General features: G+C 41.1%; 42 protein-coding genes and 2 riboswitches (1 of these 44 running past the window's edge). Of the genes, 17 read left to right on the forward strand and 25 right to left on the reverse strand.

Going from position 1 to position 57671, the window contains the following annotated elements; genetic code table 11:
- Positions 1-145 precede the first annotated feature (145 nt).
- Positions 146-1396 (reverse strand): N-acetylmuramoyl-L-alanine amidase AmiC, encoded by a 1251-nt coding sequence (gene amiC / locus PSE60_RS00270; RefSeq protein WP_198641597.1) that lies wholly within the window; start codon positions 1394-1396, stop codon positions 146-148.
- Positions 1397-1758: 362 nt separating this feature from the next.
- Between amiC and argA the strand changes: the two genes are divergently transcribed.
- Positions 1759-3102, forward strand: coding sequence for an amino-acid N-acetyltransferase (gene argA, locus PSE60_RS00275; RefSeq protein WP_210835340.1), 1344 nt, complete (start codon positions 1759-1761; stop codon positions 3100-3102).
- A gap of 103 nt (positions 3103-3205) precedes the next feature.
- Here argA and PSE60_RS00280 read toward each other — a convergent pair whose 3' ends face one another.
- From PSE60_RS00280 to rppH, 13 genes are all read right to left on the reverse strand, one after another.
- On the reverse strand, positions 3206-3775 hold the full coding sequence (locus PSE60_RS00280) for a hypothetical protein (RefSeq protein WP_210835342.1): 570 nt from the start codon (positions 3773-3775) through the stop codon (positions 3206-3208).
- Positions 3776-3828: 53 nt separating this feature from the next.
- Complete coding sequence (recD, locus tag PSE60_RS00285) at positions 3829-5676, reverse strand: exodeoxyribonuclease V subunit alpha (RefSeq protein ID WP_272664259.1); 1848 nt, start codon at positions 5674-5676, stop codon at positions 3829-3831.
- Positions 5676-9284 carry an exodeoxyribonuclease V subunit beta gene (gene recB, locus PSE60_RS00290; protein ID WP_272664260.1) on the reverse strand — a complete coding sequence of 1203 codons (3609 nt, stop codon included), beginning with the start codon at positions 9282-9284 and terminating at the stop codon, positions 5676-5678. Before recB ends, recD begins: the two co-directional genes overlap by 1 nt.
- Positions 9281-12178, reverse strand: coding sequence for a pitrilysin (gene ptrA / locus PSE60_RS00295; RefSeq protein WP_272664261.1), 2898 nt, complete (start codon positions 12176-12178; stop codon positions 9281-9283). Before ptrA ends, recB begins: the two co-directional genes overlap by 4 nt.
- Before the next feature lie 17 nt (positions 12179-12195).
- The gene (gene recC / locus PSE60_RS00300; protein ID WP_272664262.1) at positions 12196-15570 is read right to left on the reverse strand and encodes an exodeoxyribonuclease V subunit gamma; all 3375 of its coding nucleotides are present in this window, start codon (positions 15568-15570) and stop codon (positions 12196-12198) included.
- The gene (locus PSE60_RS00305; RefSeq protein WP_210835354.1) at positions 15548-15934 is read right to left on the reverse strand and encodes a prepilin-type N-terminal cleavage/methylation domain-containing protein; all 387 of its coding nucleotides are present in this window, start codon (positions 15932-15934) and stop codon (positions 15548-15550) included. Before PSE60_RS00305 ends, recC begins: the two co-directional genes overlap by 23 nt.
- Positions 15931-16374, reverse strand: a complete 444-nt coding sequence (locus PSE60_RS00310; protein WP_210835355.1) for a DUF2509 family protein — start codon at positions 16372-16374, stop codon at positions 15931-15933. The genes PSE60_RS00305 and PSE60_RS00310 overlap by 4 nt, the downstream gene beginning before the upstream one ends.
- Positions 16371-16976 (reverse strand): prepilin peptidase-dependent protein, encoded by a 606-nt coding sequence (locus PSE60_RS00315; RefSeq protein WP_210835356.1) that lies wholly within the window; start codon positions 16974-16976, stop codon positions 16371-16373. The genes PSE60_RS00310 and PSE60_RS00315 overlap by 4 nt, the downstream gene beginning before the upstream one ends.
- The gene (locus tag PSE60_RS00320) at positions 16970-17455 is read right to left on the reverse strand and encodes a prepilin-type N-terminal cleavage/methylation domain-containing protein (protein ID WP_210835358.1); all 486 of its coding nucleotides are present in this window, start codon (positions 17453-17455) and stop codon (positions 16970-16972) included. Before PSE60_RS00320 ends, PSE60_RS00315 begins: the two co-directional genes overlap by 7 nt.
- 320 nt (positions 17456-17775) lie before the next feature.
- Complete coding sequence (locus PSE60_RS00325) at positions 17776-18627, reverse strand: thymidylate synthase (RefSeq protein WP_115167802.1); 852 nt, start codon at positions 18625-18627, stop codon at positions 17776-17778.
- A gap of 118 nt (positions 18628-18745) precedes the next feature.
- Positions 18746-19642, reverse strand: a complete 897-nt coding sequence (lgt, locus tag PSE60_RS00330) for a prolipoprotein diacylglyceryl transferase (protein WP_210835359.1) — start codon at positions 19640-19642, stop codon at positions 18746-18748.
- Positions 19643-19804: 162 nt separating this feature from the next.
- A complete protein-coding gene (gene ptsP, locus PSE60_RS00335; protein ID WP_272664263.1) occupies positions 19805-22051 on the reverse strand; it encodes a phosphoenolpyruvate--protein phosphotransferase in 2247 nt (748 codons plus the stop codon).
- Between the two features lie 3 nt (positions 22052-22054).
- A complete protein-coding gene (gene rppH, locus PSE60_RS00340) occupies positions 22055-22588 on the reverse strand; it encodes an RNA pyrophosphohydrolase (protein ID WP_004908658.1) in 534 nt (177 codons plus the stop codon).
- 112 nt (positions 22589-22700) lie between these two features.
- Positions 22701-22798: riboswitch (TPP riboswitch) on the forward strand.
- 58 nt (positions 22799-22856) lie between these two features.
- Here rppH and thiB point away from each other — a divergent pair.
- The 6 genes from thiB to rluA all read left to right on the forward strand — a co-directional run bounded on the left by thiB (position 22857) and on the right by rluA (position 32728).
- A complete protein-coding gene (gene thiB / locus PSE60_RS00345; protein ID WP_272664264.1) occupies positions 22857-23861 on the forward strand; it encodes a thiamine ABC transporter substrate binding subunit in 1005 nt (334 codons plus the stop codon).
- Positions 23837-25441 carry a thiamine/thiamine pyrophosphate ABC transporter permease ThiP gene (gene thiP / locus PSE60_RS00350; RefSeq protein WP_272664265.1) on the forward strand — a complete coding sequence of 535 codons (1605 nt, stop codon included), beginning with the start codon at positions 23837-23839 and terminating at the stop codon, positions 25439-25441. Before thiB ends, thiP begins: the two co-directional genes overlap by 25 nt.
- Positions 25434-26144 (forward strand): thiamine ABC transporter ATP-binding protein ThiQ, encoded by a 711-nt coding sequence (thiQ, locus tag PSE60_RS00355; RefSeq protein WP_272664266.1) that lies wholly within the window; start codon positions 25434-25436, stop codon positions 26142-26144. The genes thiP and thiQ overlap by 8 nt, the downstream gene beginning before the upstream one ends.
- 62 nt (positions 26145-26206) lie before the next feature.
- The gene (locus PSE60_RS00360; RefSeq protein ID WP_272664267.1) at positions 26207-28558 is read left to right on the forward strand and encodes a DNA polymerase II; all 2352 of its coding nucleotides are present in this window, start codon (positions 26207-26209) and stop codon (positions 28556-28558) included.
- A 377-nt stretch (positions 28559-28935) separates the two neighbouring features.
- Positions 28936-31842 carry an RNA polymerase-associated protein RapA gene (gene rapA / locus PSE60_RS00365; protein ID WP_272664268.1) on the forward strand — a complete coding sequence of 969 codons (2907 nt, stop codon included), beginning with the start codon at positions 28936-28938 and terminating at the stop codon, positions 31840-31842.
- A 235-nt stretch (positions 31843-32077) separates the two neighbouring features.
- On the forward strand, positions 32078-32728 hold the full coding sequence (gene rluA, locus PSE60_RS00370) for a bifunctional tRNA pseudouridine(32) synthase/23S rRNA pseudouridine(746) synthase RluA (protein ID WP_210835372.1): 651 nt from the start codon (positions 32078-32080) through the stop codon (positions 32726-32728).
- A 491-nt stretch (positions 32729-33219) separates the two neighbouring features.
- On the opposite strand, the gene djlA is transcribed toward rluA, so the two are convergent.
- Positions 33220-34035, reverse strand: a complete 816-nt coding sequence (gene djlA / locus PSE60_RS00375) for a co-chaperone DjlA (protein ID WP_210835374.1) — start codon at positions 34033-34035, stop codon at positions 33220-33222.
- 178 nt (positions 34036-34213) lie between these two features.
- Here djlA and lptD point away from each other — a divergent pair, with 178 nt between their 5' ends.
- The 6 genes from lptD (at position 34214) to apaH (ending at position 41111) form a co-directional block, all read left to right on the forward strand.
- On the forward strand, positions 34214-36589 hold the full coding sequence (lptD, locus tag PSE60_RS00380) for an LPS assembly protein LptD (protein ID WP_210835376.1): 2376 nt from the start codon (positions 34214-34216) through the stop codon (positions 36587-36589).
- Positions 36590-36783: 194 nt separating this feature from the next.
- On the forward strand, positions 36784-38103 hold the full coding sequence (gene surA, locus PSE60_RS00385; protein WP_272664269.1) for a peptidylprolyl isomerase SurA: 1320 nt from the start codon (positions 36784-36786) through the stop codon (positions 38101-38103).
- Complete coding sequence (pdxA, locus tag PSE60_RS00390) at positions 38069-39079, forward strand: 4-hydroxythreonine-4-phosphate dehydrogenase PdxA (RefSeq protein ID WP_442959723.1); 1011 nt, start codon at positions 38069-38071, stop codon at positions 39077-39079. Before surA ends, pdxA begins: the two co-directional genes overlap by 35 nt.
- The gene (gene rsmA / locus PSE60_RS00395; protein WP_272664270.1) at positions 39076-39885 is read left to right on the forward strand and encodes a 16S rRNA (adenine(1518)-N(6)/adenine(1519)-N(6))-dimethyltransferase RsmA; all 810 of its coding nucleotides are present in this window, start codon (positions 39076-39078) and stop codon (positions 39883-39885) included. The genes pdxA and rsmA overlap by 4 nt, the downstream gene beginning before the upstream one ends.
- Positions 39886-39903: 18 nt before the next feature.
- Positions 39904-40281, forward strand: coding sequence for a Co2+/Mg2+ efflux protein ApaG (gene apaG, locus PSE60_RS00400; RefSeq protein WP_004908625.1), 378 nt, complete (start codon positions 39904-39906; stop codon positions 40279-40281).
- Positions 40282-40283: 2 nt separating this feature from the next.
- Positions 40284-41111, forward strand: coding sequence for a bis(5'-nucleosyl)-tetraphosphatase (symmetrical) ApaH (gene apaH, locus PSE60_RS00405; RefSeq protein WP_272664271.1), 828 nt, complete (start codon positions 40284-40286; stop codon positions 41109-41111).
- Positions 41112-41185: 74 nt separating this feature from the next.
- Here the strand turns inward: apaH and folA are convergent, their stop codons facing one another.
- Positions 41186-41680, reverse strand: a complete 495-nt coding sequence (gene folA / locus PSE60_RS00410) for a type 3 dihydrofolate reductase (RefSeq protein ID WP_004908621.1) — start codon at positions 41678-41680, stop codon at positions 41186-41188.
- Positions 41681-41915: 235 nt separating this feature from the next.
- Between folA and PSE60_RS00415 the strand changes: the two genes are divergently transcribed.
- Positions 41916-42530, forward strand: a complete 615-nt coding sequence (locus PSE60_RS00415; protein ID WP_272664272.1) for a LysE family transporter — start codon at positions 41916-41918, stop codon at positions 42528-42530.
- Positions 42531-42602: 72 nt separating this feature from the next.
- On the opposite strand, the gene ftsP is transcribed toward PSE60_RS00415, so the two are convergent.
- From ftsP to nudF, 7 genes are all read right to left on the reverse strand, one after another.
- On the reverse strand, positions 42603-44018 hold the full coding sequence (ftsP, locus tag PSE60_RS00420) for a cell division protein FtsP (RefSeq protein ID WP_272664273.1): 1416 nt from the start codon (positions 44016-44018) through the stop codon (positions 42603-42605).
- Between the two features lie 353 nt (positions 44019-44371).
- A complete protein-coding gene (locus PSE60_RS00425; RefSeq protein ID WP_272664274.1) occupies positions 44372-45106 on the reverse strand; it encodes a 1-acylglycerol-3-phosphate O-acyltransferase in 735 nt (244 codons plus the stop codon).
- 108 nt (positions 45107-45214) lie between these two features.
- On the reverse strand, positions 45215-47470 hold the full coding sequence (gene parC / locus PSE60_RS00430) for a DNA topoisomerase IV subunit A (RefSeq protein ID WP_272664275.1): 2256 nt from the start codon (positions 47468-47470) through the stop codon (positions 45215-45217).
- Between the two features lie 33 nt (positions 47471-47503).
- Entirely contained in the window at positions 47504-49399 is a 1896-nt protein-coding gene (gene parE, locus PSE60_RS00435; RefSeq protein ID WP_004908605.1) for a DNA topoisomerase IV subunit B, read from the reverse strand.
- Positions 49400-49486: 87 nt separating this feature from the next.
- Entirely contained in the window at positions 49487-50068 is a 582-nt protein-coding gene (yqiA, locus tag PSE60_RS00440) for an esterase YqiA (RefSeq protein WP_272664276.1), read from the reverse strand.
- 7 nt (positions 50069-50075) lie between these two features.
- Positions 50076-50915 (reverse strand): 3',5'-cyclic-AMP phosphodiesterase, encoded by an 840-nt coding sequence (gene cpdA / locus PSE60_RS00445; RefSeq protein WP_272664277.1) that lies wholly within the window; start codon positions 50913-50915, stop codon positions 50076-50078.
- Positions 50916-51058: 143 nt separating this feature from the next.
- Positions 51059-51697 (reverse strand): ADP-ribose diphosphatase, encoded by a 639-nt coding sequence (nudF, locus tag PSE60_RS00450; RefSeq protein ID WP_210835402.1) that lies wholly within the window; start codon positions 51695-51697, stop codon positions 51059-51061.
- A 305-nt stretch (positions 51698-52002) separates the two neighbouring features.
- On the opposite strand from nudF, the gene tolC reads away from it, so the two are divergent.
- From tolC to PSE60_RS00465, 3 genes are all read left to right on the forward strand, one after another.
- A complete protein-coding gene (gene tolC / locus PSE60_RS00455) occupies positions 52003-53397 on the forward strand; it encodes an outer membrane channel protein TolC (protein ID WP_210835404.1) in 1395 nt (464 codons plus the stop codon).
- Positions 53398-53797: 400 nt separating this feature from the next.
- Positions 53798-54502, forward strand: coding sequence for a DUF1190 family protein (locus PSE60_RS00460; RefSeq protein WP_042851529.1), 705 nt, complete (start codon positions 53798-53800; stop codon positions 54500-54502).
- 6 nt (positions 54503-54508) lie between these two features.
- Positions 54509-55672, forward strand: coding sequence for a glutathionylspermidine synthase family protein (locus PSE60_RS00465; RefSeq protein WP_210835410.1), 1164 nt, complete (start codon positions 54509-54511; stop codon positions 55670-55672).
- 82 nt (positions 55673-55754) lie between these two features.
- Here the strand turns inward: PSE60_RS00465 and ygiD are convergent, their stop codons facing one another.
- Together ygiD and ribB are read right to left on the reverse strand one after the other, a co-directional pair.
- Entirely contained in the window at positions 55755-56558 is an 804-nt protein-coding gene (gene ygiD, locus PSE60_RS00470) for a 4,5-DOPA dioxygenase extradiol (RefSeq protein ID WP_210835411.1), read from the reverse strand.
- A gap of 255 nt (positions 56559-56813) precedes the next feature.
- A complete protein-coding gene (gene ribB, locus PSE60_RS00475; RefSeq protein WP_210835412.1) occupies positions 56814-57467 on the reverse strand; it encodes a 3,4-dihydroxy-2-butanone-4-phosphate synthase in 654 nt (217 codons plus the stop codon).
- 158 nt (positions 57468-57625) lie between these two features.
- Positions 57626-57671: riboswitch (FMN riboswitch) on the reverse strand (it continues 106 nt past the right edge of the window).

The raw sequence follows: 57671 nt of genomic DNA on the forward strand, positions 1-57671 counted from the left end.
CCCCCGCAACCAATTCTTTTGAATATCCTTTCTGATTCAATTCTCTTTGTAGTACCACTATAAAATCATCTATTTTTAGCTATCAATAAAAATAAAAAAGGCGACTCACACGTGTGCTCATCACCTTTTTCTTGTCTTAAATCAATTAGTTACGAATTGCCAATGTCCCACCATTGCGGAAATAGGCTTTTACCCCTTCAAAAATGGATTCTGCCATTTGTTGTTGGAATTTAGCTGTTTTTAATTTCCGTTCTTCTTCTAAATTACTAATAAAAGCCGTTTCGACTAGAATCGATGGGATCTCAGGTGCTTTCAGTACCGCGAATCCAGCTTGGTCAACTCTATTTTTATGTAGTTTATTAACCTTCCCCATCCGCTTTAACACTTCATCACCAAATTTCAAACTGTCATTAATCGTTGCGGTTTGCACGAGATCAAACATCGTATGGTCGAGATACACATCACCACTTTTACTCACACCACCCACTAAGTCCGCTTCATTCTGTGTTTGTGCAAGGTAGCGAGCCGTATTACTAGTAGCCCCTTTCGTCGATAGTGCGAAAACAGAAGAACCACGAGCTGAACGATTAGTAAATGCATCCGCATGAATTGAAACGAATAAATCTGCCTGCATTTTACGCGCTTTCGCCACTCGGACTTTTAATGGAATAAAGACATCTTCATTGCGTGTCATATAAGAGCGCATTTTAGGGTCTTTATCTATCAACGCTTTTAAGCGACGAGCAATCTGTAAAACGACATCTTTTTCACGCGTTTTATATTTACCTATCGCACCAGGGTCTTCACCACCATGTCCTGGATCGATCATAATAATAATTGGTCGATCCGTTCCCGCTTTTCCAGGCTTCTTCGCTTGAGCAGGCATACTTTCTTCAAGATCACCTTTATTGTAATCCTCAAGTAATGCCAATAGTGGGTCATCATTGGTATCAACGCCTTTGCCTGGATAAAAATCCAGAACCAAGCGGTGTTTAAATTCTGCGACAGGCGCCATCGAAAAGAATTGAGGACTGACTTTATTTTTAACCTCAAACACCAAGCGAACCGTTTTTGGATCAAATTGCCCAACTCTAACTAGTTTTAGATAGGGGTCACGTGTTTGAATCTGAGTTCCCATATCTTTCAACACATTATTTAACTGCACCCCTTCAAGGTCGACCACAATACGTTCAGGGTTATTAAGCACAAACTGACGGTATTTCAATGGCGTGCTAGATTCCAATGTAACTCGAGTATAGCTCGATGCTGGCCAAATACGTACAGCCACCACGCTGCTACTCGCAGAAAAACCGAATGGGCTAATGCTCAGTAACATAACTGCAGCTGCGCCTTGAATAAAACGACGTTTAGATGGGTTGTGATCTTGGTGACTCATCAATAATTCCGAACCTAGAACTGAGAAATAAAGTGATTTTAGGATAATTGCTAATAATTAGACTTGAAACACGCACTCTAACTAATCATTTGCACTCTGTCATTAAGAATATATCAAAGCATCTATAGAGTTACAGTAATGAGTATAACTTAATCATACTAAGAGAAAATATTTGTGAGTGACTTTCTGTGTCAATTTTATGCAATTTAGATTTCGTAGAGTATATCTAGTTAAGTTTAGAGATATGTAAATGTAAAAAATAAAAATGTTACTTTTTTTATCCTATCTTTTACTTGATATTTTCCACCAAAAAGAATAAAAATACATTATTAACGAATAAAAATTCAATTAAGAGGGTTGGTATGAAAGAGCGCAGCACCGAGTTGGTTGATGAGTTTCGCCATTCGGTCCCTTATATAAACGCCCACCGCGGCAAAACATTTATTATTATGCTTGGTGGTGAAGCGATTGCGCATGAAAATTTTCCCAGTATTGTCAACGATATAGGGTTATTACATAGTTTAGGCATCCGAATTATTGTCGTTTATGGTGCAAGACCTCAAATCGAAGATATCTTAGCTGAGCATCAATATGAGGCGGTTTATCATAAACATACTCGCGTAACCGATGCGAATACACTTGAATATGTAAAACAAGCTTCTGGAGCTTTACAATTAGATATTACGGCTCGGTTATCTATGAGCTTAGGAAATACCCCGCTTCAAGGTGCGCATATTAATGTGGTTAGTGGCAATTTCGTTATTGCTCAACCTCTCGGGGTCGATGATGGCATTGATTATTGCCACAGCGGAAGGATCCGTCGCATTAATGAAGAAGCTATTAATAATCAGTTAGATAATGGATCTATAGTGTTAATTGGGCCAGTTGCCGTCTCAGTCACAGGGGAAAGTTTTAACTTGACCTCTGAAGAAATTGCTACCCAATTGGCAGTAAAAATGAAAGCAGAAAAGCTGATTGGCTTTTGCTCCTCTCAAGGTGTTGCAGATAAAGACGGTAATATTTTGTCTGAATTATTCCCAAATGAAGCAGAAAACCGCATTCAAGAGCTGGAATCTGAAGGTGATTTCTATTCCGGAACCGTGCGTTTCCTACGCGGAGCAGCAAAAGCTTGCCGTCGAGGCGTCCGCCGTAGCCACCTATTGAGCTATCAAGAAAATGGTTCTTTAATTCAAGAGTTGTTCTCACGTGATGGTATTGGTACACAAATCGTGATGGAAAGTGCGGAACAAATTCGCCGTGCAAACATTAATGACATTGGTGGAATATTAGAGCTTATTCGCCCATTAGAGCAGCAAGGGATTTTAGTTAGACGTTCACGTGAACAGTTAGAAATGGAAATTGATAAATTTACCATTATTGAACGTGATAACTTAGTCATCGCTTGTGCTGCGCTTTATCCTTACCCAGAAGAAAAATTAGGTGAAATGGCATGTGTCGCTGTTCATCCTGATTACCGAAGTTCATCTAGAGGAGAGGAGTTACTGCACCGTATTGCCGTACAAGCGAAACAATTTGGCTTAGATAAACTATTTGTTCTGACAACTCGTAGCATCCATTGGTTTCAAGAGCGTGGTTTTACCCCCGCGGAGATTGAGATGTTACCAATGAAAAAACAGGCTTTATATAACTACCAGCGCCGTTCTAAGATATTGATTTTAGATTTAAAAAGCCAACCGGATAAATAAACATTAGAGTCGTCAAATAATGACTGTTTAGTCACTTGCTTTAACCCCAAACTATACAAGGATGCATAGTTGGGGTTGTGGCTTTAAAACCAAGGAATAGCCACTAAGCTATCTGAATAACTCTGGCTTTCTCGCACAAAGGAATGGAGTCTATATGTGGTTGTATTGCAGCTTTCATCTCAGCGAAAGAAGTACCATAAAAATAAAATGCAGTTTCTGTCGGACCATCCCAAACTCCGTGAATACTCCCGATGTCTTCCACTGCTTCATCTAGAATATCGAACACTTCATTGATATCCCCATTCTCATAAACCTCATCTGCGAGCTCTGTCCCGTTGAAATAAATAGCCATACCTTCATCTGAGCCAAAATCAATTCGTACATCTTCGCCGTGAATAAATAAACGAGAACCTTTTGGAGCTAACATTGAAGAAAAAAGTTGAATAATTAAACTGATATTTTCGTCACTAGCCTCTTCAAGTGCTATTTCTATATCGCATTCCTGTGCTTCACCATTATCACCTAATAATGTTCCACCACCTGTGACATGGATATTTTTACCCATGCTTTTCATGACTTCATTAAATGCGTCTTCTAAATCGCCACGCCTAATTGGTTCAAGCCTTGCATTTAATGTTACTGTAATTGCCGTCATTGCTTGCTGGTTATCCATCTCATTACCTTTACTTTAGGGTTAAATATTCACGTAATTTATATATAAACTAGTCACATTAATTGGGTCGCTAAACCGCTTCGCCGCTTGGTTGGCGTTTCAACTGCTCGACGTAATACCTTTGGGCTGCCATAAAGAGATAGCTCTTTTTTAGCTCGAGTTATCGCTGTATACACTAGCTCACGGGTCATTACGGGAGAATATACATTTGGTAAAACCAATGCGGTATGAGCAAACTCCGAACCTTGTGATTTATGAACAGTCATCGCATAAGCTGTTTCATGTTGTGGAAGTCGGTTAGGTTGCACTCCACGAATAGTCCCATCAGGAAATTGAAAATAAGCTCTCAATGCATTTTCTTCATCAGGTAAAATGATACCGATATCCCCATTAAAGAGTCCTAGAGGGCTATCATTACGACTAATCATAATTGGCCGGCCTGCATAGTGTTTATTCGATAAATTATATGGGCGGTTTATTATCCCCTGCCTATGAAACAATTTTTCTAATTTATCGTTAAGGCCAATAACGCCAAAAGGCCCTTCTCGCAGAGCCGTTAGTAACCGATATTGGTTAAATTTTTTCAAAACCTGCTCAGGATCTTCTTTATCTTTCACCGCAAGTAGGTATTCCTTATAATTTTCGGCGGCATCTAATAAAATTTTCGCGTAATCATCCGCAGTTTCTTGGATATAACTATGTACATCCGGCCGTTGTTGATTTAGTAATTGTTGAACTTGAGAAACATTACCTTCGTTTACAGCAAAAGCGAGTTGACCAATCCCTGAGTCTGCAGAAAAACGGTAGCTTTTACGTAGTAGACATAGGCTATCACGAATAGCAGGGCCGCTTGGTGATGCATAAGATTCGATAGAATGCCCTGTTAGTTCCGAAAGCTGAGACGCTCTTTCTACGCTATAACCACTATCGGCAAACTGACAAATATCCCCTAGCACTGCCCCCGCTTCAACCGAGGCTAATTGATCTTTATCACCTAAAAATATTAACTTTGCATTTTCAGGTAATGACTCAAGTAATTTACTCATCATAGGTAAATCTACCATTGAGGCTTCATCAACAATGAGTACATCAAGAGATAAACGATTATCACGGTTATAGCGAAACTGCTGGCTCTCAGGTTGAGCCCCTAATAAACGGTGTAGTGTTTTTGCCTGATTAGGCAAAACAGCGCGTTCTTCATCAGTTAACGGAATTTTTTTCATCGCCTCACCGAGGGACTCTGTCAACCTAGCAGCAGCCTTACCTGTTGGAGCGGCCAGCTCAATTCTAATTTTATGGTGATGTCTGGCTTCAAGTTTAATTAATGCCGCGAGGATACGCGCAACTGTTGTCGTTTTTCCTGTCCCTGGCCCCCCTGATATAATTGATACTTTACTGGTTACAGCAACTGCTGCGGCAATTTTTTGCCAATCTATTTCATCAGTAATGGGAAATAGGCTATCCAATACGTGCTTAATTTGAGCATTATTTTGTTTGTCTACTGATGTACTAGCGAAAAAGTTTGCAACATACTGCTCATATTGCCACATTCGTTGAAAATATAAGTGTTCCCCTGAAAGCACCAAAGGAGAAATTTTGTTTTCTGTTGATAATGACACTGCATTTGCTTGTTTTAGCGTTTGATAAAGTTCTTGTTCGCTCGGCTCTCCCATTTTTTGCCAAAATTCAGCGGCTAACTCTGGGTGCCTTCCTGCAAATAATTTTTCAGGCACAACATCTGCCAGTGCTAAACAAACATGCCCAGCCATGGTTTCTGCACTGAGAAGTGCGGCAATAGTAAGCACTATCGGGTGCTTATTATCAGAAATACTGTAAGCAAATTGCACATCTAGAGGTGTAAAGATATGTTCCTCAATAGCCTGATTAAATAGGGATTTCATTAAGCTGACTCCCCTTGTTGAGCATTTTTAAATAAGCTATCTAACGCTTCAATAAAAGCGCCTATTGGGCGACAAAAGAATATTCCATTACTTGAATTAACATCATCTATTCCTCTTAGAAATAAATAATAAACTCCTCCAAAATGGGTTTCATAGTCATAATTAGGCATTCTTTGCTTTAGATAACGATGTAACGCCAACGAATATAGTTGATATTGTAAATCATAGCGGTGGTCTATCATCGCTTCAGCCATGGCCTCTTGGGTATAAAAGCTAGCGTCCTTCCCTAGATAATTTGACTTATAATCAAGAAGATAAAATTTACCTTTCCAGTAAAAGGTGAGGTCAATAAAGCCCTTTAAAATCCCCTGAACTTTCTCAAAATTGAGTGGAGGACAACTTTGTGATAATGGATCATATTGATGCGTTATCTTATCTAAGTGGCTTGCACTCAATATTGACTCAATAGGAAGATAAAACTGCATCTCATCTAATTGGTCTTGAGCCTGTAATGCAGACAAACATAGCCCGTCTTCTAATAATGGTGCCTGTACAATTGCGTGTAGCCATTCTTGCAGCATTGGTGCCCAATGTAAGTCAAACCCTGAGGATTCAAGTTTCTCAGACAACCACTCTTGAGAAACCGGCTCACTAAAGTCAATTTCCTCCATCAAGCTATGTAAAAATGTTCCCGGAGATGCGCCTTTAGGAAATTGATGAGGAGTTAGAGTAGAAGGCTCACCTTCCTGTTGCTCCACATCAACACTAGCCTCAATATCCATATTAGGAGCTAATGAATTCGCAAATTGCAATGCTGAAACTGATTGTTCTACCTCTGTATGGCTTGAGCCGTAACTTAACCCCGAATAACTGGTAACACGCCAATGATCATTAAAATGACGGGTCACCGCTCTTGCAGACAAGTTTACGCTGTCATTTTGTTCTAATATTAAACGTTCCGACTTAGGTTGATTAATCACGATAACATCAATAACGTCATTGCTAATCTCAGCCAACATGTCGTTTAATAGCAAGCTGTCTCCAGCTTGTCCTTTTTGGATAACATAACCCAGCGCAGATAAGTGTAAGTCGGTTTCACCACTTTTTTTCCGATTACCTTTAATTAATGGTGCAATACCAACACTACAGTGATAGATAGCTCTTGTAAGTGCCACGTACAATAAACGCAGGTCTTCTGCTAGACGTTCTTCATCAGCTAAAGCGACATTTTCTTCACTATCATTTAAATCTAACCGTACCCCATAATCTGTTCTGTCGTGATATAAACCTTTAGATTGAGGTAAAAAATTGCTCGCAAAAGGTAACCAAACAATCTTGTATTCAAGGCCTTTAGATTTATGAATAGTACTGATTTGCACCAGGTGTTTATCACTTTCAAGGCGCATTTGCTGTACGTCAGATTGATGGTCAGGATGAGCAATTTGTTGTGCTAGCCAACGTGTTAGTGTGTGCTCACCTTCAAGCTGTAATGACATTTCTTGTAATAGCTCACCAATATGCATCACATCCATCAAGCGGCGTTCTCCATCAGTGCCTGATAATAACGTTTCTGCAATTTGCCTCTGCGCCATGACCATTCTAAGCATCGGCAGCACGCCTCTTTTTTGCCAAACCATGGCATAACGAGCAAATTCATCAACAATTTTTTCCCACGATTTTTCATCATGATTTAGGTCATCAATTTGTTTAGCGGTTAAACCCAATATTCCTGTCGCCAATGCACTACGCAAAACACGTTCTTTTTCAGGTGTTAAAACTGCCTGTAGCAACCACAGTAAATCCCTCGCTTCTGGTGTTGAAAATACACTTTCCCGATTAGATTGAAACACAGAAGGGATATTTAACCGATTTAAAGCATCACGAATTAATACGGCTTCTCGTCGGCTGCGCACCAACACAGTTATATCAGAAGCCTCAACAGGTGTATGCGCTCCTTGATTGTCAAAATAGCTGCTACCTTGTAACCCGCCTTGCAAGTATTGTGCGATTTGCACCGCACATTGTGAAGCTGTTGCTTGTTCATATTCAGCAACAGAGACACCTTCCGCTTCAAGTTGCCAAAATGTAAGTGATTTGACTTTTTCACCATCATGAATAAGTTTCTTATCACTGTTTTGCTTAGCAAAATTAACAGGTTGAAAAGGAATTTGCTCAAAAATAAATGGGGACTGACAACGAGAAAATAGATGATTAATAGCTTCAACCATATTTTGTGATGAGCGATAGTTAGTCTCTAATGTATAGTGAGCACTAACTTCATTTTTTGCTTCAATATAGGTGAAAATATCAGCGCCTCGAAAAGCATATATAGCTTGTTTAGGGTCGCCGATAAAAAGTAAAGCACTGTCATTAACTTCCCGATAAATTCGTTGAAAAATACGGTATTGCTGTGCATCTGTATCTTGAAACTCATCTATCATTGCAACGGGAAAACGTTGGCTGATAGCTTGAGCTAAAAATTTTCCGCTTTCTTGAGCGAGAGCGCTGTCTAAACGGGTCAATAAATCATCAAACCCCATCTCACCACGGTTATGTTTTTCAAAAGTGATAGCCTCCCTCACCTCTGCAATAGCCAGTGGAATAATCAGATCTTTTAGGGTTAATGATTGAGAAAGTAGCTCATCTATTCTTTGGAAAACAACATGCTCTGGCCCTGAACCACTTTTTGATTTTTTATGTAGTGCCGTTTGTGAAAAGCGTTCAAGATCTTTAGGTAGCTGATAATCTTCTGTTTCTTCTTGAGCCCATTCGCCTATTTTTATCAACCATGTGGGCAGAAAACGAGTACTATAACTTCGTTTATCAACATCGGAATCAGCGATAAGCTTCTCAAAATCTGCTGAATTTTCTAACCATACTGCTTTAACTGACTCAATTAACAAGATTAGCCGCTGATGCCGTTCTTCCAGAGTTTCTGTTTCCTTAGGTTGGTTAATAATTAAAGGAATATCCCCCTGTAAAAAAGGTTTAATCTCCGAAAGCAATGCTTCAGGGCCACTCCATAGTGATTGAATGACTTTCGTCATGGAGTAATTTAAAGGATAAAAATGGCGGCGCCAAAAGTCTGCACAGGCTTGTTTTTGAATCGGAAATTCATCTTGGATCATGGTTTGCTCAAACAACACCCCGGACTCAAATGCATTATGAACTAGCATTCTTTGGCAAAAACCATGGATAGTATATATTGCCGCTTCATCCATTTGCCTTTCCGCTGCCTGCAACCATTGCGCGGCGAATTTTCTTTGAGGCTCCCCCGAAAGCTCGGTTAATAATTCAAGATACTCAGGCTGCGACTCGAAACCAACGCCATTTCTTAAGCAAACTAAGCGCATATCATGAATACGTTGACGAATACGTCCACGTAACTCATTCGTCGCAGCCTCTGTAAATGTTACAACTAGAATTTCTTCAACACTTAACGGCCGAGGAAACGCATTAACGCCTCCCAGACCTAATAAAAGCCGCAGATAAAGTATACCAATTGTGTATGTTTTACCCGTTCCTGCTGATGCTTCAATTAACCGCTGTCCACGCAGTGGCAAGGAAAAAACATTCAGTAATTGGGACTCTACCTGCACTTTATTCACTCAGCATCTTCCTTTATTGGTAAAATCTTTTGCAACTGAGAAGCTGTTGGGTAAAGCACCCAATCTTTCAGATGCGCATATCCTACTTTAGTGTCAACTCCCTGGCCTGTCACTTGGGAGCTAACAGCTAACCCTTTGTGCTTTATGACTGCATTTTCATAATACTCAATGACTTGTTCTTTCGTTGCACTACCTAAAGTTGCAATAACTTTTTCACGAGTATCAAAACTGAAAATATTTCTAGAAAAATCAGATGAATAACGACCGACTTCCTCATAGAATGTTTGAGGTGGTTGGTTCATTTCCGTGATAATAGATTGTTTATATTGATTAAATTCATCTATCGGTAGTTTTTTTAGTTTCTCTAATGCTTGAAGATAAAATTGTTGGTAGCGTGCATTCAAATAACTCGGTGTCTTGGCATTACTTTGAATCAAAAAGCCCATTCCCCACTGATCACCCAGACCGGTTTTAAAAGCAAATACCGCATAACCCAGTTGCTCATTGGTCCTTAATTGATCATAAAACCAAGGCTGAATCACTTTAGAAAGAATACCAGATAGTACTGCACCATCAATGCGGCTATAACCGTCTGGAATAAAGATTTCAGCAAGTGCATTATCTGAGCTATTTCCCTGCTTTTGGAAATCGGCTAGGTAATTTTTGTCAATAACGACAATATCACCGCGCCACCAATTGGTACCTTCGCTCTTTAATAATTGCTGTGCATCTTTAATAGTTTTAATGCTTTGTGACTCAGTCATATTGCCGAAGACCAGCGCTTGTAATGCTGCACTTTTAACTATCATTTCACGGTAGCTAGTGATGTCTTGAAGTGATATTTTATCTAGCTCCGCTAAACGCTGTTCTTGCTCAAAATAAGGCACACTATTAATACGTTGAAGCGGTTGCATAGCCAACTCATAAGCTTTCGCATTATTAGCAACTTCAATTTGCTCTTTATACCAAGATTTTGCTTGAGCTAACTCTTGTTCTGTTGGCTCAAAATCTAGGTATAGTTGAGTCATAGATAAAAAGAGTTCAGGTAAATGTTGGGTGTAACCACTGGCATTTAATTGCAGACCAATTCCTTGAGAAACAGAGACTGACATACCCGCTACCGATGCTTGATATTGCAGTTCGTCCATTTTCAATGAAGCGATATATTGTAATAAAGAACCTGTTACTTGTTCCTTAGCATCCTTATCCCCTTGATTAGAACGTAATGACAAAGTGATACTTGCCTTCGGCTCATCAGCAAAATATTGACTTGGCATATATAACACACGCGTATTGCCATCTTGATAGATGAATTCAGGGTGTTTATAAGCCTTACTAGTTTTAATTAATGATAAGTTATCAGCAATATACGGGTTTAAAGCAGGCAATTTAAAATTCATTTTAGCTTCTAAACTTGCCCACGATTTAAATTGTTTTGCTGTAATTTTATTAACTTGATACGGTGCATCAACAAAATATGCTTTTTTGTTATTCGGTTCATTTGGACTAATAAACCAAATCCTCGCTTCTTTCGCACTGAGCTCTGATAAACGCTGTTTAATCGCCTCAGGATCATACTTATCAGCAATATAATCTGAATCAAGAACATGATTAACAGGAACATCAATCATTTGGTCTGATAACCACTCAATGTAGTTCATATCCCTGACAATTGAACCATAACGGAATGATAAATTAAGAACTTTTGCTATTTCATCAAAGTAACTTTTGTTGACTCCGTCGTTCTTAATTAACTCAAGATAAGAAAAAATCGCTGCAATAATTTCGTCTCTTTCTTGTAACCCTTTATCTGTCAACGTGACATAGATAGAGAAAGAACCATAGTTTCTATCTAGATTTGGGGATGCAGAAGCACTGATACCTTCAGCGAGCCCTTGTGATATTAACCAATCAGCCAGTGTCCCTGGACTTCTATTACCAATTAAGTAGCTAATATAGTTATCACTTTTACTGCGAAAATCTGCCATATTATTTTTAATAGTAAATTCAATTTGTATGGCTTTTTGCGGTTGAGCAGGCACATAATGAATGATAATACCTTTTTCATTATCCGTTACTGCGGGGATATTAACAGCAGGAACACTTGCATTAAAATTAGGTATACGCCCAAATGTTTCTTGTGCGATATTCGCTAATGACTCAATAGACTGGTCGCCGTAAAGCACTGCATTCATTAGGTTTGCAGAATAATACTTCTTATAAAAGCCTACTAGCTCATCTTGTAGTTTGCTATTAGGTTTGTCTTTCAGAGTCTCTAAATTCCCTCCCGAAAAACGCGAATTTGGGTGTAATGGGTTCAATGTTTCAGAACGTACTTGCCATATACGCATCCCATCACGAGAGCGTGCCATTGTAAGTTCTGCATTAACTGCATTACGTTCTCTATCTGCATTAATTGGGTCTAAAAGTGGATCAGCTAATGCATCTGCAAGCCGGTCTGTCGCTTCTTTTAATGCTCCATTTTCCACTTCAAAATAATAAGCAGTGCGGTGAGATGCCGTACTTGCATTATGGCTACCACCATGTTTTTGCAAGAACTCAGAGAAACTACTTGGCTCAGGGTACTTTTTGGAGCCCATTAAAACCATATGTTCTAAGTAATGGGCTAACCCTAGTTGGCTATTTGGGTTTTCAATACTACCAACAGGTATTGATACAGCAGCCAATGATTTTGTCGCTTTGGCATCTGATACTAATAAAACCGTCATATCATTGCTAAGCTTGATGGCTTTATATTCCCTAGGGTCACTTTCGCTTTTATTTACTGTTTCAGGCAAAACTTGCCAAAGTGGTTGAGCTGCAATCGCTTGGCCACCGAAAAAAATTATCAGTAATAAAAATAGATGAGCGATATTTTTGGATAAATATTGCATCCTTTGGTGCTCTCCTGTCATTTCAAGTATTTTGTCATCGGTAATAAAAACCGCTGAGTGTTTGATAACAACGTTTTAATCATCACATCATCAATGCTTCTGCAAACTCTTGACACATAATCGTCTTCCATCTCGCCTCTTTGTATCTGACTTCCTTGTAAGTTTTGGAGCAAAGCAGATAATGCTTTTTGCTGAGTTTCTTCACTCAAAAAATCGTACTGTTTCGTCTTTTTATCAAAACAGGCCTTAACCCAACTCCAACCACTTTGAGAAAGAAGAATTAACGGAGAATTAAACCCCTCACAGTAGCCTACGACTAAATCTTGTAGATAAACCAATGCATCATCTTTGTTAATAGCGGAAAACTGCCAAATACTATTATCTCTTCCTAGTGCAAGGCTTTCCCCTTCACCAATTTGTGAGTTAAATAGCAAATGCTCCACCCATAGCTGCACCCCATCATTAGCGGTTAAGTAAGCCGGACGATAGCGTACCATTCCTGTTTCATGAATATTTTTCAGTAACCCTGTGATTTTTATCCCATTTAACTGAAAATCAAACGGATAATCAAATAGCTGCATATCATATTCTTTAACTTTTTCAGCTAATGGCGATATTTCGTTCAACTGCTGTTCCCAAAAAAGTTGACCAAATTGCCTAGCAGGCAGCTGGCCCGATGCTTTTAAAGCAGAATAAAAAGGCTCAATATTCTTATCTTTGACAAGTAAATCTAAAATTTGATCATTAATTTTATATCGCTGTAATCTACCTAAGTTAAATGGCTCTTCTTCTGGCAGTTCGGTTTCTTCAATAGAAAAATGTACTTTCAAACGCTGTTGGAAAAATGCCCTAATCGGGTGACGATAAAAACGTAATAATTGTTCTAAAGAAATTTCTGTAATAGGTTCACGAATTTCAAGTACTGAACAAAATGGTTCATCAACTTTATTTGTTGTTTTTGCGGCAGGTAACCACTCGCTCGCGAAGCTCTGATAAGGCGTTTCTGGTAAGAAATTTTCTTTTGCGAATGGAACTCTATTATGTTGAATGACCAGATGCTTGCTTAACCGCTTAGCACTTTCATCAATGGTCAACGTTTCATCGCCAACTAAACAAAAGCTTTGGCATATATAATCAATTAATTCAGTTACTAATACTGATGGATTACAAGGTTGATTATCGCGAATAGAAAGCCCGATATAGCTAACATAAAGTTGTTTAGATGCTGAATTCAATGCTTCTAAAAACAGATATCTATCATCGTCCCGGCGTTTTCTATCTCCACGCACAGGCTTTTCAGCCATCAAATCAAACCCTAAAGGCGGTATATTCCGAGGGTAAGCACCGTCATTCATACCCAGTAAACACACAACCTTAAATGGTACCGAGCGCATTGGCATCAAAGTGCAAAAGTTAACGGCTCCAGCCAAGAAACGTTGACTAATCTTTTCATCATCAAAACGAACTGAAAGTTCATCACGAATTAATCGTAACGGAACTTGCTCTTCATATCCTGAAATTATCGCGTTATCAATTATTTGATGCCACTGTTCCGTCAATAGTGCGAGAACCAGTTCAGTTTCACCATCAACCATAAAGCAGCTATCAAGTAATTGCTGGCAAAGTTCTTTCCATTCTGCAAGGGGACGTTCCTGTGCTAGTACAGCGCGCCACTCTCTTAGTGTATTGATTAATAATGCTAATTTCCCGGCAAGCTGAGCCGCTAAGCCACTACACTCATCGTAAGGCAAAATACCATTCCACGGGCCATTTCTACTGTCCATTGCATAGCCAAGCAACATTCTACTTAAGCCAAATTCCCATGTGTTTTGCCCTATCACCGGTAAAGCGAAGGAACGTACATTATCATCATCAAGCCCCCAACGGATCCCTGATTCATTAACCCAGCGGCGTAATAAACTTAACTCACTTTCATCAATACCAAAACGTTGAGAAAAAGCAGAAACCTCAAGTAGACTGAGGACTTGCTCCGTTGAAAAACGGCTCTGAGGTAAATCGAGTAGCATAATAAATGCTTGTAAAATAGGGTGAGCCTGTAGCGCTTTCCTATCTGATATTGAAAAAGGGATATAACGAACTGATGCTGTATTACCAAAAACTGCCTGAATATAGGGAGCATAGCTGTCGATATCGGCAACCATGACTATCACATCACGCGGTGTTAACGATGGGTCTTGCTCAAAGAGAGAAAGTAGATGATCTTGCAATACTTCAACTTCCCGCTGTGCACTATGGCATAAATGGAATGTTATCGAGTCATCTAACTCATTGATTGACCGCTTACCCACACTCGTTTCATAATTTTCTAATGTTGTCCCTAATTGAGCATGATTTTCGAGATCTAAAATATCCTGCTGGATATTCTCTAATAAATTGGCTCGCTCAGTATCAACATAGGCTGAAATTTCATTAGTACTATCGATTTGAGAAATAAAGTATAGGTTGTCTCGGCCTAGCCTTCCCCACGATGCAAGCAGTGGATTTGCAATATCCTGCTCGCCATTTTCATTAAATAAATTAGGAGTATGATCCTCAAGTTTAAAACGAGAAATTTCATGTTTGTCAAGATAATGCCGAAGTTTCCTTTGCTGCAACCTAGCTAAAAATGACGCACTTTGAATGTCTCCCCAATAATAACGACATGGGTTTGTGAACATTAAATGAACATCTGTATGTTCTGCTATTGCATTGATTGCTTGTAAATAAACAGGTGGAAGAGATGAGATACCGCAAATAAAAATACGCTTTGGCAGCATTTTTCCTAAATCAGGATTCGATGATAATGTATCTATAAAATGTTGATATAAATTAGCTCGGTGCCAAGGCGGCTGTTTTAATTCATTTGAATAATCAACAAGGCATTGCCACAAGCGTTTTTGCCACAGTTGATTTTCACTTAGCCCCTCTATTAATTCATTTTTTTGCCATATTTCAACCCATTGTGGGCGATATACCAAATATTGGTCAAATAAATCAGCAATCCTACCTGCAAGTTGATGCAGCTTACGTTTATCTGTATCCTCTTGAAGATAATGCCTTAAAGGTTCAAATTCTTCTTCGTTAATGACAGTTGGCAATATTGTCATTAATTTCCATGTCATTGCTTGTTTGGTATAAGCGCTTTCTTTTGGGATATCAGGTAAGACCCGCCTAAACATATCCCAAATAAATGTTGCAGGTAAGGGATAGTTAATATTTGCAGCGATACCAAACTGCTTAGCAAGTTCGATTTGTAGCCACTGTGACATTCCAGGACTTTGTACTAAAATTATTTCTTGCTCAAAAGGGTGAGAAAGTGGTTCATTTTTCATTAAATGAGTCATTAGATCTTTTAATAAATCTAATTGATTAGAATGATACACTTGAAACATAGTGCTCTCCTGTTGAGCAATACCAACGACTTAATGAAAATGGCTGTTTTTTTACCGTTAACGATACCATTAACTCAGTACAGTTATCGACCCGTGGTATGCGAACTGTTTGCATTTTCCATTCAGGGTAACGCAAATTTGGCCCTATGGAAGAATTTTTCTCCCCTGATATTGGTTCCCCTGACATCACGCTTTTTTCTAATGTGCTATGCAGTACTCTAATTGCCGACGAGTTCATATACAATTGATTAAAATTCAATATGATATATTGCGAATAGTTTACCAAAGCTACCAGTGAAATAGCAAAAATAACCACGCCAATCATTGCTTCAACTAATGCAAACCCTTGCTGCTTTATTTTCACTCGCAAAATCCTTTTTTAATCACTGGACAATAATCTAACCACCCTTTTTCACGAGGAAAAAACTGTCGTTTATTTACATCCAATACCATCCACCGGTAAACTTTAATCTCATTTTCAGAGCGGTAATGGCTTTGTCCCGAAAGTAAGAAAGTCGCCCCTTTATAATGTTTTAAACAACTTTTCCATTGTTGAGTTTCCTCTTTCTGGCAAACCCAATGCCTTAGTTCTCTATGTTTACTATCCCAGTGCAATGTTCCTCCCCATGCAAGGGCTGATTCTGCTTTATTAAATGTATCGAAATACTTGATTTCATTACGCTGCTCGTCTCGAGCTCGTTCTTGGAAGAAATGAACAGATTTAATCAATAATGTGCCTATTGTGATAAAAATAATAACCATCAATAGAGAAACGTTTCCCTGTTGTTGCTCTATGCGCTTCATAAATTTCTAACCAAGGCCGCTATTCGATAATTAAATGTTTGATTAGGTAATAACTCTGTTCTAAGGCTAATTTCCATTTCAAGTAATTGCACATTTTCCCGCCAATTAAATACTAATTTTTTAACCTTGATTAGCTTCTCATCAAATAGCGATTGCCAACGCATTCCATTGCAATCCCTAACATTCCTATTGGTTTCTAATTTTTCATTATTTAACCGATAACCAAAATAATCAGAATCTATTGATTTAGATTTAACATTTTCCCAGCTACCTGATAAATCTTGGTCATAAGCAAAAATAATGCATGAATTGTTCCCTTGGCTTAAAGCCTTAGATGCAATTTTTAAAGGCTCCTTTCCACAATTCAGGCTACTGCAATAACCAATTCTTCTAAAATCTTTTTCCATGTTTATCAATGTTTGTCTTATATCCCTGTCTATTTGATATTGAATATAAGATCGATAAGTTTGTTTAAATAATGCGGGAATGGCGTTCATCGCTGATACACACACAATGCTACTGATAGCCATTGCCATCAACATTTCAATTAGCGTAAATCCTTGCTGCTTTTTTAATTTATCGTTAGTTAAGAGGATTAACATTTCGGCACTCCGGCCATTTTTTTATGGCTACAGCTTCTTATACGACCTAATGAAGAAATATAAATTGTGATTTGCTCACTCTGATTTCTTAGCTCTATACTGAAAGCACGAATAGTTCCCTGTTTTCCATAAAACTGAATTGAAGTACGGCTCGCTTTGCTGAGATCTATTCCCTGGTGCCTTTCTGCTGTTAACTTACCAACTTGCTGCTTGTTATTTGCATCCTTAACAATAAGCTGCCAATCACCTTTCCCAACCTTAACCGATAATATTTGGTACCTATTTAAATAAACCCCTTCTGTCATTTGGCTATAAATAAACTCAGATACTTGCCTAGCAGCATCGATTAACCGTTGTCTTTCTACCTGCTGTTGCCATTGATATAAACCGGACAACATAATGAAAGAGCAAATAAATAAAACAATAAGAATTTCAATTAAGGTGAAACCACGCTGTGCTGTATTTGAATCAATTCTCATCTTGTTGTGACTCCACTTTTTTCATACGCAAGCCTGAGATTGCCAAAAAAAAAACGATATAGCGAGGTTTGTCATTACAAACTGCATAACGTTTCGCAACAAAATAGATAGATTCAGAGCAATACAACTCAATTTGCGAAGCGCCTCGCAAAGAAATAGTTCAATCAAAATAAATACACGAAAGTAAATGACTTATAAGCCAAGATAAATTGCATCAAGGATGATGAGATTGATAAAGGAGGGAAATTAATGGGAAATTAAAAAATAGTACAAAGATGGTTTTCCAATAAAACCATCTTTGTAAAAAATTTATTCACTAATCAAACAGTAAATGGATATTTGATAGCCTCATGGCACTGGTACCCTTCAAGGATAAAATCATCTGAAGTTACCCATGTTTCGAGATCTTCTAATGACTTAATTTTGGGGTTAATAATCAATGAAGGAGAAGCAAAAGGCTCACGTTTTAGTTGGACATCACGCATTAAAGGTAATTGGTTTTCATAGATATGTGCATTCACAATTTTATGATAAGCCTTACCTGCTTTATGCCCTGTAATACGAGCCATTAGAGCGAGTAAAACAAAACATTGTACTTGATTGAAATTTAAACCAAGCGGAACATCACAGCTACGCTGGTAAGATGTTAAATGCAGCGTATCACCCAGTAGTGAAAAAGTATGAGTATGCATGCAGGGACGCAAGCAGCCCATTTCAAATTCACCAGGGTTATAGAAAGTGATGATTTCCGCACGGTCATCAATACCATTTTTTAAGTTATTGACGACTTTTTTCAGCTGATCTAAATGTGTTCCATCTGGGCGTTGCCATGAGCGCCCTTGAACGCCATATACACGCCCCATATCATCTTCACCTTTGCGATGGGGATTATTCAGCCATGCTTGGTTTTCGTTTGCATTAGCATTCCAAGTATTACAACCAATTTCACGAAATTGAGCTGCATTGTCATAGCCACGGAGATAGCCAAGAAGCTCAGCTATCGCCGCTTTATAGAAACTTTTACGAGTCGTAATCAAGGGAAATTGATTATTACCAACATCATATTCAAGGTCAGCGTTAATAACGGTTAAACAACGAACACCTGTACGTTTATTTTCAACCCATTGGCCCTCATCAATAATACGCTGGCATAAATCAAGATACGGCTTCATAGTGACTCTCTTTTTCAAAAATAACTAAGTGGCTAACCTTCGCCTTGTTGTATTTCATTGTTTTATTTACAAAATAGTTATACTCAACAGACTAAGTTAGCCCCAATAAATGGACTAATTAACTCTTTTTAGGCTCTTTTAATGGCTTATGGGCTGGCACATTCTTACCATATTTATAAGCCCAGACAATCATTAGAATGCCAATAATAATCATTGGGATTGATAGAATTTGCCCCATACTAATACCACCAAATAAACCAAGCTGTGCATCCGGTTGCCTAAAGAATTCAACGATAATCCTAAATGCACCATAACCAATCAAGAATAACCCGGAAACACTCCCCATAGGGCGGCGTTTACGCACAAATAAGTTCAAAATAAGGAACAAAACAATTCCCTCTAAGAACATTTCATAAAGTTGTGATGGATGTCTTGGTAGCACACCATACTGCTCTAATATGGGTAATAACGAAGGGTCTTGGGCAGCGAGTTGGATATCTTCACTACGTGAATGTGGGAACAAAAATGCCCATGGCGTATCAAGTGTAACTCGTCCCCATAACTCCCCATTAATAAAGTTCCCGATACGCCCCATTCCTAAACCAAATGGAATCAATGGTGCAACAAAGTCAGAAACTTGCAGAAAACGACGGCGAGTACGATGAGCGAACCACATCATGGCACATATCACACCGATTAGCCCCCCATGGAAGGACATACCGCCATCCCAAACCTTAAAGAGATATAGAGGATCGTCAAGAAAAACAGGGAGATTATAGAAGAAAACATAACCTAGCCGGCCACCGACAAATACGCCAACAAAGCCAACATACAGTAAATTTTCTACTTCATTTTTTGTCCAGCCACTATTTGGTTTTGCAGCGCGACGCCCTGCAAGCCAAAGGGCAAAAACAAAGCCAACAAGGTACATAAAACCATACCAGTGTAACGATACTGGTCCAATCGAAAACATAACAGGATCTATTTCCGGAAATGCTAAGTAGTTGTTACTCATTGTTCCCCACTTTTTAATCATTAAGCCAACTACTCGTCGACTATTACGTATTCAACAGACTTCAATTTGTGAAGCACCCTGAAGCATACAACAAAAAGTATCGTCATTTATACTTGATATTTTTCAACCTAAACCAAATTAAATACTTCATCTTGTTGTAAATTAAATTCCACCACGCACAAAACCACCTAAACGGTGCTGTTCCATAAACTCACTGGCTTCTTGCCTAACGCTATCACAAGTTTCTGCAGCCAATAACTTCGGTGCTAACTCCGACATTAAGGCTGGGTCAAGTTGGCGGATTAAATATTTCATGCGAGGAACACTACGCCCACTCATACTTAAAGAACGATACCCAAGGGCAATTAATACCATTGCGCTAAGTGGCTGCCCGGCCATTTCCCCACAAACGCTGACAGGGAGCTGCAGCCGTTGGCACTCTTCGCTTACTTTTGCTAAAAAGCGCACAACTGAGGGATGAAGATTATCATATAGCGCTGCTACATGGGTGTTATTACGGTCAACAGCAAGTAAATATTGTGTAAAGTCATTAGTCCCAATAGAGATAAAATCAACACGTTTTTTAATTTCAGGTAGTAAAAACAGTAAAGAAGGAACTTCAAGCATAATACCTATTTGAGGCATCTCAACTGGCATTTTTAATAAAACACTCACTTCTTCTCTTGCTCTTTTAACCAGCGAAATTGCTTCGTCTATCTCATTAACACTGGTCACCATCGGTAATAAAATACGTAAATTACCCGAAAGTGTATTTGCCCGTAACATAGCCCTTAGCTGAATCAAAAAGATCTCGGGCTGGTCCAACATGATACGAATACCACGCCAGCCTAAGCTTGGGTTTTCTTCGCTAATTGGCATATATGGCAGCTGTTTATCTGCCCCTATATCAAGGGTTCTTAATACAACAGGCTTGGTAGGAAAAAGTTGTAAAACTTCTTTATAGAGCTGTTTCTGCTCATCTTCTGAGGGAAAACCATTGTGCAGCATAAAAGGCAGTTCCGTACGATACAGACCAACACCATCAACCCCAGTATTGATTTGTTGCTCGTAACGTGGGCTTAAACCTGCATTAAGGTATATATGAACTTTTTCGCCGCCTTTAAGCATTGCATCTTGCTCAAGAGTCCCTTCAGCTAAGCGACTAATGGCATTTTCTTCTTCAATAATTTGTTGATATTCCTGAACAATTAAATTTTCAGGTTCAATAAAGACCTCACCACGGTATCCATCCAATATTAAATGGCGGTTATGTAATAACGAAGGCTCAATATCAGCCCCCATAATTGCAGGGATCCCCATGGCTCTGATTAAAATCGCGGAATGAGAATGTGTTGCTCCGTCACGCACGACCACACCGGCAAGTTGCTCAATAGGCAACTCAGCCAATACGCTAGCACTTAATTCATCAGCAACTAAAATAAAGCGTTCTGGCCATTGTTCATTTGCGGTAAGTGAATCATCAAGATGAAACAATAAGCGTTGACCTAATGCTTTTAAGTCTGCCCCTCTTTCCCTTAGATAGAGGTCACGCAGGCGAGAAAACTGCTCCACATAATTTTCAATAACCGTTTTAACCGCCCATTCAGCGGTTGCATTGTCATTAATAGCGGCAAACAGGTGTTTTTTTAGTTGAGGGTCACTAAGTAGATGATTATAGAGATCAAAAATCGCAGCACTTTCTTTTGCTGAGCTAGCCATAAAACGCTTACTAATACGACGACATTCCGCTGTGGCACTCTCGAGAGCGGCAACAAGCCGTTGTTTTTCTTTATCGATATCAATAGCACTAGCTTGAAAAATACTATCTAAAGAAGGTTGGGAGCTATCTTGCCACCCATAAGCCATTGCAATTCCCTGTGATACCGGAATCGCTTTAATTCTATTTTGCCGATATTGCCCAAAAATACCTTTCGCTTGTGCTTGTGACAAAATCACAGCCAGTTGCATTGACAATGTGACCATGAAAGATTCTTCGGTTTCATTAAACAGCCGCTTTTCCCGCTGCTGTACCACCAGCACGCCTAATAATTGGCGACGATAGACCACGGGAACACCTAAGAAAGCTCTCAAGCGTTCTTCTTTAAGCTGAGGCAGGAATTTATACTGAGGGTGTTCACGAATATCGGCTAGATTGAGCATCTCAGATTGGCGCCCTACCGCGCCTACGACACCTTCATCAAATCCTAGACGAATAGCAATCCCGCTAGGTTTTTTTAACCCGCGGGTTGCCATTAAGTAATAGCATTGGCGAGGGTGATCAGCTAAATAAATGGAACAAACGTCTGTTCTCATTGCTTTGCAAGTCTCATTCACCAACACTTCTAGCGCATCAGTCAAACTTGTCGCCATTGCAACTTTTTCGACAATTTCACGTAAACGCATCAACATAGGCTACTTTGCTCCACGCCTACGGTTATTAAAAGTGGGTCGTTGCGGTAATTTTTGTTCCTGTAAAGGCATAACTACGGGGGCGAATTCTTTCATAACACGCCGATAAACTTCGCGTTTAAAAGAAACTACCTGCCTAACAGGATACCAATAACTGACCCATCGCCAGCCATCAAATTCTGGCGATTTACTGCGCTGCACGTTTATATCGGCATCATTGCATTGAAGTTGGAGTAAAAACCAACGCTGTTTCTGCCCAATACAAACAGGTTTTGTATCCCAACGCACCAAACGCTTGGGTAATTTGTAACGTAACCAATTACGGGTAGATGCCAATAACCTGACATCTTTACGCTGTAGCCCGACTTCTTCGTATAGCTCACGATACATCGCCTGTTCCGGCGATTCCCCGGGATTGATGCCTCCTTGAGGAAACTGCCATGAGTGCTGACCATAGCGGCGGGCCCATAAAACTTGCCCTTGCCGATTACAAATTACAATTCCTACATTCGGGCGGTAGCCATCATCATCAATCACAGACTACCTCAATAACCAAATTTGAAAGATGCCTAATTGTTTCACACATACCTAAACTGGTAAACCTATATCAATACAGTTTGCAGATATGTCTGAAGTCACTACAATAGTGAACATCTCAACGGGGTGCCGAATTTATTTAGGCTGAGAAATAACCCGTAGAACCTGATCCGGTTAATACCGGCGTAGGGATTTGAGCCACCGCCTGCATACCTGCACCGGTTCATCCTCAAATCCTGTGTCACTATCTTTTAGCGCAGGAAAAAGCATGTTTAAAAACAAAATTATAGCATCTATTCTTACCTTTAGTGCACTCAGTTTAAGTCAATTGGCATGGGCTGATAAACCAACGCTTACTGTTTATACCTACGATTCCTTTACGGCAGAGTGGGGACCGGGCCCACAAATTAAAAAGAATTTCGAAGCGCAGTGCGATTGTGAATTAAAAATAGTCGCACTGGGGGATGGCGTAGCGCTGCTAAACAGGCTCAGAATGGAAGGAAAAAAAAGCAAAGCGGATGTGATTTTAGGGTTAGATAATAATTTATTAGATTCTGCTGAAAAAACAGGCCTGTTTGCCCCTGCTGATATTAATACCAAGGCATTAAAACTCCCTATTTCATGGGATAGCTCAATTTTCATTCCCTATGATTATGGTTACTTCGCATTCATATACGACACTAATAAAATTAAACAACCACCAGCCAGTATGGATGCATTATTAAATAGTGAAAATAATTGGAAAATTATTTACCAAGACCCTCGAACCAGTACCCCTGGACTTGGCTTGATGTTATGGATTGAAAAGCTGTATGGCGAAAAATCTGCTGATGCATGGCAAAAAATGGCAGGTAAAACGCTTACCGTAACAAAAGGTTGGAGCGAAGCTTATGGCCTATTCTTAAAAGGAGAAGGTGATTTTGTACTCAGTTATACCTCATCACCGGGCTACCAAATACTCAATGACCAAAAAGATAATTATGCTGCCGCCTTATTTAGTGAAGGGCACTACATGCAAGTTGAAGTGGCTGCAAGGCTAAAAAACAGTCCAGAGCCTGAATTGGCAAAACAATTTTTACAGTTTGTCTTAACCCCTGAATTCCAAAATACCTTACCAACAACTAACTGGATGTATCCGGTCATTGATATTCCCTTACCTGAAGTCTATAACCAGTTACCTCTGCCTGAAAAAGCCTTGCAATTTAGTTCTCAAGAAGTGGCCAAAGAACGCCAAAATTGGACTCGTTTATGGCAAACCGCCGTCAGTCGCTAATTAATTTGTCTCTACTACCGGGGGCATTGGCCTCCGGTTTACTGGTTACCGTTGCACTCATTAGTTTTGGTGCTCTGTGGTTTTTTGCACCTGAAATTTCAATGGCTGATATTATCAGCGATAGCTATTTGTGGCATGTGATTGGCTTTACTTTTTGGCAGGCTTTTTTATCCGCTACTTTTTCTGTAATCCCTGCTATTTTTCTCGCCAGAGCATTGCATCGCCGTCGTTTTTTTGGACGAACTCTATTTTTACGCTTATGTGCAATGACGCTGGTTCTTCCGGTGTTAGTTGCCGTATTTGGTATTTTATCAGTTTACGGGCAAACCGGTTGGCTGGCTAAACTGTGCCAATTACTGGGGCTTAATTACAGTTTTTCGCCTTATGGCCTAAAGGGTATTTTGCTAGCACATGTCTTCTTTAATATGCCGTTAGCAACGCGTATGCTATTACAATCGTTAGAAAATATCGCTATTGAGCAACGGCAAATCGCAGCACAACTGAGGTTTAATGAGTGGCAGCAATTTACTATTTTAGAATGGCCTTATTTACGGAGGCAAATATTACCCACTGCTGCGTTAATTTTTATGCTGTGCTTTGCCAGCTTTGCGACTGTTCTCGCGTTGGGAGGTGGCCCAGCAGCTACCACCATCGAATTGGCTATTTACCAAGCACTTAATTATGATTTTGATTTAGGTCGGGCCACTATTTTAGCATTAATTCAACTCTTCTTTTGTGTCGGTTTGATGTTTATCTGTCACAGAGTAAATAGTGTATTTTCTGTTGGTTTTAGTCATCAGACCCAATGGGTTGACCCTGCTGATAACGCGTTTCGCCGCATTCGTGATTTGTTGCTCATTGCCGCTGCCATGCTATTACTACTCCCCCCGCTGTTCGCGGTTATTTTCGATGGATTAAATGGTCAACTTTGGGCGGTATTGCAGCAACCCGCCTTATGGCAAGCCACGGCAACCTCGGTGTTTATTGCATTGTGTGCTGGCGCTGTCTGTGTAGTACTAACCTTAATGTTATTATGGAGTAGCCGTGAATTGCGCTTACGTCAAGCTGCTCGTCTAGGACAAGCCTTAGAACTTAGCGGGTTAATTATTTTAGCCATGCCGGGTATCGTCCTCGCAACAGGTTTTTTTATCTTTTTTAATGAAACGATAGGCTTACCTGAATCCCCTTACCCATTAGTTATCATGACTAACGCTTTGCTGGCCATTCCTTATGCGTTAAAAGTATTAGAAAACCCCATGCGAGACAGTGCTGAGCGCTATAACCCGCTATGCCAATCACTCGATATTTCGGGTTTTAATCGCTTGCGAATTATTGAACTGAAAGCACTACGCAAACCAATCGCCCAAGCTCTTGCGTTTGCCTGTGTTATCTCAATTGGTGATTTTGGTGTCGTCGCGTTATTTGGCAATGATAACTTCCGCACGCTCCCTTATTATCTTTATCAGCAAATAGGGGCTTACCGATCAAACGATGGCGCTGTGACAGCCATGCTATTGTTATTGCTTTGTTTTTGCTTATTTAGCTTGATTGAACGTATTTCAGGAAAACATCATGATTAAATTGACTCAGCTAGATTACCGATACGACAACCTGACAATGTCGTTTGATTTTTCTGTTCAATCTGGTGAATCTGTTGCCGTTATGGGGCCAAGTGGTGCAGGGAAAAGTACGCTATTAAGCTTGATTAGTGGCTTTCAATTTCCCAATAGCGGTACGATTGTGCTCAATGGCGAAGACCATACCTTTAGCCCACCCGCTAAGCGCCCTGTTTCTATGCTATTTCAAGAAAATAATCTATTTTCACACCTGACGATCCGGCAAAATATTGGCCTTGGCTTACAACCCAATTTGCGCCTCAATAAAACACAAATTCAGCGAGTTGAGCAAATGGCGAGCCGTGTCAGCCTGAGTGAATGTTTAGATAGGTTACCGGCGCAACTGTCGGGAGGGCAACGCCAACGTGCGGCATTAGCACGCTGCATGATCCGTAACCAACCGATTTTACTGCTTGATGAACCCTTTTCTGCTCTCGACCCTGCATTACGCCGAGAAATGCTACTATTACTCAAGGAAATTTGTGCGAAAAAATCAATCACACTGCTAATGGTTTCTCATAATGTTGATGATGCCCTACAAATTGCCCCGAGAACACTGGTTATTGCAGAGGGCAAAATTGCTTACGATGGCGATACCCAAAGCCTATTACAAGGTCAAAGTGCAGCATCTGCTTTATTGAGTATTACAGCCATTTCTAATAATTAGCACTGTATAAATTCACACTGTTCGCGTATATTTGTCCTAACTATTTTTATGCGAGTAGCCTAATGACCCAACTCATCGCCTCAGCGGAAAGAGGCTTTATTCTTAGCCGTCACTGGAGAGACACCCGCCACGGTGTCGAGGTCTCTTATTGGCTACTCACTGATAACCAACCACAAAAAGTCACTGTTCCATATCAAAAAGCGATTGGTTTTTTAGCTGAATCTCAATTCCCTCGAGTAAAACATCTATTAGATGAACAACCCAACATTACCTATCACCTCCTTGAATTGATTGATTTTAAACGCGAAAAGGTCTATGCGATTTATTGCCACCAATATCGACAATTACAGAACCTTGAAAAAAATTGCAACGAATTGGGTGTTGAATTATTAGAAACCGATATTCGCCCAAGTGAACGGTATCTCATGGAACGCTTTATCGCGGCCTCTGTCTGGTTTTCTCGAAATCAGCAAGGGGAGTTTCAACTAAAACCTTGCGAAGGCTACCGCCCCTTAATCAAAGCCGTTTCCCTTGATATCGAAACCAGCCAACATGGTGAACTCTATTCTATAGGACTGTCTGGCTGTGGTGACAACGTGGTATTTATGTTGGGACCAGAGCAAGGGCCTGCATTGAGTACTGAGCATCGCTTAATCTATGTGAATAGCCGCCCCCAATTACTTCATAAACTCAATGAATGGCTTCACCAATACGACCCTGAAGCCATCATTGGTTGGAACCTAATCCAATTCGACCTACAAGTATTACAAAAACATGCTGAGCGTTATGGCATACCATTATTGTTTGGCCGGCAAAGCAAAAAACTGGAATGGCGAGAACACGGCTTTAAACAAGGGGTCTTTTTTGCCGCTGCTGAAGGCCGGTTAATTATTGATGGTATCGATGCATTAAAAGCAGCGACATGGAGTTTTCCATCCTTTAGTTTAGAGTCTGTCGCCCAAGCGCTGCTTGGTGAAGGTAAAGCGATTGATACCCCTTATGACCGAATGGATGAGATCAACCGTCGTTTCGCTCACGATAAACCTGCTTTAGCTCACTACAATATTCAGGACTGTATTTTAGTCCATCGAATCTTTGAAAAAACCGATTTAATGGCTTTCTTGCAGGAACGCTCAACGGTAACGGGCCTTGCTGTTGATAAAATGGGGGGCTCTGTAGCTGCATTCTCACACCTTTATATTCCTCGCTTGCACCGACTTGGTTTCGTGGCGCCCAATCTCACGGAACAAAAAATGCAACTGAACCCCGGGGGCTTTGTCATGGACTCCCAACCCGGGTTATATGACTCCGTATTAGTTTTGGACTACAAAAGCCTATATCCTTCAATTATTAGAACTTTTCTCATCGATCCTGCAGGTATGATTGACGGGTTAGCACACCCTAACCTTGCACATTCGGTTCCCGGTTTTCGCCAAGCTTGGTTTTCTCGCACAATCCACTGTTTACCCGATATTGTCAGCCATATCTGGCAAGAGCGGGATAAAGCCAAAAAAGAGCACAATGCACCACTATCCCAAGCGCTAAAAATTATTATGAACGCATTTGCTGGGGTACTAGGCGCTGAAGGATGTCGTTTTTTTGACCCAAGACTGACCGCATCAATCACCATGCGTGGCCATGAAATTATGCGTACAACCAAACGTTTGATTGAGTCACAGGGCTACCAAGTTATTTATGGAGATACCGACTCCACGTTTGTATGGCTACGTGATGCCCACAATGAAGAACAAGCGCAAAAAATTGGCTTTGCTTTACGTGATTACGTAAATAGTTGGTGGAAAAAACATTTAGCAGAAGAATGGCAATTAGAAGGTGTTTTAGAGCTCGAGTATGAAACCCATTACCGCCGATTTTTGATGCCCACCGTACGTGGTGCCGAAATGGGGAGCAAAAAGCGCTATGCGGGGTTGAGTAAAGACACCATGGTATTTAGAGGGCTGGAAACCATTCGCTCAGACTGGACACCATTAGCTCAAATATTCCAAAAAGAGCTCTATACCCGTATTTTTTATCGCCAGCCTTACCGTGAATATATTCGTGAATATGTACAAAATATTCGTTCGGGCCAATATGATGACCGTTTAGTTTATCGTAAACGTCTACGCCGAAAATTGACTGATTACCAAAAAAATGTTCCTCCGCATGTTCGAGCCGCACGTACTGCTGATGACTATAATTTAAAATTACAGCGCCCTTTGCAGTACCAAAATGGCGGTTGGATAAACTATATTATCACTCAGGCAGGGCCTGAACCATTGGAAATCATCACGGCAAAACCGGATTACGAGCATTATATATCCAAACAAATCAAACCGATAGCAGATGCTATCTTGCCTTTCTTACAAGATGACTTTGATACCCTGCTAACTGGGCAAATTACCCTTTTGTTTTAAAATTTATTCTACCTTTGATGTTTTTTTAACAGGTGACGATAGCCTTCGGTTGAATTAATATATCGCCCCTTTGGTGTCTCGCACGTCTGGCTACACAAATTATGCGTGATAATCAACAATACTCATTATAATTCAAATAGACTGACTCATTGTCCCGGCCACAAGCCCAGCAAACGCCTTAGTGCTCACTTTGCTGCAATTTGAATGATTAAATGTGTATAATTAATCATCAGGTAACGACTATTTTTAAAATAATTCGAACTCTTCCTTGTGTAACTATTAATGAGTTACACCAACACTGGGCGAAGACACTGATAAAAATTGTCTTAAAAAATCTAAAAAATAAACTCTCAATTTTATGGAATTAAGTTAAATCTATGCCATTTACTCTTGGTCAACGCTGGATCAGCGATACAGAAAGCGAACTTGGATTAGGTGCCGTCGTGGCAATTGATGCCCGTATGGTAACGTTGCTTTTCCCTGCCAGTGGCGAAAACCGCCTATACTCTAGCAGCGATGCCCCTATTACCCGAGTGATGTTTAATGAAGGTGATACCATTACCAGCCACGAAGGCTGGCAACTTCAAGTTGAAAGCATTGAAGAAGATAAAGGATTATTGACTTACATCGGCACACGTTTAGATACGCAAGAAACCGGTGTGAGCCTTAGAGAAGTGTTCCTCGACAGCAAACTCACATTCAATAAGCCACAAGATCGTCTATTTGCCGGGCAAATTGACCGTATGGATCGCTTTGCTTTACGCTTTCGTGCGCGCAAATTCCAAAGCGAGCAAGTCAAACACCAAGCGACAGGCCTACGCGGTATTCGTGCAAGCCTGATCCCACACCAATTACATATTGCCAATGAAGTGGGAAAACGCCACCATCCGCGCGTATTACTCGCTGACGAAGTAGGCTTAGGTAAAACCATTGAAGCGGGGATGATTATCCACCAGCAATTAATGGCAGGCCGTGCAGAGCGCGTCTTAGTTATCGTTCCTGATAGCTTACAACACCAATGGCTGGTTGAGATGCTGCGCCGCTTTAACCTGCGTTTTTCTTTATTTGATGATAGCCGTTACAGCGAAGCACAACATGATAGCGATAACCCATTTGAAACAGAACAACTTGTTCTGTGTTCACTGGATTTCGTCCGTCGTAACAAGCAGCGTTTTGACCAATTAGTTGAAGCGGGCTGGGATATGATGGTTGTCGATGAAGCTCACCACTTACAGTGGAGCGAGACTGCCCCGAGCCGCGAATATCAAGTTATTGAAACATTAGCTGAAAATATCCCGTCTATTTTACTATTAACGGCAACACCAGAACAGCTAGGCCAAGAAAGTCACTTCGCTCGCCTGCGTTTACTTGACCCTAGCCGCTTCCATGATTACCAAGACTTTATTGCTGAGCAAGAAAATTACCGCCCTGTTGCTGATGCGGTTTCGCTGTTGCTGTCGGGTGATAAACTGACTAATGACCAGCAGAATTTACTTAATGAGTTAATCAAAGAACAAGATATCGAACCACTATTAAAGGCTGCAAACCTTGAAAGTGAAGATGGTAATGCCGCACGCCAAGAACTGATCAACATGTTAATGGATCGTCATGGTACCAGCCGACTGTTGTTCAGAAATACCCGTAATGGTGTCAAAGGCTTCCCTCGTCGTGAATTGCATTCACTAAAAATGCCATTACCCACCCAATACCAAACCGCAATTAAAGTGGCGGGTATTATGGGCAGTAAAAAAGACGTTGAAACACGAGCAAAAGAAATGCTCTACCCTGAGCAAATTTACCAAGAGTTTGAAGGTGAAAATGCCACTTGGTGGAACTTTGACCCGCGCGTTGAATGGTTAATGGGCTTTTTGACCGCAAACCGCCATGAAAAAGTGTTAGTGATCTGCGCGAAAGCCGCAACCGCACTACAATTGGAACAAGTGTTACGCGAACGCGAAGCCATTCGTGCTGCCGTGTTCCATGAAGGGTTATCACTATTAGAGCGTGACCGAGCCGCTGCCTATTTTGCATCTCAAGAAGAAGGCGCGCAGGTGCTACTGTGTTCTGAAATCGGCTCTGAAGGGCGTAACTTCCAATTTGCAAACCAGTTGGTGATGTTCGACCTACCGTTTAATCCAGACTTACTTGAGCAGCGCATTGGTCGTTTAGACCGTATTGGCCAAAGCCGTGATATCAGCATTCATGTGCCCTATCTAGAAAATACCGCTCAATCTGTATTGATCCGTTGGTACCACGAAGGCTTAGATGCCTTTGAACATACCTGCCCAACAGGCCGAGCTATCTACGATAAATACTACCAACCATTGCTGCAATTTATGGCTGAACCTACAGTCACTGAAGGTTTTGATGATTTTATTAAAACCTGCCGCGCAGAGCATGACAGCTTAAAATTGCAATTAGAACAAGGCCGTGACCGCTTACTTGAAATGCATTCAAACGGTGGCGAGTCAGGTAATCAGTTAGCTGAAGAAATTAGCGAAGGTGATAACGATACTGAATTGGTTAACTTTGCGCTCAATCTTTTTGATATCGTTGGTATTAATCAAGAAGATAAAAGTGATAATTTGATTATCCTAACGCCTTCTGACCATATGTTAGTACCTGATTTTCCAGGACTTCCTCAAGATGGTTGCACTATCACGTTTGATAGAGAGCAAGCGCTTTCCCGTGAAGATACGCAATTTATCAGCTGGGAACACCCTATTATTCGTAATGGTTTAGATTTAGTGTTATCTGGCGATACAGGTAGCTGCGCGGTTTCTTTACTGAAAAACAAAGCGTTACCTGTTGGCACTTTATTGACTGAACTCATTTACGTTGTGGAAGCTCAAGCACCTAAGAACCTGCAAATCAGCCGTTTCTTGCCAGCAACTCCAGTACGCTTATTAATTGATTTAAAAGGTAATAACTTATCATCTCAAGTTGAGTTTGAAAGTTTTAACCGCCAATTAAATGCCATTAACCGCCATATGGCGAGCAAACTGGTAAATGCAGTACAAAATGAGGTTCATTCGGTATTACGCTTATCTGAGCCAATGATCGAAAAAGAATCCAAGGCATTGATAGAAAATGCAAAAGAAGCGGCTGATAAGGCACTGACGTTGGAGCTTTCTCGTTTAGAAGCACTCAAAGCGGTCAACCCAAATATCCGTGATGAAGAGCTTGATATTATTGAAGAAGAGCGCCAGCAACTGATGACCAATATCGACCAAGCCACATGGCGCTTAGATGCCATTCGCTTAGTGGTGGTTACCCATCAGTAAACTATGATAATCAAACCATATCGTTCTATATGGTTTGATAATTAATTTAAAATCTACAACTCGAACTAATTATTTTATTTCGTACTTTTGCGTAATAAAAATAGGATTACCCTAAATAATTCGAGTTGTAGGTAGGCAGCAAACGAAGATATCTTGGGGAGCATACATAAGTATGTGACCCGAGCAGCTGAGTGAAGCTAACACCCCTACAACTTGAAGTATGACGGGTAATTGAATGATACCGTACAATCCACCGCTAGAACCTTGGCTCCACATCCTCTACCAAGACGACCATATCATTGTCGTTAACAAGCCAAGCGAGCTACTTTCTGTGCCTGGAAAAGCCCCTGAACACAATGACAGCATTATGAGCCGCATTCAGCGTGATTTTCCTGCAGCTGAATCTGTACATCGCTTAGATATGGCGACCAGTGGCGTCATGGTTGTGGCGCTGCACAAAAAGGCTGAGCGTGAGCTCAAACGCCAATTTAGGGAACGTGAGCCCAAAAAATTCTATATTGCTCGTGTCTGGGGACATTTAGAAAAAGAAGAAGGCTTGATTGATTTACCGCTAATTTGTGATTGGCCAAACCGCCCTAAGCAAAAGGTGTGTTTCGAAACGGGGAAATCAGCACAAACTGAGTACCACGTTTTACAGTATGAAGAACTGGCGACTCGCGTAAAGCTTTCACCCATTACGGGACGTTCTCACCAACTGAGAGTCCATATGTTAGCTTTAGGCCACCCAATATTAGGCGACCGTTTCTATGCTCACGATGAAGCCAAAGCACTCGCCCCTCGCTTACAATTACATGCTCAGGAGTTATATATCACCCATCCTGAATATGGCACACCAATGCATTTTACCTGCCCACCAGATTTTTAACGCTAGATTTATTTGATCGTTTGATTAATTTCCCTCCCCCCACCATACCCTAAATAGTTTGTATCGCTGTTAGGCGGTAAAAGAGCAAATCCCTAGGAGCATACAGCCGTATGTGACTAGGGGTTCGTGATACAACGAGCGCTACATGCAGAAAAATGTACATTGCCTACTAGAGTAAATTCTCATTTTATTTGGATGAGTGAATTTTTTGTTTTCAATTATTCCCCTGATTTCCCCTAAATAGTTCGTGCTACCACACGGCGTCGATTGAGCGAATCCCTAGGAGCGTAGATAACTACGTGACTAGGGTTCGTGAATGAAGACAACAAAGTGAGATTTTTTGGTTTTCCTTCGTTAACTTGATTTCCCTTAAATAGTTCGTGTTGCAGCTAGGCGGCAAGAGAGCAAATCCCTAGGAGCATACAAAAGTATGTGACTAGGGTGCGCGAGCGCGGCCAACAACGCTGCGGCGCGAAATATGACAGGGAAATTTATTTGAAGCCGAGCTCCTTCTTGACTAAGTCATAAGCTGCTTGGATAGATTGCGCCTTTTGCTTCGCAATTTCCATCATCTCTGGCGGCAAACCTTTCGCTACCAGTTTATCGGGGTGATGTTCGCTCATCAGTTTGCGATAGGCCCGCTTAATTTTTGTTGGGTCATCACTAGGAGACACGCCAAGCACTTTACAAGCATCTTCAAGGGTTGGGCCATTTGATTGCTGATAATACCCTCCTGATTGCTGCTGAGAGTAACCGTGGCCAAATTGGCGACCACTTTGGATCATATCCAAGAACTGTTCAAACTGAACCTTAGAAATACCAAGCTCTTCGGCAATAATAAACAACACTTTTCGTTCGTTCGGGTGTAATTGTCCATCAGCAAAAGCAGCTTGTAATTGAATTTCCAGAAACATCTGAATCAAGTCAAAACGGCCATAACAGGCCATACGTAATTGCTTTAATACATCACGCAATGGAAAGTTAGGGGATTTGCCTTCTCTAAATGCTTGTTGAGCCGCTTTTCTTGTTTCTCCATGTAATTGCATTCTGTCCATTAAATTAGTCGCAAGCTGAATATCTGTCTCGGTTACACGGCCTTTCGACTTCGTTAAATGCCCCAAAATTTGGAAGGTGCTCGCAAAGAAAATGATTTGACGATCTCGCTTATTCATTCTCCCTGCAAATTTACGTTGAATCGATGCTTTATCAAAACCATGCCCAATAATTAACCCAACTAGCGCTCCCCAAAAGCCCAATCCAGAGACGATTGCGAGTATAACGCCAATAATTTTGCCCCAATAGTGCATATATCCCTCAATTCTTCAATGCTCAAAATGCAATTTTGCATTATCATACTATTCATTCAGCTCTATGCATAACTACCCGCGCGTAAAGTTTCTTACATTATACTGGCGCAAAGTGGTTGGCTAAGTTAGTCTTTGAGCGTTTGCTGGCGATGCCAATGATGACGGAACCCCATATTTAATGATGAAAAAAAGCTATCCAACACTACTCGCCACCATGGTATGGGCGGCAATTTATAGTCAGCAAGCGCATGCTGACCTTGCACAGCAGTGTATGCTGGGTGTCCCTGTTTACACAAAACCGATTGTAAAAGGTGACCCTAACAACCTGCCGATTCACATTACCGCTGAAGATGTCCGTGGTGAATACCCTAATTTTGTTGAATATGAAGGTAATGTCGATATTCAACAGGGGAACCAAACATTAACCGCTGATAACGTTAAACTCACACAAACAGAAACAGCGGGTGAACTCCCTGTGCGTGAAGTAACAGCCACGGGTAATGTTCACTACGATGACCCACAAATTATCTTAAAAGGCCCTTCTGCGTGGTCTAACTTAGATAATAAAAACACGGATGTGAATGATGGTAACTACATGATGGTAGGCCGTCAGGGGCGTGGTGACGCGACAAAAATGAAAATGCGTGGTGAAAACCGTTACTCTATTATGGAAAACGGCACATTCACGACCTGTTTACCCGGCAATAATAGCTGGAGCGTCGCGGGCTCTGAAGTCATTATCGACCGTGAAGAAGAAGTCGCTGAAATTTGGCATGCACGCTTTAAAGTGGGTGACGTGCCTATTTTCTATAGCCCATATATGCAATTGCCGATTGGCAATAAACGCCGTTCCGGTTTTTTAATCCCGACTGGAAGCTATTCAAGTAACGATGGGTTAGAGTTCTCATTACCCTATTATTGGAATATTGCGCCAAACTACGACGCCACAATTACGCCGCAATTTATGACCCACCGTGGCGTAAAATTAAATAATGAATTCCGTTACCTTATTGCCCCAGGTACAGGTACCGTGGCCTTTGATTTTCTAAATCATGACCGTGCTTATATCAAAGACAAAGAACGTGGTAAGCGTGAAGATCGTGATAGCGATGACCGTTGGTTATTCTACTGGCGCCATTCTGGGACTTACGCGGGTCACTGGAACTTCAGCTCTGACTATACCAAAGTGAGCGACCCTAGCTATTTTACTGACTTCAGTTCCCAGTACGGTAGCACCACTGATGGCTACGCCACGCAAAAATTCAGTGCAGGTTATTCAGATACAAACTGGAATGCGAAAGTCACTCACAAGCAATTCCAAATTTTTGCGGATAACCCCAACAAACGTGCTTATAAAGCAGAGCCGCAAGTGGACTTCAATTATTATAAAAATAATTTAGGTGTCTTTGATGTGCATACTTACGCACAAGCAGCTCGTTTTACAAGTGTGGGTAAAAATAACCCTGATGCAACTCGTTTACACATTGAGCCTGAAGTGAACCTGCCATTGTCTAATGGCTGGGCAAATATGAATAACAGCATCAAATTGTATGCGACTCATTACGACCAAGATATTCCTCGCTCGAATACGGATAGTAGCTTAGAAAAAAATGTTACGCGTGTTCTACCCATGTTTAAAAGCGATGCAAAAGTTGTCTTCGAACGCGACCTTTTCCAAGGCAGCGATTTCGTTCAAACATTAGAACCACGTGTCCAATATTTGTATATTCCGTATAAAGATCAAGATAATATCAATAACTTTGACTCTTCATTGCTGCAGTCAGACTATAGCGGTTTATTCCGTGACCGAATTTACAGTGGCCTTGACCGTATTGCCTCTGCAAACCAGTTCACCACAGGTGTTACAACACGTGTTTATGACGATGCTTTAGCTGAACGTTTTAACTTCTCTGTGGGGCAAATTTATTACTTTGAACGCCCGCGTGCCGGTGATTCAAATCGTCCAATTGATGATAAAAGCAACACGGGTTCATTATTATGGGCCACTGACTCTATGTGGCGAATTGATGATAACTGGGGCTTGCGTGGTGGGTTACAATATGACCGTCGTCTCGGTAATGTCACAATGGGGAATGCGGTTGCAGAATACCGTTTAGATGCCGATCGTTTAGTTCAGTTGAACTACCGTTTCGTTGACCGCGATTATATTCAAGCAACCTTCCGTCGTGAAGATACTGCTAATGGTGGCTATACCTATACACTGCCTGAATACCAACGCGGTATTTCACAAGTGGGTGCTGTCATGAGTTGGCCATTAAGTGAACGTTGGGGCTTTGTAGGTTCATATTATTATGATACCAAACAACAACAACCTGCGAGCCAACTGGTTGGTTTGCAATACAATACTTGTTGCTGGGCAGTCAATCTTGGCTATGAACGTAAGATAGTTGGTTGGCAAAAAGAGAAGTTCAGCAGTGAATATGACAATAAATGGTCAATCAATGTGGAACTTAGAGGCCTAAATAACAATCATAGTTTAGGTAGTCAGAAAATGTTAGAAAGTGGCATTATGCCTTATCAACGTGCTTTCTGATAAAAATAACATAAATTTACTCTAAATAATTCGAGGTGCAGTTAGGCGACAAGCGAGTGAGTCGCTAGGAGCATACATAAGTATGTGACTAGTGCGAATGAACGCCGTCAACAACACTGCAACTTGAAGTATGACGAGTAAAAAAGAGATTAGCCCGCTTTTGCGGAATCAAAGTCAATATTTATAGGACCATTATGAAGAATTGGAGAACGCTTATTCTGGGACTGATGTTCGCAAGCTCCACTGCTTTGGCTGCGCCTCAGCAAATGGATAAAGTCGCTGCGGTCGTCAATAACGGTGTTGTGCTGGAAAGTGACGTCCAGAATATGATCAACACAGTAAAACTGAATGCTCAGAACGCACGCCAACAAGTGCCTGATGATCAAACTCTGCGTCATCAGATCCTCGAGCGTCTCGTTATGGATAACATCATTTTGCAAATGGCTAGCCAAATGCAAATCAATATTCCAGATGAAGCCGTGGATGCAACTATTACTGATATCGCTCGTCAAAACGGTTTAACACTGCAGCAAATGCAACAACGTTTAACCGCAGATGGCATCAATATGAATCAATATCGTAGCGAAATTCGTAAAGAGATGCTGATCGCTGAAGTGCGTAACAATGAAGTTCGCCGCCGCGTTACCATTTTACCTCAAGAGGTTGATTCGCTGGCAGAGCAAATGAGTTCACAAGCCAATTATGAAATGGGCGTTAATCTAAGTCATATATTGATCCCGTTGGCAGAAAACCCAACGCAAGAACAGCTAAAAAATGCTGAAGCATTAGTGAATAAAATTTTAGCTGAACTGAAAAAAGGCGGAGATTTTGGTAAGTTAGCTATCGCTTATTCAGCAGACCCTCAAGCGCTGAAAGGCGGTAATATGGGTTGGTCGCGCCTACAAGAATTACCTGTTGTCTTCGCTGAGCAGCTGAAAAATGCGAAAAAAGGCGATATTGCTGGCCCAATTCGTTCGGGTGTCGGCTACCATATTTTACGCGTAAATGATGTAAGTGGTGGCAGCCAACCGATTTCTGTCACAGAAGTGAAAGCACGTCACATCTTAATTAAGTCATCACCAATTATGGATGATGCACAGGCAAGACAAAAATTAACCAAAATTGCTCAGGAAATTCGTTCAGGCAAAGTTTCATTTGAAGATGCAGCAAAAGAGAATTCTGAAGATCCAGGTAGCGCATTAAAAGGTGGTGAATTAGGTTGGAATATGCCTGATGTCTACGACCCGGCTTTCCGTGATGCATTAATGAGACTGAATAAAGGCGAATTAAGCCAACCTGTTCAATCAAATTTTGGTTGGCACTTAATTCAATTAGAAGACACTCGTAACGTTGATAAAACAGATGCGGCACAAAAAGACCAAGCGTACCGTCTGCTATTCAACCGTAAATTTAATGAAGAAGCACAGAGCTGGATGCAAGAACAACGTGCTTCCGCTTATGTGAAAATGGTTGATGGCCATGATAGCCAATCTACAGATGAAAAATCAAATTAAGCCTATTGTCATCACTCCCGGCGAACCTGCCGGGATTGGTCCTGACCTACTGATTCAGCTTGCTCAACAGCAATGGCCTGTTGAGCTGGTTGCCTGTGTTGATCCTGAGTTGTTACGCCAGCGTGCCAAAGCACTGAATTTGCCACTGACATTAACCGAATATATCCCTAATACAGTCACTAAAGTACAACCTGCGGGCAGTTTATCCGTTCTACCTGTTCATTTAGCAACGGCTGCAAAGGCAGGTGTACTCAATGTTGATAATGGCCAATATGTCGTAGAAAGCTTAGCAAAAGCCTGTGACGGCTGTTTAAAAGGTGAATTCTCAGCGCTTGTTACAGGTCCCGTGCATAAAGGGATTATTAATGATGCTGGCGTACCATTTAGCGGCCACACTGAATTCTTTGCAGAAAGAAGTGGCTGTGAACGCGTTGTTATGATGCTAGCTACAGAAGAGCTGCGTGTTGCATTAGCCACAACGCATTTGCCACTCAAGGACGTGTCAGCTGCCATTACTCAACAGAGCCTGAATGAAGTCATCACGATTTTACACCATGATTTACAAACAAAATTTGGTATTGAAAAACCCGCCATCTATGTTTGTGGTTTAAATCCACATGCAGGAGAAGGCGGGCACATGGGTACCGAAGAAATTGATACGATAGAGCCCGCACTCGAAAACCTGCGCGCAAAAGGGATTAATTTGATTGGGCCATTGCCTGCAGATACCTTATTTCAAGCTAAGTATTTAGACCATGCAGACGCAGTGTTAGCAATGTATCACGATCAAGGCCTTCCTGTGTTAAAATACCAAGGTTTTGGCAGAGCAGTAAATATTACTCTCGGCCTGCCTTTTATCCGTACCTCTGTCGACCATGGCACAGCCCTTGAACTCGCAGGTACGGGTCATGCTGATGTGGGAAGTTTTATCACCGCATTAAAGTTAGCTATCCAAATGACATCTAAGAATACATGAATAATCGAGTCCATCAGGGGCACTTTGCCCGCAAACGCTTCGGGCAGAACTTTTTAACTGACCAATTTATTATCGACAGCATCGTGGATGCCATGAACCCGCTGCCGGGTCAGTCCATTGTAGAAATTGGTCCCGGCTTAGGTGCCTTAACCGAACCTGTCGGTAGCCGAATCGATAAAATGACTGTGGTTGAACTTGACCGTGACCTTGCAGCACGTTTACATGTTCATCCTCAACTAAAAGATAAATTAACTATCATTCAGCAAGATGCAATGACAGTAGATTTTGGTGAATTAGCCAAACAAGCAGGTCAACCCCTGCGCGTTTTCGGTAACTTGCCTTACAATATCTCCACACCTTTAATGTTTCACTTATTCACATTCACCAATTCTATTTCTGACATGAACTTCATGTTACAAAAGGAAGTGGTGAATCGTCTAGTTGCAGGCCCAGGCAGTAAAGCCTTTGGCCGCTTGAGTGTTATGGCACAATATTACTGTCACGTGGTGCCTGTATTAGAAGTACCGCCGACTGCATTTACACCCGCACCAAAAGTAGATTCTGCCATTGTTAGATTGATTCCTCATCGTGAAAATCCATATCCGGTCAAAGACATTAAATTTTTAAGTCGCATTACCACACAAGCTTTCAATCAACGCCGTAAAACTGTTCGTAACAGTCTTGGGGATTTATTCAGCGTTGAAGAGTTAACAGAACTGGGTATTGATTTAAGCACCCGAGCAGAAAATATTCCTGTTGAACAATATTGTAAAATGGCAAACTATCTCTCTAACCGTTCAGAATAGTCTGTTGAAGGAGGCACTATGCTTAATGAGCCGAATGTTAGCATCCAAGTTCAGAGTGTCTATATAGAAAGCCAATCTCAACCCGATATTGCGAGATATGTGTTTGCTTACACAATCTGCATTCGTAATTTAGGGCGAGAGCCTATCCAATTAATGAGCCGTTATTGGCTCATTACTAACAGTGATGGCCATAAAACCGAAGTTCAAGGTGAAGGTGTAGTGGGTGAACAACCCCTTATTCAGCCAGGAAAAGAATATCGTTATACCAGTGGCGCAATCCTTGAAACACCAATGGGTACGATGGAAGGTTATTATGTGATGATAAGTACGCAAGGGGACAGTTTCCACGTTGATATCCCTGCTTTTCGTCTTGCCATCCCAACACTGATTAATTAATTATGTCGACATATTTAGTAGGTGATATTCACGGTTGTTATCGTGAACTCCGTGACTTGATGGAAAGTGTCCATTTTGATCCAACCAAAGACACATTATGGTTAACAGGCGATCTCGTTGCTCGCGGAGCTGAATCACTGCAAGTTTTACGCTATGTAAAAAGCCTTGGCTCAGCCGTACGTTTAGTGCTTGGTAACCACGATCTCCATCTGTTGGGAATTTACTGTAAGATCAGTCGCAATAAACCCAAAGATCACCTCGATGAGTTATTACATGCCCCTGATCTTGACGAACTGATCAATTGGTTACGTCGCCAACCTTTATTACAAATTGATGAAGAAAAAAAGATCTTGATGACCCATGCCGGTATGACACCACAATGGGATATCAAAACGGCACGCATGTGTGCAAGGGAAGTTGAAGCAGTGCTTTCCAGTGATGCATATCCACTATTCATCGACTCCATGTATGGTGATATGCCAAATAACTGGTCTGAAAGCTTAATGGGGCTAGCACGCTTGCGTTTTAGTACCAATGCCTTAACACGTCTGCGCTACTGTTTTCCGAACGGGCAATTAGATATGATTTGCAAGGAAAACCCCAAAAAAGCACCTGCCCCACTAAAACCGTGGTTCGATCTACCAAGCCAAATTCCTGATGATTATTCGGTATTTTTTGGTCACTGGGCATCGCTCGAAGGAAAATGCACCCCCGATAACGTCTATGCTTTAGATACTGGGTGCTGCTGGGGAGGAGACTTGACGCTATTTCATTGGGAAAGCAAGCAGTATCACCGCCAAAAGTCATATCAAAAACGCCGCAAAGAATAACTTTTTATATGATCAACTGTAGGTTATAGCAAAATGGCGCAATTAAGCGCCATTTTTGTGATCAAACCAAAAAATTAAGCTCTTTTGGTTAGGATCTCAAAACAATAACCATGGGTATTGTTTTCATCAGCTTCATGGTATTCCGTAAAAATAGAATCCCATTCATCAGGCTCATAAGTTGGAAAATGGGTATCACCAATAACTTCGGCATCGACATGAGTCAAATAGAGTTTATTCGCTAACGGTAAAAATTGTTGATAAACTTTACCACCGCCAATCACCATTACTTCATCAACATTTTCAATTGCTTGTGCCGCGGCTAACGCTTCTTCAATTGACGTTACCCAAATCACATCAGAATCAGTACCTGGAACACTGCTTAATACAATATTTACACGTTGTGGTAATGGGCGCCCAATAGATTCATAGGTCACACGCCCCATGATAACCGGTTTATTTAACGTATTTCGTTTGAACCACGCGAGATCCCCCGGCAAATTCCAAGGCATCGCTTTTTCCATGCCGATAACCTGATCGATCGCCATTGCTGCGATTAAGCTAATATTCATCTACTCACCTTAGAAACAAGATATAAAAATTGAGCACACTATACGGAAAGAGAATTGTTTCGTCGACTAAATTTAAGCTTCCTTAAACAGGTTTGAATCACTTATACTCGAATTGATAAACTTACGACTAAAAATAACATGAAAAAACAAAATGAACCCTCTGATACCAATCTAAATGCGAGTATTTAGTCGGTCATTTTTATTTACCAACATTGAACGGGAAAAGAGATTAAAAATGTACGAAACGAGTATTATGGTTGCGACCATCGCGGCACTCGGTATGCTTTCTCCAGGGCCTGACTTCTTTTTAATTGTCAAAAACTCAGCTCGCTATCAACGCTCTGCGGCATTAATGTCTGCATGTGGTGTGATAGTCGCTATCGCATTGCATATGTCCTACTGCGTTGCGGGCCTAGCTGTTTTGATTACAACTACACCTTGGCTGTTTAATATCTTAAAATACGCAGGTGCGGCTTATTTAATTTGGATCGGCGTCAAAAGCTTACTTCCGCAATCCGGCCACAGCGTTGATCTCACAACCAGCAAACACGAAATTGTTTCATTCAAAAAAGCCTTTATGCAAGGTTTTCTCTGTAATGTATTAAACCCCAAAGCCACGCTATTCTTTTTAGCGGTCTTCACTCAAGTATTAGATATTAATTCTACCGTCGGTGAAAAACTATGGTTTGCCTTTATTATTTGGGGCTTAGCTGTCATTTACTGGCCAATATTAGTATTTTTGATCCAAAGTGCCCCTGTCAGAAAAGGCCTAGCAAAAGTACAAACCTATGTTGATAAGGTTCTCGGGGTGGTATTAATCGCCTTTGGTGTTCGAGTGGCGCTAAGCTAGCCTTATTAACTCCCATCAAAAAAGCAGGCAAAATGCCTGCTTTTTAAATATTCAATATTGTTGTAATACGAGTTATTGCATTGTGTCTTGTGGCGCCACCACCATTTGCCCCACTGATCCTAAATCTGCTTTTTCTAAATTTTGACTATAGAATAAGAATGGGAAATGGTTATAGGATGGTTGCATCATTTGTACTAATAATTCAACGCGACCATCCACCCATACCGTATCTTTCCAGCCATAGTCTTCCGGTGGAGTTGGTTTACCATTACGGTTTAAAACCTTAAAACGCACACCTTCAATATGAAACGCTTGCGGTTCATTCGTCGTCACAACCCAACGCTCCCAATTACCTTGGAGACTTGAGAAATCGACCCTATTTGTATCAATGGTCGCATTGTTAATACCAAAACCATCATTAAGGTGAATATTGCGTTGTGTAATACTGGATGTGACTTGCGTTTTATCTTCAACTAATTGTGTCGGTAAGCCGTCTGTTACTAATGACATTAACCCTGTCGCTTTGATAGTTAGCACATTAGTTGAAATTAAATTATTCGATGGCTCGAATAACCCCTTTAAGCGGTCCATAAAGGTCGCCGACTCACCTGCCGTGATAGTTAACTCTTGCGTTTTAGCCATATCAATCAAGACTTCGCGTCGTTCACCCGGCGCTAACGGTAGTTCTTGAACACTCACAGGGACAGTTAGTAAACCTTGGTCAGATGCAATCAACGAAAATGGGCGGCCATCACTGATTTTCATTACATAATTACGGGAATTCGACGCATTTAATAACCGTAAGCGCACCCATCCTCGAGAAACTTCAATGTATGGATTTTGTACGCCGTTAACCAGTAATGTATCGCCTAAAAAGCCATTTTCATCGGCTTTGTATTCCGGAACGCCAAAGTTATCTAAGCGCTTATCTTGAATAATGACTGGAAAATCATCAACACCATAGTGTTTCGGTAAACGCAGATTTTTCGTCACATCATCTTCAATGATCCACATCCCTAATAAACCATTGTAGACTTGTTCGCCCATTTTCCCTTGAGTATTCGCATGATACCAGAGCGTAGCTGCATTTTGGCGTATCGAGATCACCGGAGACCAGTCCGCATTAGGTGAAATTAACCGTGCGGCTCCACCTATTTGTGTTCCTGGTATTTGCAACCCACTTATTGTCATCGAAACGGCTTCAGGTAAGCGATTACTGTAAATAAGCTTAATATCATCGCCATTTTTTACTTTGACAGTCGGGCCAGGAGAAGAACCATTAACTCCCCAAATATCGGCTGAATACTTTCCATCAAAAGACCAATGAATTTTTTGTAATGTTAAAAATAATGGCTGTCCAGACCGTGATTCTAATAACGGTGGTACAGGTAAAGCTGCCGCTCCCTCTGCATTTGCATGAATAGGCGCATAGGACAAACATAGAGCCATCCCTGCCGCTATCAGGGTTTGGCATCGATTGAATGACATAAATTCTCCGCTAAACAAAATTCCAGCGCATTTTATTGTTTGATATTATAAATATTCAGCCAATGATATGGCTAATTTTAGGTTGGCGCTAGCAATATAACTACTTAGATACAACAATTTAAGACTGCAATAATTTGTGTGCCATGATATCGCGAAAAAAGGCTAAATTCTAAAAATATCTATCCAATATATTAAAATTTAATTAATAAGATTATAAATAGTAAGGGTAAGTAATTAGAAAAGGAAAGTCAGGCAGGTCGATAACAATAAAGACAGTTTATGCTACGCTCAATCTAAAATAATAGGCAATATTCACATATTGCCTATTATTAAAATAAATTCAATCAGTTAGGCTATTTACCCTGTTTTGACATCTCTTCAACCTCGAGATCGAGTTCTTTAATTTTGGCTTCCATTAAAGCATGGCAATGTTCCGATAATTCCCTCACTTGCTCACGGGTATAAAGTGATGTATCAATAGGGTCTAACATTTCAATAATTACGCTACCATTATTCCAACGGTTTAGCTTAATTTTACCTTGTGTACTCGAAACGCAAACAGGCACAATCGGCACCCCTGCTGCAATAGCTGCGTGAAATGCCCCAGTTTTAAATGGTAATAAACCACGGCCGCGACTACGCGTTCCTTCAGGGAACATCCATACGGATATTTTACGTTTTTTGATCTGGTCTGCGACTTGCGTGATCGTATTATGCGCCTTAGAACGATTCGCTCGGTCAATCAAAATATTACCCGTGATCCAGTACAGAAAACCAAAAAATGGAATGTAAACCAAGCTTTTTTTACCGACTGTAACTGTTCTCGGTAATACCCCATTTGACATAGTCACCATGTCGTAATTGTTTTGGTGATTCCCAATATAAATACTCGGGCCATAACTTTTGGCTTTCTCAGGTACACGATTGATAACCTTAATCCCAAACACAACTGATAACCGCCCAAACATATGGCCGAATGTCATTACGTGTTTTGGGTTGCGTGGGCTAAACAAGCAGTAAATACCGCCGCCTACGCACACAAAAATAGTGTAGATAATGACAATGATCGCTCTAATCAGCGCTAACATACTAACCCCAAATTGTAAGGGGCTTCACAGCCCCATGATGAATATTGCCTGCTTAAAAACCTTCTGAACTTCATACTCAACAAGATTTATAAGGTTTGCCTTTGTTAATTATTCAGTATCTACTGGCTCAATATCAATACGCTCAATATTGTGCATTCCACGCGGTAATGACGTCCCTTTACGGCCACGTTCTGAGCGGTATTTTTGCAAGTCTTCTGCTTTAAATTTCAATTTCCGCTTACCAAAATGCAAGGTCATTGATGCCCCCACAGGCAAGATCATCAACCAAGTCAATAAATCATCACCCGTTGCCGCTTGCGCGCCGGCAATATTGATAATTTTATTACCTTTACCTTTTGAAAGTTGAGGTAAATCCGCTACAGGGAATATCAACATACGCCCCGCCTTGGTAATTGCCAATAGCAAATCTTCCTGCTCATTATGCAGTTCAATTGGTGCTAATACTTTGGCATTTTCAGGTAAGGAGATTAAGGCCTTACCAGTTTTATTTTTAGTGACTAAATCATTAAAGGTACAAATAAAACCGTAACCTGCATCAGAAGCCATTAAATATTTCTGTTCGTCAGGCGCCATTAATACATGCTCAATGGTCGCACCTGGAGGCAGCGTTAATTTACCCGTTAGAGGCTCACCTTGACTACGCGCTGAAGGTAATTCCAGTGGGTCCACAGAATAACTGCGCCCTGTCGTATCAAGGAATACCGCCGCTTGGTTTGACTTGCCTCGTGCAGCTCCTTTAAAGCCATCCCCTGCTTTATAATTTAGGTTAGTCGGTTCGATATCATGCCCTTTAGCACTACGCACCCATCCCATATCAGAAAGCACAACGGTAATCGGTTCTGACGGTAAAATCTCATGCTCGCTCATTGCTTTCGCTTCTTCGCGCTCATGCAATGGGGAGCGACGGTCATCACCGTAATCTTTAGCGTCAGATTGAATCTCTTTTTTAATCAACGTGTTTAAACGTCTCTCAGACCCCAAGATCGCTTGTAATTCATCACGCTCTTTGGCTAATTCGTCCTGCTCAGCACGAATTTTCATTTCTTCGAGCTTGGCTAAGTGACGTAATTTTAATTCTAAAATCGCTTCCGCTTGGGTATCACTGATATTAAAACGTGACATTAAAACGGCTTTGGGTTCGTCTTCTGTACGAATAATTTCAATGACTTCGTCAATATTCAGATAGGCGATTAATAAACCATCTAAAATATGTAAACGTCTTAATACTTTTTCTAACCGATGATTTAAGCGGTTACGTACGGTTTGACGACGGTAAGCAATCCACTCATTTAAGATCTCAACGAGCCCTTTTACCGCTGGTCGGTTATCTAAACCAATCATATTAAGGTTAACGCGATAGCTACGTTCTAAATCGGTTGTCGCAAATAAGTGTGTCATGACCTGTTCAAGGTCAACACGATTACTGCGCGGAACAATCACTAAACGAGTTGGGTTTTCATGGTTCGATTCATCACGTAAATCTTCCACCATCGGTAATTTCTTCGCCCGCATCTGGCTGGCGATTTGTTCCAGTACTTTAGCGCCCGAAACCTGATGAGGTAGAGCCGTGATAACAGCATTACCATCTTCTTTTTCCCACACGGCACGCATGCGCACAGAACCGCGCCCATTTTGATAAATTTTACGGATATCATCACGGGAAGAAATAATTTCTGCTTCAGTTGGATAATCAGGCCCCGGTACAAATGCCATGATGTCATCAAGATTTAGTGTTGGTTTATCCAGTAAAGCAACCAACGCTTGGGCCACTTCTCGGGCGTTATGAGGTGGAATATCTGTCGCCATCCCAACCGCAATTCCCGTTGTACCGTTTAGCAGAATATTCGGTAAACGTGCCGGCAACATTTTTGGTTCGTTTAGCGTACCATCAAAGTTTGGTACCCAATCAACGGTGCCATGGCCAAGCTCGCTGAGTAAAATTTCAGCATATTTTGATAAACGTGATTCTGTATAACGCATTGCTGCGAATGATTTAGGGTCATCGGGTGCCCCCCAGTTTCCTTGGCCATCCACCAGCGGGTAGCGGTAAGAAAATGGCTGCGCCATCAACACCATCGCTTCATAACAAGCGCTATCACCATGCGGGTGATATTTACCGAGAACATCTCCCACTGTTCTGGCGGACTTTTTGTATTTCGCAGTGTTGCTTAAGCCAAGTTCTGACATCGCATACACAATACGGCGCTGAACAGGTTTAAGCCCATCGCCAATAAATGGTAATGCCCTATCCATGATGACGTACATCGAATAGTTCAGATAGGCATTTTCAGTGAAGGCATGCAGCGGTAAACGCTCTACACCATCATGAGTAATTTCACTCATTCAATTCGTTCCTTTCTCATCGCAATTCGGATATTAGACATCAATTTCAGCCATATCGCCTTTTTCTTGCAGCCAATTACGGCGATCTTCAGAGCGTTTTTTAGCAAGAAGCATATCCATGACAGCAAGTGTTTCTTGGTAGTTTTCATCATCGATAATTAGCTGTACAAGACGACGAGTATTTGGATCTAATGTCGTTTCACGTAATTGCAGTGGGTTCATTTCACCCAACCCTTTAAAACGCTGAACATTGGGTTTACCGCGCTTGCGGCTAAGACGTTCAAGCACAGCATTTTTTTCGCTTTCATCAAGGGCGTAAAACGTTTCTTTACCTAAATCGATACGATATAACGGTGGCATTGCCATATAGACATGCCCTGCTTTTACTAATGTTGGGAAATGACGGACAAATAATGCACATAACAGTGTAGCAATATGCAAGCCATCGGAGTCCGCATCCGCAAGGATACAAATTTTCCCATAACGTAATTGGCTAAGGTCTTCGCTATCAGGGTCTATCCCAATGGCAACAGAGATATCATGTACCTCTTGGGAAGCTAAAACCTCATCAGAAGACACTTCCCATGTATTGAGGATTTTACCGCGCAACGGCATGATAGCCTGATATTCGCGGTCACGGGCTTGTTTTGCTGAGCCCCCTGCGGAGTCCCCTTCTACAAGAAACAATTCCGTCATACTCAGGTCTTGCGAGCTACAATCGGCTAATTTACCGGGTAATGCAGGGCCACTGGTGAGTTTTTTACGCACCACTTTTTTCGCTGCACGCATTCGACGTTGCGCGCTAGAAATTGCCATTTCTGCGAGTTGTTCAGCCACTTGCACGTTCTGGTTAAGCCATAAACTGAAAGCATCTTTTACCACACCCGAAACAAACGCTGCACATTGACGCGAAGACAGGCGTTCTTTCGTTTGCCCTGCAAATTGTGGATCTTGCATTTTAACGGAAAGCACATAAGTGCAGCGCTCCCAAATATCATCTGCGGAGAGCTTAACACCACGAGGCAATATATTACGGAATTCACAAAACTCACGCATTGCATCAAGCAACCCTTGGCGTAACCCATTAACATGGGTTCCACCTAGTGCTGTTGGGATAAGATTGACATAACTTTCTGTTAGTAATTCACCGCCTTCAGGTAACCAGAGCAACGCCCATTGCGCCGCTTCAGTTTCCCCAGAAAATTCGCCTGTAAACGGTTTTGGTGGCAACGCTTCAAGGCCGTCAATCGACTCCATTAGGTAATCGGTCAACCCGTCACTGTAGCACCAGCTTTGCTCTGTATTGTTGAGCTTATCCTTAAACGTGATTTTCACGCCAGGGCATAAAACGGCTTTAGCTTTTAAGTTATGAGTTAAACGAGTTACTGAAAACTTTGGACTATCAAAGTAGCTACCATCAGGCCAAAAATGCACGCTAGTACCTGTATTACGTTTGCCACAAGTCCCGATTACATGCAAATCTTCAACCTTGTCGCCATTCTCAAAGGCAATTTGATACACTTGGCTATCACGACGAACAGTAACTTCAATACGTTTTGATAACGCATTGACGACAGAAATCCCAACACCATGCAAACCACCTGAAAACTGGTAGTTTTTATTGGAGAATTTTCCCCCTGCATGTAATTGCCCCAGAATCAGCTCAACTGCTGACACTTTCATTTCAGGGTGGATATCGACAGGCATACCGCGCCCATCATCGATTACTTCAAGGGATTGATCGGCATGTAAAATAACTTCGATGTGGCTCGCGTGCCCCGCAAGCGCTTCATCGACGCTATTATCAATTACTTCTTGAGCCAGATGGTTCGGTCGACTGGTGTCGGTATACATCCCCGGACGACGGCGAACAGGCTCTAAACCACTGAGGACTTCAATGGCCTCTGCGTTATAACTAGATTGAGTCATGTTGTCATTCTGCGGTAATAGGTGATTAATTGAACTATTCAATCAGTGAGTTACTGTTGATAATAACAGTGTTCATACGTTTTGACACTATTTCTCTGCCAATTGAAGGAAATCAACAATTTGAGAAAAGTAAGCTTCAAAACCAATAAAGGCATGATTACCGTCAGGTTCCACAGTTTGTTTGCACTTTGAAAGATAGGCAACTGCCTCTCGATAATCAAGTACTTCATCGCCCATTTGCTGTAGCAACCAGATAAGTTGAGGAGATGCGAGTCTTTCAATGTATAAGGATTTTAGCTCATGGATATGCTTTTCTTCCAACACATATTGTTCATGAGTATATGGGTTTGTATTGTCGCCTAAGTAATCTTGCAGTAAATCAAAAGGACGCACTGCGGGGTTTACAACGACGGCTGGGAGCTGATAACGCTCTGAAAACCAAATCGAAAAATAACCGCCTAGTGAAGATCCAACTAACCCCATTTTTTCATGCTGATGCTGTTGGATAATATCATCCAACATCGCTTGAGCTTGCTGAGGGTAATTCGGCAATTGCGGTACAAGCATATTAATATGTGGATAATTATCGTCAATCCATTGCTTTAAGTTATTAGCTTTAGCGGATTGAGGTGAGCTATTAAAACCATGAATATAAAGTAGAGTAGACATAAGCGAATTAATAACCGTCAGAGTCAAGGTCAGGGCTAAACTCCCTTGTGTCTAAACGGTGAACGCGGGTTGTAATATGCCTTTGACTTTCTTCATTAATACTTAATTCTAAATATCGCCAACCCGGCGCAACAGTATCAAGGGCAAAATTAGTACAGTGAGGTTTAAATTGTACGCAAGTAGAAGGCGTAGCTAATAACCGAATCCCGTGCCAGTTTTCATCCATTTCTTGGTGAATATGGCCACATAGCATCGCTTTAACATTTGGGTAGTTTTTTAAGTAGTCAGCTAAAATATGTGAATTTCTCAAACTGTGCTGATCAAGCCAAGTACAACCCGAAGCTAGAGGATGGTGATGCAGCATAATCAATGTAGTACGTTCAGGTTCAGCATCTAAGCTGGCTTTCATCCATTCCAATTGTTGTTCAGAAAGCTCACCATGAGGTACATCTTGAAGTTGGCTATCAAGCATCAGAATTTGCCATTCGTCGCCAATTAAAATTTGTTTAGCACTTGAAATCCCAGCAACTCGCAGTGTTTCTACCATAGCAGGTGGGTAGTCATGATTACCAGGAAGCCATACACAAGGGGCAGGAATACGCGCAATACCATCCGCAAAATGCTGATAAGCTTGTGGTGATTGGTCTTGAACCAGATCCCCTGTCGCAACAATTAAATCAATTGGAAGATTTTGCTCTGTGATAGCATCAAGTACCGCCTGATAGCTACGGTAAGTATTTACCCCTAAAAGCGTATTTTCTGTATTAGCAAAAAGATGCGTATCAGTAACCTGTAAAATTCTCACAATTTTAGAGTTCTTCGCAGTCACTTCAAGCTGGCTGTCCAAAAGTATTCCTTTCCTTAAATATTATTTAGTACCTAATCTATTCATTAAAGCTATATAAAAGCTAAACATACTTGCAACTATCTTAAAACTTTACTTTCTAACTTTCTGATAATCAGCACACACTTCACCAGATTAATCGTTATTTAAAACTGTTTCATCCACTTTTCATAAAGTTTTTGCTGGTTAAGTTGTAACCACTGAATCGCAATAACGGTGGCTGCATTATCAATTGTGCCATCTTCAACCCATTGATAAGCTTGTTCTCGGCTAACCACATGCACACAAATATCTTCATTTTCTGACGCTAACCCATGCACCCCTTTCGCTTGGCTGCTATCGACTTCACCGATAAATACATGCATACGTTCAGTCGTACCACCTGGGCTAGAAAGATAACTTACTGCTTTTTCAGTACGACCAATAATAAGCCCAGCTTCCTCAATGGCTTCACGACGAATAACCTCTTCGGGTGATTCGTTTGGCTCTATCATTCCAGCAACTGCTTCAAGTAACCAAGGTGTTTCGCTAGTTTCGATCGCAGGCAACCGAATTTGTTCAATTAAAACAACAGCATCTGTTTTCGGATCATAGGGTAAAACCACACCAGCATGACCACGTTCAAAAACCTCACGGCAAATTTCTTTACTCCATCCGCCCGCGAAAAGGCGATGTCTAAATTGATATTCAACCATTTGAAAAAAACCGTTAAATAATTTACGCTTGGATATAATTTCAACATCATTTTTGCCATATTTAATTGGCTGCTTTATTTGTTTTGTCATTGCATTCTCCAAACCCAATTATTCCATCTTAAGGAAATAATTGTGGATTAAAACAGTTTTTAAGGTTTTTTAACCTCAGATGAGGTAATGTTTAATAAATTGAGACAAAATGGCACAAAAGGCTACCGTTAATAGAAGTGATACTCTGTTACAATAAGCGCCATTATTCAAATCTAAGAGCAACGTAGTGTCTGTTTTTAATAACTGTCTCTAAAACGGATAATTTAATCTCTATCGCCTAGTTAGGCATGGTACGTTTTAGGCAACAGACTCAACTTAATTTGCTGTTTAATCAAGGAATCAAAATGAAGAAACTGCTTCCCCTTTTAATTTCGATGAGTTTTGTGGGTCTCAGTACCAATAGCTATGCAGAAGATTTACTACAGGTTTACCAAAAATCCAAAGAAAGTAACCCTGAGTTAAGAAAATCATTAGCAGAACGTAATCAAGCTTTTGAAAAAATTAATGAATCTCGTAGCCCATTATTGCCACAATTAGGTTTAGGTGCAGGAGCTAGCTACGGAAGCGGTTACCGTGATGCAAGAAACACTGAAAGCACAGGTTTAAATGCTTCACTGAAACTGACCCAAGTTGTGTTTGATATGTCTAAATGGCGTCAATTAACTATCCAAGAAAAAACAGCGGGTATTTCTGATGTCACTTACCAAACAAGTCAGCAGCAATTAATTTTAGATACTGCAATTGCGTATTTTAACGTATTAAAAGCGATTGACGCGTTATCTTATATTGAAGCGAATAAAGAAGCTGTTTATCGCCAATTAGACCAAGTGACACAACGCTTTAACGTTGGGCTTGTTGCTATTACTGACGTGCAAAACGCTCGTGCAAACTATGATAGCGTTATTGCACAAGAAGTTGCAGGCCGTAACGAGTTAGAAAATGCGATTGAAAAATTGCGTCAAGTTAGCGGCGTGTACTATAACCAACTTGCCTCTTTAAATATCGACCGTTTTAAAACCAATGAACTGGGCGATATCAACGCTATCTTAAAAGAAGCGGAAGAGCGTAACCTCAGCCTGTTAAGCGCACGTTTAGCACAAGACGTTTCTCGTGAAAACATCCGTTTAGCGGAAACAGGTCACATGCCAACGGTTAGCCTTGATGCCTCAACATCAGTCACAAATAGCTACCAACACGGTAGTGGCTATAATGACCCAACAACAGGGTTATCAGGCGCACGCAATAGCTATAACGGCCAAAATAGCATTGGCTTAAATTTAAGTATTCCACTGTATACTGGTGGTGCAGTAAGTTCTCAGGTTGAACAAGCACAATATGGTTTCCAAGGTGCTAGTGAGCAACTAGAAAGCGTTTACCGCAATGTGATTCAGTTAGTTCGCTCATCATTTAATAACGTAGCATCGTCAATCAGTAGTATTAATGCTTACAAACAAGTCGTTGTTTCTGCACAAAGTTCATTAGATGCGATGGAAGCTGGCTATCAAGTAGGAACACGTACTATTGTTGACGTATTGACAGCAACAACAGCGCTATACCAAGCGAAACAGAATCTGTCTAATGCTCGTTACGACTACATGATTAACCAACTGAATATCGAATTTGCTCGTGGCACATTGAACGAAGACGATATTGCACGCCTGAATGCGAATTTGGGTAAAGAGATTTCAACCTCTGCAAGTAGTATTATCCGTAATACCAATGCGCCAAAAATGAACTAAAATATTTAGCTCATGTGAAAATGACATAATGACCCGCTTACATAGCGGGTTATTTTTTTGAGGGTAATCCTGCAAACCGCTTAGAATTGCTAATTTGTACTAATTAAACCGTTTATAACGCCTTTTCATTAGCCACGGGCACAATTTCAGTGAATTCTCACTCTTATTACTACGCATTAGAGCAAAAAACAACCTACACTTAATGTATTGATATAAAATAAAAATATTATTTTTCTCTTCAAGAAACGCCATGCTAATTAGGGAAAAATAGCAGAAAGTTATCAAAATGATAAATTCAGCTCATTTCTCCTATATTTCTGCTTTAATTTTCAGCGTTTATCCCCTATCCTAGAGCTAACATCTAAAAACATCTTACTTAATTTAATTCAGGGTAATTACCATGACCATGAAGCGTACCAAAAATATTAACCAGAGCGCCTTCCGTAAGTCTTGGCGTTCATACCGTTTAGCACCTGTGGCTGTTGCGGTTAGTGCTGTATTTATGCTTTCCGCTTGTGAAGAAAGCGATGAAACCGTATCACTGTACACCAATGCGCAAGATTGTAGCCAAGCGAACCCATCGCAAGCAGAACAGTGCACTATCGCCTACAATAATGCTCTACAAGAAGCAGCTAAAACCGCACCTAAATATGAAACTCAAGCTGACTGCATCGCTGAGTTTGGTGAATCAATGTGTACTCAAGCTCCAGCCCAAGCAGGCCTTGCAGGTACTAGTTCAACCAATGGTGAACAAACGGCTCAAGCACAAAGCAGCGGCGGCAGCATGTGGATGCCATTAATGATGGGTTATATGATGGGCCGTATGATGGGCGGTAGCGCTGCATCACAACCATTATTCAGCTCGAAAAACCCAGCTAGCCCAGCCAACGGTAAGTTTGTTGATGCATCAGGTAAAAGCTATGGTCCTGCAGTTGCAGGTGGTCGTTCAATGAGCGTACCAAAAACAGCCATGGCACCTAAACCACCAACAACTTCAACCGTTACCCGTGGTGGTTTTGGTGACACCGTAAATAAACAAGCGATGGCACAACGTTCATCTTCTTCTGCAAAATCAACCTCTTCTTCCCGTTCGATGGGTGGTTGATAAGTAATGAAACGAGTTCCTATAGTAGAGCGCCCAAACTGGCGCGAAAAAGCCTCTGAATTTGGTTTTGAATTTCATACTATGTATGGTGAGCCATACTGGTCAGAAGATGCGTATTACCAATTCACTATGGCACAGATTGAAGAAATCGAAGATGCAACCGAGCAGTTGCATCAAATGTGCCTAAAAGTGGTTGAGCGTGTTGTTGAAAGCGATGAGTTAATGGCGCGTTTTCAGATCCCTAAGCATTGCTGGGAATTTGTTCGCAGTTCATGGAAAAGCGAGCAACCTTCTTTATATTCCAGGCTTGACCTCGCTTACGATGGTATTAACCCACCTAAGCTATTGGAAAACAACGCGGATACTCCAACCTCATTATATGAGTCTGCATTTTTCCAATGGATCTGGCTAGAAGATCAAATTGAAGCAGGAAAACTCCCTGAAAACGCCGATCAGTTTAATAGCATTCAAGAGCAATTGATCGAGCGCTTTACACAATTAAAAGATCAGTATGGTTTCCGTTTGTTGCATATGTCTTGTTGCCGTGACACAGAAGAAGATCGCGGTACCGTTCAATATTTACAAGACTGTGCAAATGAAGCCGGTATTGCCACTGAATTCTTATATATCGATGAAATTGGTCTAGGTGAAAAAGGTGAATTTTCGGATACACAAGATCAGGTGATTAGTAACCTGTTCAAGCTATATCCGTGGGAATTTATGCTAAGAGAAATTTTCTCGACTAAATTGCAAGACGCTGGTGTACGCTGGTTAGAACCTGCATGGAAGAGCATCATTTCTAATAAAGCTTTATTGCCTATGTTATGGGAAATGTTCCCTGAGCACCCTAATTTACTGCCTGCTTATTTTGCGGATGGCAAAACCCAACCTGAACTCGAAAAATACGTTATAAAACCACTATTCTCTCGGGAAGGTGCTAATATCCGTATTATCGAAAATGGTAAAGAAATTGCAGCCGCGGATGGCCCTTACGGCGAAGAAGGTATGATTATTCAACAGTTCCACCCACTTCCACAATTTGAAGGTAACTACACCTTAGTCGGAAGCTGGTTGGTGAATGATCAACCTGCGGGGATCTGTATTCGTGAAGACAAAGAATTGATCACTCAAGATTTATCACGTTTTTATCCACATACGATCGTCGACTAATCATACTTAAAGCTAAAAATGAAGCCCAAACATAACAATATGATTTGGGCTTTTTTATAAAGCAATTGTATTGCAGAAAAATTTATCCTACCTGAATAGACAACATACTTAGCGATGCCGACACAATTCCTTCAATCGGTGTACTAATCTCTTCTTGACCATCCCAAGTGCCTAAAATTGGTAAAATAGGCAAGTAATGTTCTGGTGATGGGTTCGATAATTTGCCATCTTCACGTTCCAATCCGCTAGCTAGTGGATGTGGCGTTTCATGACTTTTCAGGTTGTCATACACAAATTTCTCAAAAGATACTGCCCACGGGTATGGCTCAGCATGGGAATTTTGCCAATTCATCGCCCGTAAATTGTGTACAACATTGCCACTCCCCATAATCAATACACCTTCATCCCTTAGAACGGATAGTTTTTTTCCAAGGTCATAGTGCCAAGTAGCAGGCTTGCTACCATCGATACTTAATTGGATTACGGGGATATCGGCTTCTGGATACATACGTACCAAAATTTCCCACGTACCATGGTCTAATCCCCACTCTTGTTCATCAAGGTAAATTGGCTCAGGGGCTAATAATGAGGCAACTTGCTGAGCTAATTCAGGCGAACCGGGGGCAGGATATTCGATTTGGTACAATGCTTCGGGGAACCCACCAAAATCATGAATCGTTTTCGGTTTTAACATCGAAGTAACTGCGGTTCCACGCGTATACCAGTGGGCTGAAATTACCAAAATTGCACTTGGTCGAGGTAAAGCTTTACCGAGTTTCTCCCACGCTTGGGTATAAGGATTATCCTCAATTGCGTTCATGGGGCTACCATGACCAATAAAAATGGCAGGGATCTTATTTTTTACCACTGAAGTATTTAGTGACATGATGATTTCAACTCCAACTCAATTAGTTTCTTCCTACAGCATACGCTTTCCTGTTAAAAACACAGTGGGCTAATTGTGAGTATGATCATCAAAAAAATTGAAAAGGCCACGAGGTGTGCAACTCAGTGGCCTTAATAACATTCTATATGCTTAACGTACTATCAATAATTTAAATAAGTTAGCTTATTTTAGCCTATTAATATTTAAACTTATCAAAATCTCTATCTAGAACTCTTCCTCGAAATATGACGAGGATCAGCTCGCTTTCTTCTCGGACTGAAGACGGTACTGCACTAAATCTTCAATTGTCACAACCGTCAAACCATGCTGCTTACCAAATGCTGCCACTTCAGGGGTGCGAGCCATAGAGCCATCATCATTAGTCAACTCACACAGCACACCGGCAGGTTTGAAACCCGCTAGAGTTGCAAGGTCGATAGACGCTTCAGTATGGCCACGACGCGCTAATACCCCACCATCACGCCCACGTAATGGGAAAACATGGCCTGGGTGATTTAGGTCGGCAGGAACCGCACTATCAGCAATAGCAGCACGAATAGTGGTGATACGATCCGCCGCAGAAACACCTGTTGTCACGCCTTTTGCCGCTTCGATGGTTACCGTAAAACCCGTTTGGTTTTGGCTGGTGTTATTTTCCACCATCATTGGTAATTCGAGCTGCTTGCGACGTTCTTCAGTGATACAAAGACATACGATCCCACTGCTATAACGAATGGTAAATGCCATCTGCTCAGCGGTCATGGTTTCTGCAGCAAAAATTAAATCGCCCTCGTTCTCACGATCTTCATCATCAAGAACAAGAACACCCTTACCTTGGCGTAAAGCCTCGATAGCATTTTCAACACGCTCGATAGGATTACCGAATACAGAAAGTAGCGAATGATCCATGGTAAAAAACCTCTTAAATAGTTATTAACTAGTTACCAGAATCAAGGCAGTCTTAGGAATACGAGAAATGGTGAATATATAAATAGCCAACAACAGGCTTTTACCTATTCAGGTATGTAGAACACTATTGTGCGTAACAGCACAAACATGCAGATACAGTTAATTCTCTCCCATCCGGACTATAACCGTCGGCCCCAGATTCAC

Source organism: Providencia sp. PROV174, from assembly GCF_028480685.1.
Classification (GTDB): Bacteria; Pseudomonadota; Gammaproteobacteria; order Enterobacterales; family Enterobacteriaceae; genus Providencia; species Providencia rettgeri.

What these genes read in the sequence shown, in the direction of transcription:
- recD (WP_272664259.1), bottom strand. Translation starts at nt 5,676, where the DNA reads ATGAAATCCCTATTTAATCAGGCTATTGAGGAACATATCTTTACACCT.
- PSE60_RS00320 (WP_210835358.1), bottom strand. Translation starts at nt 17,455, where the DNA reads ATGAGAATTGATTCAAATACAGCACAGCGTGGTTTCACCTTAATTGAA.
- PSE60_RS00360 (WP_272664267.1), top strand. Translation starts at nt 26,207, where the DNA reads ATGACCCAACTCATCGCCTCAGCGGAAAGAGGCTTTATTCTTAGCCGT.
- PSE60_RS00310 (WP_210835355.1), bottom strand. Translation starts at nt 16,374, where the DNA reads ATGAAGCGCATAGAGCAACAACAGGGAAACGTTTCTCTATTGATGGTT.
- PSE60_RS00325 (WP_115167802.1), bottom strand. Translation starts at nt 18,627, where the DNA reads ATGAAGCCGTATCTTGATTTATGCCAGCGTATTATTGATGAGGGCCAA.
- yqiA (WP_272664276.1), bottom strand. Translation starts at nt 50,068, where the DNA reads ATGTCTACTCTACTTTATATTCATGGTTTTAATAGCTCACCTCAATCC.
- djlA (WP_210835374.1), bottom strand. Translation starts at nt 34,035, where the DNA reads ATGCACTATTGGGGCAAAATTATTGGCGTTATACTCGCAATCGTCTCT.
- lptD (WP_210835376.1), top strand. Translation starts at nt 34,214, where the DNA reads ATGATGAAAAAAAGCTATCCAACACTACTCGCCACCATGGTATGGGCG.
- pdxA (WP_442959723.1), top strand. Translation starts at nt 38,069, where the DNA reads ATGATAGCCAATCTACAGATGAAAAATCAAATTAAGCCTATTGTCATC.
- nudF (WP_210835402.1), bottom strand. Translation starts at nt 51,697, where the DNA reads ATGACAAAACAAATAAAGCAGCCAATTAAATATGGCAAAAATGATGTT.
- surA (WP_272664269.1), top strand. Translation starts at nt 36,784, where the DNA reads ATGAAGAATTGGAGAACGCTTATTCTGGGACTGATGTTCGCAAGCTCC.
- lgt (WP_210835359.1), bottom strand. Translation starts at nt 19,642, where the DNA reads ATGAGTAACAACTACTTAGCATTTCCGGAAATAGATCCTGTTATGTTT.
- PSE60_RS00425 (WP_272664274.1), bottom strand. Translation starts at nt 45,106, where the DNA reads ATGTTAGCGCTGATTAGAGCGATCATTGTCATTATCTACACTATTTTT.
- PSE60_RS00460 (WP_042851529.1), top strand. Translation starts at nt 53,798, where the DNA reads ATGACCATGAAGCGTACCAAAAATATTAACCAGAGCGCCTTCCGTAAG.
- apaH (WP_272664271.1), top strand. Translation starts at nt 40,284, where the DNA reads ATGTCGACATATTTAGTAGGTGATATTCACGGTTGTTATCGTGAACTC.
- rsmA (WP_272664270.1), top strand. Translation starts at nt 39,076, where the DNA reads ATGAATAATCGAGTCCATCAGGGGCACTTTGCCCGCAAACGCTTCGGG.
- recC (WP_272664262.1), bottom strand. Translation starts at nt 15,570, where the DNA reads ATGTTTCAAGTGTATCATTCTAATCAATTAGATTTATTAAAAGATCTA.
- ptsP (WP_272664263.1), bottom strand. Translation starts at nt 22,051, where the DNA reads ATGTTGATGCGTTTACGTGAAATTGTCGAAAAAGTTGCAATGGCGACA.
- apaG (WP_004908625.1), top strand. Translation starts at nt 39,904, where the DNA reads ATGCTTAATGAGCCGAATGTTAGCATCCAAGTTCAGAGTGTCTATATA.
- argA (WP_210835340.1), top strand. Translation starts at nt 1,759, where the DNA reads ATGAAAGAGCGCAGCACCGAGTTGGTTGATGAGTTTCGCCATTCGGTC.
- parE (WP_004908605.1), bottom strand. Translation starts at nt 49,399, where the DNA reads ATGACTCAATCTAGTTATAACGCAGAGGCCATTGAAGTCCTCAGTGGT.
- thiB (WP_272664264.1), top strand. Translation starts at nt 22,857, where the DNA reads ATGTTTAAAAACAAAATTATAGCATCTATTCTTACCTTTAGTGCACTC.
- tolC (WP_210835404.1), top strand. Translation starts at nt 52,003, where the DNA reads ATGAAGAAACTGCTTCCCCTTTTAATTTCGATGAGTTTTGTGGGTCTC.
- ribB (WP_210835412.1), bottom strand. Translation starts at nt 57,467, where the DNA reads ATGGATCATTCGCTACTTTCTGTATTCGGTAATCCTATCGAGCGTGTT.
- rluA (WP_210835372.1), top strand. Translation starts at nt 32,078, where the DNA reads ATGATACCGTACAATCCACCGCTAGAACCTTGGCTCCACATCCTCTAC.
- ptrA (WP_272664261.1), bottom strand. Translation starts at nt 12,178, where the DNA reads ATGCAATATTTATCCAAAAATATCGCTCATCTATTTTTATTACTGATA.
- parC (WP_272664275.1), bottom strand. Translation starts at nt 47,470, where the DNA reads ATGAGTGAAATTACTCATGATGGTGTAGAGCGTTTACCGCTGCATGCC.
- folA (WP_004908621.1), bottom strand. Translation starts at nt 41,680, where the DNA reads ATGAATATTAGCTTAATCGCAGCAATGGCGATCGATCAGGTTATCGGC.
- thiQ (WP_272664266.1), top strand. Translation starts at nt 25,434, where the DNA reads ATGATTAAATTGACTCAGCTAGATTACCGATACGACAACCTGACAATG.
- PSE60_RS00415 (WP_272664272.1), top strand. Translation starts at nt 41,916, where the DNA reads ATGTACGAAACGAGTATTATGGTTGCGACCATCGCGGCACTCGGTATG.
- thiP (WP_272664265.1), top strand. Translation starts at nt 23,837, where the DNA reads ATGGCAAACCGCCGTCAGTCGCTAATTAATTTGTCTCTACTACCGGGG.
- PSE60_RS00465 (WP_210835410.1), top strand. Translation starts at nt 54,509, where the DNA reads ATGAAACGAGTTCCTATAGTAGAGCGCCCAAACTGGCGCGAAAAAGCC.
- PSE60_RS00315 (WP_210835356.1), bottom strand. Translation starts at nt 16,976, where the DNA reads ATGTTAATCCTCTTAACTAACGATAAATTAAAAAAGCAGCAAGGATTT.
- PSE60_RS00280 (WP_210835342.1), bottom strand. Translation starts at nt 3,775, where the DNA reads ATGGATAACCAGCAAGCAATGACGGCAATTACAGTAACATTAAATGCA.
- amiC (WP_198641597.1), bottom strand. Translation starts at nt 1,396, where the DNA reads ATGAGTCACCAAGATCACAACCCATCTAAACGTCGTTTTATTCAAGGC.
- ftsP (WP_272664273.1), bottom strand. Translation starts at nt 44,018, where the DNA reads ATGTCATTCAATCGATGCCAAACCCTGATAGCGGCAGGGATGGCTCTA.
- ygiD (WP_210835411.1), bottom strand. Translation starts at nt 56,558, where the DNA reads ATGTCACTAAATACTTCAGTGGTAAAAAATAAGATCCCTGCCATTTTT.
- rapA (WP_272664268.1), top strand. Translation starts at nt 28,936, where the DNA reads ATGCCATTTACTCTTGGTCAACGCTGGATCAGCGATACAGAAAGCGAA.